General features: G+C 38.6%; 46 protein-coding genes. 39 read left to right on the forward strand and 7 right to left on the reverse strand.

Features of this window, described 5'->3' with window-relative positions:
• The coding region (locus tag T501_RS21345; RefSeq protein WP_044915250.1) for a transposase at positions 1 to 572 on the reverse strand (572 nt) is incomplete at its 3' end.
• Between the two features lie 465 nt (positions 573 to 1,037).
• Here T501_RS21345 and T501_RS12780 point away from each other — a divergent pair.
• From T501_RS12780 to T501_RS12890, 23 genes are all read left to right on the forward strand, one after another.
• Positions 1,038 to 2,576: an AAA-like domain-containing protein gene (locus tag T501_RS12780; RefSeq protein WP_050008301.1), complete on the forward strand. Its 1,539-nt coding sequence runs from the start codon at positions 1,038 to 1,040 to the stop codon at positions 2,574 to 2,576.
• 212 nt (positions 2,577 to 2,788) lie between these two features.
• On the forward strand, positions 2,789 to 3,607 hold the full coding sequence (locus T501_RS12785; RefSeq protein WP_155994856.1) for a PBECR4 domain-containing protein: 819 nt from the start codon (positions 2,789 to 2,791) through the stop codon (positions 3,605 to 3,607).
• 31 nt (positions 3,608 to 3,638) lie between these two features.
• On the forward strand, positions 3,639 to 4,646 hold the full coding sequence (locus tag T501_RS12790) for a phosphoenolpyruvate carboxykinase (ATP) (protein ID WP_044915207.1): 1,008 nt from the start codon (positions 3,639 to 3,641) through the stop codon (positions 4,644 to 4,646).
• Positions 4,647 to 4,657: 11 nt separating this feature from the next.
• Positions 4,658 to 6,562 (forward strand): asparagine synthase-related protein, encoded by a 1,905-nt coding sequence (locus T501_RS12795; RefSeq protein ID WP_044915209.1) that lies wholly within the window; start codon positions 4,658 to 4,660, stop codon positions 6,560 to 6,562.
• A gap of 123 nt (positions 6,563 to 6,685) precedes the next feature.
• On the forward strand, positions 6,686 to 6,883 hold the full coding sequence (locus tag T501_RS12800; protein WP_044915211.1) for a hypothetical protein: 198 nt from the start codon (positions 6,686 to 6,688) through the stop codon (positions 6,881 to 6,883).
• Positions 6,884 to 7,171: 288 nt separating this feature from the next.
• Positions 7,172 to 7,669: a hypothetical protein gene (locus tag T501_RS12805; protein ID WP_197027958.1), complete on the forward strand. Its 498-nt coding sequence runs from the start codon at positions 7,172 to 7,174 to the stop codon at positions 7,667 to 7,669.
• A gap of 127 nt (positions 7,670 to 7,796) precedes the next feature.
• A complete protein-coding gene (locus T501_RS22910; protein ID WP_044915213.1) occupies positions 7,797 to 7,985 on the forward strand; it encodes a hypothetical protein in 189 nt (62 codons plus the stop codon).
• Positions 7,986 to 8,119: 134 nt separating this feature from the next.
• Complete coding sequence (locus tag T501_RS12815; protein ID WP_050008302.1) at positions 8,120 to 8,815, forward strand: polyphosphate polymerase domain-containing protein; 696 nt, start codon at positions 8,120 to 8,122, stop codon at positions 8,813 to 8,815.
• A 39-nt stretch (positions 8,816 to 8,854) separates the two neighbouring features.
• Positions 8,855 to 9,526, forward strand: coding sequence for a DUF4956 domain-containing protein (locus T501_RS12820; RefSeq protein WP_026509738.1), 672 nt, complete (start codon positions 8,855 to 8,857; stop codon positions 9,524 to 9,526).
• A gap of 4 nt (positions 9,527 to 9,530) precedes the next feature.
• Positions 9,531 to 11,807 carry a CotH kinase family protein gene (locus tag T501_RS12825; RefSeq protein ID WP_155994857.1) on the forward strand — a complete coding sequence of 759 codons (2,277 nt, stop codon included), beginning with the start codon at positions 9,531 to 9,533 and terminating at the stop codon, positions 11,805 to 11,807.
• 124 nt (positions 11,808 to 11,931) lie between these two features.
• Positions 11,932 to 12,723: an asparagine synthase-related protein gene (locus T501_RS12830; RefSeq protein WP_044915216.1), complete on the forward strand. Its 792-nt coding sequence runs from the start codon at positions 11,932 to 11,934 to the stop codon at positions 12,721 to 12,723.
• A gap of 54 nt (positions 12,724 to 12,777) precedes the next feature.
• On the forward strand, positions 12,778 to 13,719 hold the full coding sequence (locus T501_RS12835) for a helix-turn-helix domain-containing protein (protein WP_044915217.1): 942 nt from the start codon (positions 12,778 to 12,780) through the stop codon (positions 13,717 to 13,719).
• Positions 13,720 to 14,003: 284 nt separating this feature from the next.
• Complete coding sequence (locus tag T501_RS12840; protein ID WP_044915219.1) at positions 14,004 to 15,455, forward strand: ABC transporter substrate-binding protein; 1,452 nt, start codon at positions 14,004 to 14,006, stop codon at positions 15,453 to 15,455.
• 295 nt (positions 15,456 to 15,750) lie between these two features.
• Complete coding sequence (locus T501_RS12845) at positions 15,751 to 16,650, forward strand: carbohydrate ABC transporter permease (protein ID WP_026509743.1); 900 nt, start codon at positions 15,751 to 15,753, stop codon at positions 16,648 to 16,650.
• Positions 16,643 to 17,473, forward strand: a complete 831-nt coding sequence (locus T501_RS12850) for a carbohydrate ABC transporter permease (protein ID WP_026509744.1) — start codon at positions 16,643 to 16,645, stop codon at positions 17,471 to 17,473. The genes T501_RS12845 and T501_RS12850 overlap by 8 nt, the downstream gene beginning before the upstream one ends.
• Before the next feature lie 32 nt (positions 17,474 to 17,505).
• The gene (locus T501_RS12855) at positions 17,506 to 20,574 is read left to right on the forward strand and encodes a beta-galactosidase, LacZ type (RefSeq protein WP_044915220.1); all 3,069 of its coding nucleotides are present in this window, start codon (positions 17,506 to 17,508) and stop codon (positions 20,572 to 20,574) included.
• Positions 20,575 to 20,900: 326 nt separating this feature from the next.
• Positions 20,901 to 23,675 (forward strand): FAD-dependent oxidoreductase, encoded by a 2,775-nt coding sequence (locus T501_RS12860; protein WP_044915254.1) that lies wholly within the window; start codon positions 20,901 to 20,903, stop codon positions 23,673 to 23,675.
• Between the two features lie 211 nt (positions 23,676 to 23,886).
• A complete protein-coding gene (locus tag T501_RS12865; RefSeq protein WP_026509747.1) occupies positions 23,887 to 24,630 on the forward strand; it encodes a Stp1/IreP family PP2C-type Ser/Thr phosphatase in 744 nt (247 codons plus the stop codon).
• Entirely contained in the window at positions 24,627 to 26,636 is a 2,010-nt protein-coding gene (gene pknB, locus T501_RS12870) for a Stk1 family PASTA domain-containing Ser/Thr kinase (RefSeq protein WP_044915221.1), read from the forward strand. Before T501_RS12865 ends, pknB begins: the two co-directional genes overlap by 4 nt.
• 16 nt (positions 26,637 to 26,652) lie before the next feature.
• Positions 26,653 to 27,555 carry a ribosome small subunit-dependent GTPase A gene (rsgA, locus tag T501_RS12875; RefSeq protein WP_044915223.1) on the forward strand — a complete coding sequence of 301 codons (903 nt, stop codon included), beginning with the start codon at positions 26,653 to 26,655 and terminating at the stop codon, positions 27,553 to 27,555.
• Positions 27,556 to 27,699: 144 nt separating this feature from the next.
• Complete coding sequence (locus T501_RS12880) at positions 27,700 to 28,608, forward strand: aldose 1-epimerase family protein (RefSeq protein WP_044915224.1); 909 nt, start codon at positions 27,700 to 27,702, stop codon at positions 28,606 to 28,608.
• A 92-nt stretch (positions 28,609 to 28,700) separates the two neighbouring features.
• On the forward strand, positions 28,701 to 29,171 hold the full coding sequence (locus tag T501_RS12885) for a hypothetical protein (RefSeq protein ID WP_044915225.1): 471 nt from the start codon (positions 28,701 to 28,703) through the stop codon (positions 29,169 to 29,171).
• A 102-nt stretch (positions 29,172 to 29,273) separates the two neighbouring features.
• Complete coding sequence (locus T501_RS12890) at positions 29,274 to 29,492, forward strand: hypothetical protein (RefSeq protein ID WP_026509752.1); 219 nt, start codon at positions 29,274 to 29,276, stop codon at positions 29,490 to 29,492.
• Positions 29,493 to 29,641: 149 nt separating this feature from the next.
• Here T501_RS12890 and T501_RS12895 read toward each other — a convergent pair whose 3' ends face one another.
• Complete coding sequence (locus T501_RS12895) at positions 29,642 to 30,559, reverse strand: LysR family transcriptional regulator (protein ID WP_044915227.1); 918 nt, start codon at positions 30,557 to 30,559, stop codon at positions 29,642 to 29,644.
• Between the two features lie 227 nt (positions 30,560 to 30,786).
• Here T501_RS12895 and T501_RS12900 point away from each other — a divergent pair, with 227 nt between their 5' ends.
• The 6 genes from T501_RS12900 (at position 30,787) to T501_RS12925 (ending at position 38,715) form a co-directional block, all read left to right on the forward strand.
• Positions 30,787 to 31,236, forward strand: a complete 450-nt coding sequence (locus T501_RS12900) for an Hsp20/alpha crystallin family protein (protein WP_044915228.1) — start codon at positions 30,787 to 30,789, stop codon at positions 31,234 to 31,236.
• A gap of 333 nt (positions 31,237 to 31,569) precedes the next feature.
• Positions 31,570 to 32,127 (forward strand): ECF-type riboflavin transporter substrate-binding protein, encoded by a 558-nt coding sequence (locus tag T501_RS12905; protein ID WP_044915230.1) that lies wholly within the window; start codon positions 31,570 to 31,572, stop codon positions 32,125 to 32,127.
• Between the two features lie 7 nt (positions 32,128 to 32,134).
• Positions 32,135 to 33,883, forward strand: coding sequence for an ABC transporter ATP-binding protein (locus T501_RS12910; RefSeq protein WP_044915232.1), 1,749 nt, complete (start codon positions 32,135 to 32,137; stop codon positions 33,881 to 33,883).
• Entirely contained in the window at positions 33,876 to 34,703 is an 828-nt protein-coding gene (locus T501_RS12915) for an energy-coupling factor transporter transmembrane component T family protein (protein WP_044915234.1), read from the forward strand. The genes T501_RS12910 and T501_RS12915 overlap by 8 nt, the downstream gene beginning before the upstream one ends.
• 155 nt (positions 34,704 to 34,858) lie before the next feature.
• A complete protein-coding gene (locus T501_RS20335; RefSeq protein WP_081843155.1) occupies positions 34,859 to 37,363 on the forward strand; it encodes a GGDEF domain-containing phosphodiesterase in 2,505 nt (834 codons plus the stop codon).
• Between the two features lie 140 nt (positions 37,364 to 37,503).
• Positions 37,504 to 38,715, forward strand: coding sequence for an ion transporter (locus tag T501_RS12925; protein WP_044915236.1), 1,212 nt, complete (start codon positions 37,504 to 37,506; stop codon positions 38,713 to 38,715).
• Between the two features lie 28 nt (positions 38,716 to 38,743).
• Here T501_RS12925 and T501_RS12930 read toward each other — a convergent pair whose 3' ends face one another.
• Together T501_RS12930 and T501_RS12935 are read right to left on the reverse strand one after the other, a co-directional pair.
• Complete coding sequence (locus tag T501_RS12930) at positions 38,744 to 39,436, reverse strand: anaerobic ribonucleoside-triphosphate reductase activating protein (protein WP_044915238.1); 693 nt, start codon at positions 39,434 to 39,436, stop codon at positions 38,744 to 38,746.
• On the reverse strand, positions 39,433 to 40,038 hold the full coding sequence (locus tag T501_RS12935) for an ECF transporter S component (RefSeq protein ID WP_026509758.1): 606 nt from the start codon (positions 40,036 to 40,038) through the stop codon (positions 39,433 to 39,435). The genes T501_RS12930 and T501_RS12935 overlap by 4 nt, the downstream gene beginning before the upstream one ends.
• A gap of 200 nt (positions 40,039 to 40,238) precedes the next feature.
• Here T501_RS12935 and pdxR point away from each other — a divergent pair, with 200 nt between their 5' ends.
• Positions 40,239 to 41,336, forward strand: coding sequence for a MocR-like pyridoxine biosynthesis transcription factor PdxR (pdxR, locus tag T501_RS12940; RefSeq protein ID WP_044915240.1), 1,098 nt, complete (start codon positions 40,239 to 40,241; stop codon positions 41,334 to 41,336).
• Positions 41,337 to 41,348: 12 nt separating this feature from the next.
• Here pdxR and T501_RS12945 read toward each other — a convergent pair whose 3' ends face one another.
• Positions 41,349 to 42,230 carry a helix-turn-helix transcriptional regulator gene (locus tag T501_RS12945; RefSeq protein WP_044915242.1) on the reverse strand — a complete coding sequence of 294 codons (882 nt, stop codon included), beginning with the start codon at positions 42,228 to 42,230 and terminating at the stop codon, positions 41,349 to 41,351.
• 162 nt (positions 42,231 to 42,392) lie between these two features.
• Here T501_RS12945 and T501_RS12950 point away from each other — a divergent pair, with 162 nt between their 5' ends.
• Positions 42,393 to 42,614, forward strand: a complete 222-nt coding sequence (locus T501_RS12950) for a hypothetical protein (RefSeq protein ID WP_026509761.1) — start codon at positions 42,393 to 42,395, stop codon at positions 42,612 to 42,614.
• Positions 42,615 to 42,712: 98 nt separating this feature from the next.
• Positions 42,713 to 43,993 (forward strand): O-acetylhomoserine aminocarboxypropyltransferase/cysteine synthase family protein, encoded by a 1,281-nt coding sequence (locus T501_RS12955; protein ID WP_044915243.1) that lies wholly within the window; start codon positions 42,713 to 42,715, stop codon positions 43,991 to 43,993.
• 101 nt (positions 43,994 to 44,094) lie between these two features.
• Here T501_RS12955 and T501_RS12960 read toward each other — a convergent pair whose 3' ends face one another.
• Entirely contained in the window at positions 44,095 to 45,321 is a 1,227-nt protein-coding gene (locus tag T501_RS12960) for a ribonuclease H-like domain-containing protein (RefSeq protein ID WP_044915244.1), read from the reverse strand.
• A gap of 246 nt (positions 45,322 to 45,567) precedes the next feature.
• On the opposite strand from T501_RS12960, the gene rsxC reads away from it, so the two are divergent.
• The 7 genes from rsxC to T501_RS12995 all read left to right on the forward strand — a co-directional run bounded on the left by rsxC (position 45,568) and on the right by T501_RS12995 (position 52,637).
• Positions 45,568 to 46,884, forward strand: coding sequence for an electron transport complex subunit RsxC (rsxC, locus tag T501_RS12965; protein ID WP_026509764.1), 1,317 nt, complete (start codon positions 45,568 to 45,570; stop codon positions 46,882 to 46,884).
• A gap of 17 nt (positions 46,885 to 46,901) precedes the next feature.
• A complete protein-coding gene (locus T501_RS12970; protein WP_044915245.1) occupies positions 46,902 to 47,852 on the forward strand; it encodes an RnfABCDGE type electron transport complex subunit D in 951 nt (316 codons plus the stop codon).
• Positions 47,849 to 48,451 (forward strand): FMN-binding protein, encoded by a 603-nt coding sequence (locus T501_RS12975; protein WP_044915247.1) that lies wholly within the window; start codon positions 47,849 to 47,851, stop codon positions 48,449 to 48,451. Before T501_RS12970 ends, T501_RS12975 begins: the two co-directional genes overlap by 4 nt.
• 10 nt (positions 48,452 to 48,461) lie before the next feature.
• Positions 48,462 to 49,406: an electron transport complex subunit RsxE gene (rsxE, locus tag T501_RS12980; protein WP_081843156.1), complete on the forward strand. Its 945-nt coding sequence runs from the start codon at positions 48,462 to 48,464 to the stop codon at positions 49,404 to 49,406.
• A complete protein-coding gene (locus T501_RS12985; RefSeq protein WP_026509767.1) occupies positions 49,403 to 49,990 on the forward strand; it encodes an electron transport complex protein RnfA in 588 nt (195 codons plus the stop codon). Before rsxE ends, T501_RS12985 begins: the two co-directional genes overlap by 4 nt.
• A gap of 15 nt (positions 49,991 to 50,005) precedes the next feature.
• Positions 50,006 to 50,806 carry an RnfABCDGE type electron transport complex subunit B gene (locus T501_RS12990; RefSeq protein WP_044915248.1) on the forward strand — a complete coding sequence of 267 codons (801 nt, stop codon included), beginning with the start codon at positions 50,006 to 50,008 and terminating at the stop codon, positions 50,804 to 50,806.
• A gap of 94 nt (positions 50,807 to 50,900) precedes the next feature.
• A complete protein-coding gene (locus T501_RS12995; RefSeq protein ID WP_050008304.1) occupies positions 50,901 to 52,637 on the forward strand; it encodes an AAA family ATPase in 1,737 nt (578 codons plus the stop codon).
• A 582-nt stretch (positions 52,638 to 53,219) separates the two neighbouring features.
• Here the strand turns inward: T501_RS12995 and T501_RS21350 are convergent.
• A complete protein-coding gene (locus T501_RS21350; RefSeq protein WP_155831417.1) occupies positions 53,220 to 53,387 on the reverse strand; it encodes a hypothetical protein in 168 nt (55 codons plus the stop codon).
• Positions 53,388 to 53,684: the final 297 nt, after the last annotated feature.

Here is a 53,684-nt window from a genome sequence, read left to right on the forward strand (position 1 = left end):
CTTCTGTAATCAATAGGATTACAACCATTGACCTGACATTTGCTTGAAGATGAAAGTAAGATGTGGTTAACCGGAAGAAATGTATTTCCATCAGTCCACCCAAGAGTGAGCATTCTGAATCCAAAAAGGTACATATTTTTAGCATGATCATATATCTTTGCAAGCATCTCTACCTTTTTGGAACAGCTCCTTGAATAAGTGGAGTCATCAATGATAAGTGCATTAACTCTGTCTTCAGACGTAGCAGGTGCAATAGATTCCTTACAGATGTTGGCGGCAAGTAGTGTTGTGAAACGAATCCAGTTTATGCTGATGCTATTCATAAAACGATAGTATGTATCTTTGGCAAAAGATAATTCGCTATTTCCGAGAACCATGTCCATGTACATAGATTTGTTTCTAAAAACCAAAGCAAAGGCATAACTCACGATCTGGAGCGGTGTGACGCCTTTCGACTTCTTTGCATTGGATGCTTTGAGAACAGCTGATAAATGAAAACGTTCAAAAAAGTATCTGATAGAATCAGTAATCTGCTTAGAATCGTAGTCGTTCTGTGATATAATTTTAGACAAGGCGTGAGTCTCCTTTGGGATGGTTTTTGGTGGTACTTAAATTATACCAAATGCAGAGGCTTCACGCCTTTAAAAATGCCAGTTCTTATTGAATTATCAAGGTTCTAAAGCACTTTTTTATGTGCGAAGTTTAAGATAATAACACGAGTTGTTCATAAATAGTTTTATGATTCATTTTGTTTTGATTTATTATGTGATAATAAAATAATTACAAAAATTTGTTAAATCTTGAAAATAATAATATAAACATCTTTCAATGTAAAGAATAAAAATATTATAATACATGTGCATATAAAGTTAAAATAATAGACTTATATATAACCAAGGGGATATGAAATATATTGTTCAAGAGTAAATAGAAGATGGGAATAATAAAATTCTATATTTTACGTATTATAAGAAAGGTTGAGAATAATATTGAAACATTTCAACACGCAAGCAGTTTGTATACCATCTAAACACTATATGGTTGATCCTTCGGATAAAGTCGAGCAAATTAAGGAATTTGTTGATGCAGGAGAATATTTTACCATCAATCGTGCAAGACAATATGGAAAGACCACAACTCTTACTGCATTAAAAGAGAGATTAAAAAGCGAGTACATAGTTATAAGTCTGGACTTTCAAGGGATTAGCAAAAGTGGATTCGATTCTGAGCAGGAGTTTGTACAGGAATTTTGCAGGCTTTTGATTAAAAAGAAAAAATCCATCAGTTATTTACCTGACGAGATTGAGAATAAGCTTAATGAATATGTTAATCAGAAGAAACCAAGAATAAAGCTCAGTGAGCTCTTTGTTACATTGACTGAGTGGTGTGAGATTTCACCAAGGGGAATAATTCTAATAATCGATGAAGTAGATAGTGCGACCAATAATCAGGTTTTTCTGGATTTTTTAGCGCAGCTTAGAGATGGCTATATTGCCAGGGATACTGATGATATGCCTGCATTTAAATCAGTTATTTTAGCAGGGGTAACGGATGTGAAACATCTAAAAGCCAGGATACGTGATGATGAGGATGCGAAGGAAAATAGTCCTTGGAATATTGCGGCTGAATTTACAATAGATATGAGTTTGTCCGAGTGTGGAATAAAAGGCATGTTGGACGAATATGAATCGGACCATCATACAGGAATGGATACTGAAGAGATGGCAAAACTCATACATGACTATACTAATGGATATCCATTTCTTGTTAGCCGCATCTGCGAGCTGATAGATATTAGTGTAACTAAGATTCTTACACTTTCCGAAGCGTGGACAAAGGATGGTGTGGATGAGGCTATAAAGCTGATACTTGCTGAAAATAATACATTATTCGAATCCCTTACTAAGAATCTCAATAATATGCCTGAATTAAAGGCTTCAATCAGAAGCATATTGATGGAAGGAACTAGATTAACCTGGAATCCGGATCAAAAGGATATTGTTTTGATGCAGATGTATGGTCTTGTGAGAAATGACCATAATACTGTAAGAATCGCTAATAGAATATTTGAGACGAGATTGTATAATCTTTTTCTATCTGATGAAGAACTGAAAAATAATGTTTTTTCAAGAGAAGGCGAACTGATCAAAAATCAATTTATAGAAGACGGAAAACTTAATATGCGCCGTATTCTTGAGAAATTCATAGAAACATATAATTCTGTTTGTGGTCCATTAGTTGACAGATTTATAGAAAAGGATGGAAGAGAATTATTTTTACTGTACTTAAAGCCTATAATAAATGGAACCGGAAATTATTATATCGAAGCGCAGACAAGAAATCAGACTAGGACGGACATAATTGTTGATTATCTTGGCCGTCAGTATATTATTGAGCTCAAGATTTGGAGGGGAGAGCGATATAATGCAGAAGGTGAAAAACAGATAAGCGAGTATTTGGATTATTTCAACCTTAATACCGGATATATGCTTAGCTTTAATTTTAATAAGAAAAAAGATCAGGGTGTGAGAATGGTACAGATAGGGGATAAGACTCTGTTTGAAGGAACACTTTGAAGAACCAATCTATAAAAAATCTATGAAGAATGTCGATATTACTTGTAAAACACCAGATTATAACGTAGTATTTAATTAGAAATAGATTTACTTTGCTTTGCTTCTATTGTATAATATTAATTCAATGTATAAAAAATATGCAGGCTCACTTGCTGAGGGATTCATGTCGGCTGAACCGGGCACTCCCCTGCTAAAAAAATAATCGTGAACGATTGCCGATAGTAAAGCTTTTGGCTACAGCCAAGAGCTTTACTTTTTATGGAGATAAAATGGATATAACGGATATCAGGAAGTGTGCTAATGCATTTGCGACTTATTTTCTTGAAAGCTTTTATATAGTTGTTACTTACAATGGAAATGGTTTCATTCTTATTGGTGAGACCGATAATTTTCCACATCTAATAGGAATATCAAAGCCGGTTTATAGTTCTAACGGATACAGAACACCAAAGAAGCTGTATAGAGATATAGTTGATGGCAAGCTCATTAGTAAGAAGATTGTACCAAATGTAATATCTACAACTTCCAAAATGTATAAAAAAGTTCGGAACTTCATCAGTAATAGAGATGTTCTTGTAAGCAATAGTTGTCCGATAATTCTGAGATATGATCCTCAAAATTCAAATCGCAAGCTTAATAATGTGGATATACTTATATCAGATTTGAATAAAGGATATATGCTGGGCTGGATATATAATGCCAAGATTAGAGTAAATTCAGATATAGATATTACTAAATATTGCATCAGCACATGGATAGATGAATCGGACGGAACTGTGCAGAGCAAAGAAAAATACATGCCAGGGCAGGATGTTGAGCTTATTAAAACTGTATTGGTATTTGATAAAAATTCAGAACTTCTTCGCCAGAAAGAATACAAGTATAGTGCTAAGCAGAAATTACAAATATTGGATTCCTGTTGCAGAAATAATTGCAATTTATTGTTAGATGATAATAATGCTCGAAATTATATAAAGCTTGCAAAAGAAAAGAATATTTTATGTTCTATAAATGGCGTTGTCTATACATAAAATATATACTTAAGTAAAGCAAAGGTTTTTTATGAAAAGATATAGTTTATATGGACTTATAATTGAATCAGAAGTAGAGTTCATGCAGCTCAATGAAGTCTCTTCAACACAAAAGAATAGCAGAGAAGTACAAGTTGATGCTGTTGTCAGACAGTGTGAATGTGAAGATGAAGTCATAAAATATCTGACAGAACATGATTCATTAAAACGAAAATATGAAATTGGTTTGGATTATGCCTGTTTTTTTAATATGGGTGGTTATTATGTGATCAAAAACGGAAGGGAGATTATCTTCCAGACAGCTAATGATTATACGCCTGAACGTGTTGCTGTATGGCTTCTCGGTTATTGCATGGCTATTCTTCTTTTGCAAAGAAGAATTTTGGCTATTCACTGTAGTGCTGTTACTGATGGAGAAAATGGAGCTTTTCTTATTTCAGGTGAGATGGGAGCTGGAAAGTCCTCTCTTACAAGAAAGCTGATTGAGAAAGGCTTTAAGATGATGGCTGATGATGTTGCTGCAGTTAAACTTGAAGCTGTTCAAGAGTGCAAGCAAGATGACAACAAATTAGCTGACAGAGGCAACAATATAACAAAAGAAGCGATTGTATATTCTGCATTTCCATATCAAAAATTATGCAGGAATGAAGTAGAAAGCAGGAACCTGAACTTAGATGAGCTTTTATATATTGATGAGACAAAAGATAAGTTTCTTGTACCGGCAAAAAATGTATTTATAGATACCCCTCAGAAACTTAAGTTTATGGTTTATTTGGTAGCTGCAGATTCGAAAGAACTTTCAGTTCATAAACTGACAGGTTTTGACCAGCTTATGGCTGTGAAGAATAATCTATTCCTTCATAGGTTGTGCGGTGCTTGGGAGAACGAAAAAGACGTTCTTGAATTATGCATAGGAATTGCAGGAAATTGTCCGGTATATCTTATAGTGAGGCCAAGAGAGGGATTTTATCAGGATAGAATTGCTGAAAAAGTAATTGATATATTTAATGGAAAATTAGAAATACGAGATTTGACATAAGAGGTGAGTGAATGTCAGCTATATGGGGACATATTGATTTTGATGAACAGAATTGTAGTATTGAGTCAATGGTATCGGAATATAAAAGAAAGTGCAAACTGGACAGGATTTCTGAGATGCCTTATAAAAATGCGCTTTTTGGATGCGGGCTGCAGTATATTACAAGAGAGTGTCCTAATGAAGAATTACCTTACTTAATTGACGAGAATACAATTTTAACTACAGATTGTTATCTTTTTAATAGAGATGAGCTGATTAAGGACTTATCGTTATCAGACGATACACCAGATGGTAAAGTTGTTTGTAAAGCCTATTCCAAATGGGGATATGAATTAGTAAATCATTTAAGTGGTTTATTCAGCATAGCAATTTATAATTTCGATAAGAGAGAATTATTTATTTGCTCTGATCAAATGGCTAATAGAAGCATTTATTACTATAGAAGTAATGGTAAATGTACTTTTTCTACATTGATTTCTCCTATATTGCAAGTATATGGAGATATTGCTGTTAATGAAACGTATTTAAAGGATTTTCTCATAGCACCTGGTCTGCTACCAGTTATAAGTGATAATGAAACTCCGTGGGAGGGATTATATATTATTCCTTCAGGTACGTATGTGATTATTAAAGAGAATACTTTTGATACAGTAAGATATTATAAGCCAATTGGACACAAAAAAATAAAATCGATAAAGCAGGCAAAAAACGAGTTTTTGGAAATATATGACCGAGTGGTAAGACAATGTATAAGGACTGATGGAAAAGTATCAATAGCATTAAGTGGAGGATTTGATTCATCTTCTGTAGCAGCTTTTGCTGCGAAAAATCTTGATAAAGAAGGTAAACAACTTTTTTCGTATACATATGTACCATACTATAAAGATGTCCAAAAGGAGATGCCTAGAAATTATATTAGTGACGAAACAGATGTTGTAAAAAAAACAGCCCAAATGTACCCTAATATTGTAACGAGTTTTGAAGATGATTCAGGGGAAACGTTTATTGATTCTGTAGATCATTTTTTGGATATTTTGGAGATTCCATATAAAGCTTATGTAAGTTTGCCTACTATAACAAGAATATTTAAAAAGGCGAAGGAATCCGGAAGTAAAATATTTCTGACAGGTCAATATGGTAATGTCACGGTATCATTTGGAGATGTGTATTTTGCCATGATCCATTTATACAAAAATAAACATTTTTTAAAATGCCTGGAATATTATAATAATTATTATAAGGCTATTAGACTTAGTAGAAAGTCTAATTTAAAAGTTGCTTTTAAGTATATAAGGGATTGCTGTAAAAATAATACTTCTAATACTGACTTTAGCGATGTTGAACTAAATAGATTTGTAAATAAAGACATTCTTAAGGAATATAATGTAGCAGATAGATTTAAAAAATCTAATTTTTTAACAGTTAATTCAAAGTCGTTTACAGTAGAAGATTACTATAGATTCATTTCTGTTTCGAATTCATATAGCGGTGTGGTTGACACTAAAATTGGACTATATACAGGGCTATTGCAGATTGATCCCACTAGACACCCGGATATAATTGAATATTGCATGTCTATTCCTTATGAATATTTTGCCTACAATGGAATACCGAGATACATGATTAGAGGTTTTATGAAAGATATGCTGCCTGAAGATGTGCTGTATCCATATGAAAAATATGGTGCACAGGAGGCTGATTGGCTGCGCAGACTAGAGGGGAAAATACCGGAAGTTATACGCATATTTGAAGCTATGAGCACAGGAGTCGAAATAAAGCATATTAAAATTGATGAGTGTATTAGCTTTTTAAAAAAAGATAATGCGTTGATTTATCAAAAAAACTCTAATTATACTCAGTTATTTATTATATTTGTATACGCTAAATATATACGAAAAATAGCACGCGATACTTGATGGGAGAGAAAAGAAATCTTATTGCCAGGTGAAAAAATGTTACAAAAATGATATATTACTTTACTGTTATTATTTTTTGCTCTATATTTGTTTCAGATGTTTTATATGAAAGGAGTTTTTTAGATGAAGAAATGGAATAGACCAGAAATTGGTTGTATTGAAATTAGTGCTACAGAGTATGGATGGCCAAATGAGAAAATAGATTTGACTTTTTTTGGTGTTCCGATTGGTGATGGCCCTGATAACAACAGACCTCAGCCTCAGCCAGGTCCTACACCTGATCCTACTCCGGATGTAGATCCTACAGGTTATACCAGCTAATAATCTAGTTAAAGGAGCATGACCTTTTATAAGGAACATGCTCTTTTTTGTTCAAGCAAAGTCACAAGCTAGGTGACCATGATGGCATGGATATATGGCGATGTCCGTAGGGGCAAATAACCAGTCTCTCTTGGGCTGAATAGAACAAACAAGATTAAGGAAAATCTTAGATATGTCAGTAGCAATTGCTGCGGGACATTTGTTTGGTGTGAACATATATATATTGCCAATATTATAATGCTTTTGATATAGTTAATATTTTATTCTTTAGAGTCACATGTACTAGTTGTGAATTGGGGGAAACTTTATAGGAAAAAAGTGTGGGATGGGGTAAGGTTTCCTGATGAAATAACAAAAAATGAGGATGAATATGTTTTTCCTGCAATCATGGAGTCTTCTCAAAGGATATACTTGACGAAAAAGGTTGTATATAACCAGGTATTTACTAAGCATAGTATTACTCGAAGTGAGTATGGATTCAAAAATCTTTTCCATGCTGGCGGTGCCGCTGAATTGACTAAATATCTGAAGAATAAAGAATACTATGATATTGCTCTTTTCGAATTTGGGATAGGTACCAGATCTATAATAGATTTTAATGGAGTATTGAAGGACGAAGCATGCCAGAAAGAAATCAAAAGGCTTTATAAAGTGTTTTGCAAACTAGCGAAGGAATTAATTCCTCATGTCAATTTCAAGACCAAAATGAGATTATTACTTTTCAGGTTTTCTTTGAAAGGATATACAGTTTTTCAGAGAAAACATGCTAAAATTGTTGCAAAATAGAATTTGCGTTTGCAGAACAAATGTACTATTATTTTGTATCAATCTTGTTAAGAGGAGTGAAGTAGCATGACAAGATAAGGATGAAGTCAGCTAAGGGAATGTAAATGGTGTAATAATTGTTGTTCTTATGGTAAAAAGTCCTAAGGTTTTCAAACAATATGAATCTGACCGATATATACATAGAATTACAAAGGCAGTAGCTGATAGCGGCATGGAGTTTCCTATGTTTAGACAAATGGCTTTTGTTCAATTGGATAAAGCCCTTGAACTCTTTATATCCGGAAAGTACAATAAAGATGAAGATTTTGAGTTATAAAATTATTAGCTATGATCGAAGATATTAATAATGATAAAGTGCGTGAAGAAACAATGAACGATACATTATATGAGGATATTCGTAACGATGTAGCGTCTATAAATAATTTCTAGATAAATATAAGAAACAGAAATGTGAAAAATAATTTGAATTGTGTATATAGATGTGAAAAGAAATTTTATATCAGCGTATTGGAATATTATTACATAAAACAGTTGGTACAAGCTTTGATGAAACAAGATCCTCATATGGAAGATAAAGGACAGTACTATGTAAGAAGCTTGTATTTTGATTCTGTTGATAACATAGATTATTATTCAAAGCTTTCCGGAATTGAAGAAAGAAAAAAGCTAAGGCTTCGTATTTATGATATTGCTGATACAGCTGTAAAGCTTGAAATAAAGAACCGTTATGGTGATTATATTGAAAAGGAATCATTAACAATTACTAAAGAAGCTGCGCTGTCAGTAATAAATGGAAATTATTCGTATCTTGAAACATATACTGATAGTGTTGCTGTAAAAGCACTTAACATTATGACAGGAAAGTTGTATAAGCCAAAAGTAATTGTTGATTATGATAGAGAGGCCTATGTTTACCCTGAGCATAATGTCAGAGTGACCTTTGATAAGTATATCAGAGGCGCTTTTTCTGATCGGTTGTTTGATGAGAATATTGGCATGGTTCCGGTTATCAGAGAGTCTGTAATGGTAATGGAAGTAAAATATGATAGGGTGTTTCCTGAATTTATTAAACAAGCCATGAGTTCAGCAGCTATTCAGTATTCTTCTATAAGTAAATATTGCATGGTTAGAGAGGCATTAGCTTAGCCAAAGATTTTTCAATTTTAAAAGGATTTTAATTTTAGAATGAGTAAACGAGAGTTACTATATTATTTGCTTGAAAACAACACAAATATCTCAATTGAAGAGATTGCGATTGGGTTAATAATGTCAGTACTTCTGGCATTTTTTATTTGCTTTGTATATAAGAAAACCTATACCGGAGTAATGTATTCTAAAAATTTCAACGTTACATTATTGTTGGTAACAATTATTACTACGATGGTAATGATGATAATAGGAAGTAACCTGGCGCTTTCTCTTGGTATGGTAGGTGCACTTTCCATAATCAGATTCAGAACAGCCGTTAAGGATACGAAGGATAGTGCTTTTATATTTTGGACGATAGCGGTTGGCATAGCCTGCGGATCCGGAATTTACATAATTGCAATTTTGGGAAGTGTTATTATTGCAGCCATTCTTTTCTTTATAAGTAAAGGAGTCTTTGATGATACAACATACCTGATCATAGTTCATACAAGAGAGAATGCTGATGTAGATAAAGTAACTGATATTATTGAAAAGCATTGCACAAAGACCAATCTGAAAATGAAAAATGTTAATTCTCAGGGGACAGATATAACTTATGAGGTGTCCTTTAGCAAAGGAAAAGATTCCAAAATAACAAAAGCAATTAAAGAAGTTGATGGGATTAAAGCAATTAACATAGTTACTTATAACGGAGAAATCGCGGGGTAATATTTTGAGGAACCGTTATTTTTACAGATTAACCGGCAGCATACTTTTGATGCTTCTGGTTTTTCTTTTAATATACTGTATCAAATCTGAATATAGAGATATTAATGCTTATCCTGAAAATGTAACAGGAATTACTCTCTGCATTAATGAAGTTATGTATGAAAATCTAGGTCAGCAGTTAGATTCAGATGGAGATAACAGTGACTGGATTGAAATTTATAATTATGGAACAGAAGCGGTTGATCTTTATGGTATTTCAATTGCCGATCATGTTGTTGATGATAAGAGATGGCATTTTCCTGTTTATGAACTTGGGGCAGGAAATTATCTTATTGTATGGGCTTCAGGGAAAGATAAAGTCACAGATGATGGGGAGATGCATACTGATTTTTTGATAAATCCATCTGACAGACTGATCTTATATGATGAGAATAATATTATTATTGATGAAATGGAAATTAAATCTGCTGTTCAACCTGGGATATCGGTCGGAAGACCTGTAAAAGAACCACAAGTCCTTGCAATTCTTTCAAATAATTCACCCGGATTTCCCAATAATGCTAAGCCTGTTTCCTATGTACCAAGAGTGGATACCAAGCTGGAAGCACCTTCTTTTTCTGTACCATCAGGAATATATGAAGAATTTGCGCTTGAACTATCTACAAATGATAAAGAAAGTGTGATTGTTTATACGTTGGATGGTTCAGAACCTGATGAAAATTCGCATGTTTATACAGGACCTTTGACAATCAGAGACAGAAGTGACGAGGAAAATATATTTGGAAATACAAAGACTACACTCGATTATCTGTTTAAGAAAAAGTGGGAAAACTCATATAATTACAAAGGCGCGGTGGTGAGAGCCAGAGCTTTAAAAGATGGAGTATTGTCCAAAGATATTTCAACAGAGTCTTTTTTTATAGCGCCTAAAACATCCATGAATATTGTTTCATTGACAGTAAATCCGGAGGAGATGTTTGATGAATGGGATGGTCTGTATGTTCCTGGCAAAACATACTACTTATGGAAAAAATATAATAAAAGCATAGAGAATTCTTTTTCTACACCTGCAAATTATTATTCGGATAAAAAGGTAAATGCGCATGTTCAAATTTTTAATAAAGACGGAGCACTTAAAGCTGATAATGATGTAAAACTGAAGGTGGCTGGTTCAGCATCAAAATCCAATGCAGCAAAGGGACTAAGATTGATAGTTAATGATGAAACTGCTGGTTTTGATGTAGGGATATTTGAACTACTTCCGGCAGATAATTTTGAGGATGAGATTAGTGGGGACGTTAATGCGATTACACTAAGACCCAGCGGATCAGATTTTAACAAGACTATGTTTTGTGACGTGTTATGTCAAGCTCTTATAGCCGGAAACCTCGATGTTCCATATCTTGCTGCAGAACCTGCAGTGCTTTTTATCAATGGAGAATACTGGGGAATTCATAATATCAGAGAAGTGTGCAATGAAGAATATTTTTACAGACACTATGGGATTGATAGTGAAAATCTAAATTTAATCAATCTTAATATTGGTACGGCTCCGTATGTAACGGAAATAATTGCCGGTACAGATGATGATCTTGAGGAATACTATGATCTTATTGAGTATGTTAAAACTCATGATATGAATGAGCAGGCTAATTATGCATATTTTTGTGATAGCGTGGATGTAGATAATCTTATAGATTACTTAGTGGCAGAAGTTTATTTTGCTAATTATGATTGGCCGGGGAATAATTATCGTATTTGGAGAGCAGACCAGCCTGATTCAGCTTACGGCGATAATAAATGGAGATTCTTCCTATATGACCTTGATAAAGCCTTAACGTTTTCGGATTTCAATTCGTTGGAATTTCTTTTTGAAGAAAATTATGATAAATCAATTTTGGAAGGAATGAGCCACTATCATGATGAGAACAGGGAGCTCTTCTATAGTCTTATAAAAAATAAGGCTTTTTCTGATAAGTATTATAATAGGCTGAAAGAATGTCTGGATACTTGTTTTTCTGAGGCGACAGTAATTGACAAAATTGATACTATCTATGAGATTTACGCTCCAGAGATAGAATCTCAGTTTTTACGCTGGCATACTACCGATGGATGGCTGAAAAAGATTAAAAACATGATAAAGCCAGGCTATTCAGAAGATGACATTTATACAGTTGAGAATTGGGAAAATAATGTAGAAGCTATGAAGAAATTTGCAGAAAGCAGACCTGGTGTTTTACGAGAATACATAAAAAACATAAAGTGCGGTAATGGCAATTAAAACAACCTGAATTAATTCATACAAAATTGCAATGAATGCTGATTTAATTGTATACATTTGGTGATCTTTTTCATGTAATTGTTGTTCGCGTTTTTATAAATAGGAAGGCATTTTATGTAACTTTATGCGTTCTGGAAATAGATATGCGCAAAAAGCAGCTGAAAGGATGGAACAGGCGAGTATAATAATTTCGCCTGACGGATCTGAGAATTTTAAATTTGCTTTTCCTCCAGGTTCTAACACCTATACAATGATGATAGGTGCTCAATTTGTCAGGGATAAAGGAACAAGAGTTCTTTTTACAGGACATGGTGGAGATGAGGGCGTTAGCCATAGATGCAATGTCTATGAGCTTTTTTATAATCATGAATATTACCACTATTGGAGAAATATCTGGTCGCTGAATCCGGGGCGAAGACGAGTAATAAGAACACTTAAAAAGGGATTTAAAAATATAACTTCTTCAATTAGGGATAATAGAGAAACTTATCTTAACTGGTTTGCGTCACCGGAGCTTTTAAAAGCTGATTTTTCTAAAGGCTTTAGGAAACAAAAAGAGAATACTTTAAAATTTGCTTTTGATCCGGTCGCATATATCCGTGATGACGGCAGCCGTAACAGACTCGATAATCTGGCTCTATTTGGAGCTTGTAGTGGTGTGAGATATCTTATTCCGTATCTTGATTATAGGGTTATAGATTATGCTGTTTCAATTCCAAGGCATCTATACATGAAGCATGGCGTAAAACGCTATATTTTCAGGCAGGCTTTTAAGGATATAATGCCCAGATCACTTTATAGTGTGAGGATAAAAGAAGATACAAGCGTTACTAACATCAAACCTGACGAGAACTGGTATGAGGAATATTCAAGGCGAAAGCAGGAGATTATAGGCGCTCTGGACAGGCATTTTTAGATAATTATTTTTCCGCAGGAAAATATTAACCGATGATAATTTCATGGATTGTATATGGGACGAAAAAAGAAACCGACAATTGAATTCCGCTTTTATGAGATTCCGCAGGGCCAGAGCTGTCTGGCTCTTCTTGGTGAGAAATGGATCAGGGTGTACGGAGAAGCGATAAATACTTTGCATTTTCACAATCTGTTTGAAGTTGGTTATTGCAGATATGGGAATGGTATCGTTGTTCTTGATGAGAGAGTATGCCAGTATGAGACAGATATGTTTACAGTCATTCCTCCTAATTATCCGCACACGACAACAAGTGAAACAGAGAACTTCTGGGAGTATTTTTATTTTGATGTGGATCTTGTGGCACAGCAGATTTATCCGGGGAATGTGCCAAAACAGAGAGAGGCGGTTGCTATTCTGAATAAAAGGGCTGATCTTACCCATGCTTATGAAAAGCCGGAGATCGCCGGAATCATAAAAAGTATCATGGAGGAGATGCGCGATAAGAAGCCTTATTACAAGGAGACTACAAAGAACCTTATCAAGACTTTGTTCTTCATGATAATGAGAATGCACAAATCAATGGAGGCCGAATCACCGACGCTTGTTGAGCGGGAGACCGGTGATGATATGATGAGTATAAAGCCTGCGATTGAGTATATAGAAGAGCACTATGCAGATGAGATAAGGGCGATTGACCTGGCCAATTCCTGCAACATGAGTGAGACTCATTTCAGAAGGACATTTGATGGCATTATAAATATGGCACCCATGGACTATTTAAATCTTGTCAGGGTTCAGAAAGCCTGTGACACCATGAAGAAAACTGATTACTCCATGGAGATTGTTGCCGTCGAATGTGGCTTTGGTAATGTGTCGACTTTTAATAGGAATTTTAAAAAGTTCTTGGGCACATCGCCATACCAATGGAAGAAAAATAAGGATAATTATGTGGGAAAACTCTTAGATTACAATATTCATGCCCTAAAAGGCTGGTAATAGTGAGGGATACTCTATTTAAACAATTAGTTTAGTTCAAACTTTATTCAAAATTTGTTCATATTTGGTCGATAATGCACGTTTTAGTTACTAAAATGTGCATTATTTTTATGTACGATTGGTATAATATACATATATTTGATTCAGAAAGAGATTATTTCAGTCGAAATGACCAAAAAGTACAATTTGATGGTTTTGATAAAAATAATCTGAGATTAGATAATTTCACTAATAAGAATCAAGTAAGATACTATATTTTATTTTCATTAGGGGAGGACACAATAATGAAAAGAAAAGCATTATCAATGGTACTCGCATCTGCAATGACACTTTCAATGATAGCAGGATGCGGTGGAAGCGGAAGCGCAGACACAGCTACAACATCAAATGAGACTACAGAAGCTACTGAGTCTACAGACAGCACAGAAGCTACTGAGTCTACAGACAGCACAGAAGCTACTGATAGCGCTACAGAGACAGCTGATGCATCTGCAGAAGAAGAGGCTGCACCTACAGCTGATGTTTCATCAGAAGGTGAGCACGAACTTTCAGTTTACGCTTGGGATAAGAACTTCAACATCCCTGCTCTTGAAGCAGCTGAGAAGGCTTATCAGACAGTTGATCCTGAATTCAAGCTTAATATCATTGAACAGTCAGCTTCTTCAGACGTTGAGAACGCTGTAACACTTGCAGCTAACTCAGGTGATTATTCACAGCTTCCTGACATCGTTCTTTTCCAGGATCACTACATCCAGAGTTATGTAACAAACTATCCGGATGCCTGGATCGATCTTGAGGATGCAGGTATTGACTGGAGTAACCTTGGTGCTGAGAAGATTTCATATTCAACTATCGACGGCAAGCACTATGGTGCACCTGTAGACAACGGAACATCAATTTTTGCATATCGTACAGACATCCTTGAAGAGTGTGGATACACAATCGATGATGTAACTGGCATTACATGGGACAGATGGCTTGAGATTGGCCGTGATGTTAAGGAAAAGACAGGTAAGTACCTTCTTTCCATGGACCACAACGGAGATGATCTTCCTTACATGATGATGCAGGCAGAAGGTCTTTCACAGTGGAAGGATGGACAGCCTTTCTTCGTAGGTAATGAAGAACTTAAGCAGATTCTTCAGGTTATTATCACAGGCGCACAGGACGGTGTTATCTATCTTTGCAACGACTGGTCTGAGTACACAGACACTTCAATCATCGGTGATCAGGTAGCAGGCGTATTCAATGGTAACTGGATCATTCCTACAATGGAGCAGGTTGCTGAGAATAGTGGTAAGTGGCAGATTACAACAATTCCTACACTTTCAGGTAAAGAAGGCTATGCTGCAAACGGTGGTTCATCACTTTATGTAACAGCTAACTGCACAAAGCCTGATCTTGCTAAGAGCTTCCTTGCTTACACATTCGGTGGCGGAGACGGTGCTATGGATACATATGACAATGCTCTTCGTGACGGTGGTGTTATCGGAACATGCATCTCTGCTTCAAAGTCAGATGTATATCAGGAAGGCGTAGACTTCTTCAATGGTCAGTCAATCTATGCTGATATCGTTAGCATGGGTGCTAACGTTCCTGTAGTAGAGCAGAGTGATTATCACTACAATGCACGTACATACATCCAGGCAGCTATCACAAACGTAATCAATGGTAGCGACCTCGATACAGAACTTCAGAACGCTGAAGATCAGGTCAAGTTCGAGATGGGACAATGATAACTTGGCGAGGTATTTTCGAGCCTAGTTAGAATTGTTGTTCTGGCGAGCGCAGCGAGAGCAGAACTTCCCGCTTTGAATGATAGACTATCACAGCTGGTTAGGACTGTTGTTCTGGCGAGCGAAGCGAGAACAGAACTTCCTTGTGAAAAAACAAGCGAGATCAGAACTTCCTGAGCAAAAATATTAGAGAAGGTTAAATTTATATGGGGAACCGTCTTTCGGTTCCCCATATCTATAAAAAAATTTGGGACATTTTTCAATATAGGTATTTGTGATTTTAAGGAGAACAAAAATGGAAAAGAAAAAGAAGATGAGCCTTTTAGCTAAACAAAGAGCAGCAGGCTGGCTATTCCTTGTTCTTGCATCCGCGATGATTATAATAATGAGCTTTTATCCGATGGTACAGGCACTTATTACTTCTTTCAAGACAGGAACGGGTAAAAATTTCAGATGGGCTGAGCCATGGAACTACAATTACATAAGAATGTTCCAGGATAAGATGTTTATGAAATCAGTAGGAAACACCTTCCTTTATCTCATTATTCAGGTGCCAATCATGCTGATTCTTGCAATTTTACTGGCACAGCTCTTAAACAACAAGGATCTTAAATTCCGCGGTCTTTTCCGTACTTGTGTATTCCTTCCTTGTGCAGTATCGCTGGTATCATATGCACTTATTTTCAGATCAATATTTGCAACCCAGGGTCTTGTGAATATTATTCTTACAAACCTTGGAATCATTCATGAAAACATTAACTGGCTTGGCCAGACCAACACGGCGAGATTTGTAATTATCATAGCGCTGATATGGCGCTGGACAGGATACAACATGGTGTTCTATCTTGCCGGACTTCAGAACATTGAATATTCAGTGTATGAGGCAGCCAAGATTGACGGAGCAAATGCATGGAAGACATTCTGGTACATGACAGTTCCGCTTCTTAAGCCCGTAATAATAATGACATTTATTATGTCAATAAATGGTACTTTGCAGCTCTTTGATGAGTCAGTAAACCTCACAAACGGCGGACCTGCAAACACCACGATTACAATGTCTCATTACATTTACAATAACTCATTTGGACAGGGTGTAGCTAACTTTGGTTACGCATCGGCAATGTCATTCTTCGTACTTATTCTTGTTGCAATACTTGCAGCAATCAATTTGAAAGTAGGTGATACACGTGACTGATAAAAAGAATAAAAGCGCCATTCAGAGAAGGCTGATTCCTACATACATATTTTTGATCATAGTTTCTGTTTTTTCCGTGTTTCCTCTTTTCTGGATGTTCACGGCAGCAACCAACCAGACTGTTGATGTATCAAGAGGTAAGATATGGTTTGGTAATTACATGGTACAGAACTTCAACAACCTTGTGAATAGTTCCAATCTCTGGAAGTCATTTGGTAACTCGCTTTTGTACTCAACAGTACAGACATTACTTTGTATTTTCATATGCTCACTTGCAGGATATGGTTTCGAGCTTTATCACGACAAGGCTAAGGATATCCTCTTTGCTATACTTCTTATGGCAATGATGATTCCCGGTGTTGCTACAATGATTCCTCTGTTTACCATGATGAGCAGCTTCAAGCTTCTTAACACAGTATGGGGCTTTGCGCTTCCTGCCATATCGACGCCGTTTATGATCATGATGTTCAGGCAGAATTCCAGAAACTTCCCTGTGGATATTATGGAAGCTGCAAGAATTGACGGACTCTCAGAGTTTGCGATTTTCTTCCGTATGTATATGCCTGTAATGAAGTCAACCTATGCAGCAGCAGCTGTTATCACCTTCATGAACTCATGGAACGCTTATCTGTGGCCCAGAGTCGTAATGACAGACAACAGAGCGCAGACAATGCCTATGCTTATTGCCAATCTGGCAGGCGGTTACACAATTGATTACGGTATGCTGATGATGGGCGTTTTATTCTGCTCATTACCTACAATGATCGTATTCTTCGTACTGCAGAAGCAGTTTACGGAAGGTATCACAGGTTCTGTGAAATAAATTTTATTGGCAGCGTACTTGGAGAGGAAATTATGAGCGAGTTTAATTATGAAATAGTTAAGGACCCTGAGATTTTTCAGGAAAACAGGCTACCTGCCCATTCTGATCATGTGGCATATAAGTCAATCGCAGAGCTTTTGACAGGTAAAACAAGTTACAGGCTTTGCCTGGACGGGGTATGGCATTTTCATTATTCAAAAAATGTAAAGGATGCACCCGTAGAGTTCTGGAAAAATGAATATGACACATCTGGATGGGACAGGATAAATGTTCCTGCACATATTCAGATGGAGGGCTATGATAAGCCTCAATATGTAAATGTGCAGTATCCCTGGGATGGTTCAGAAGATATACGACCGGGCGATATTCCAGAAAAATTCAACCCGGTTGCTGATTATGTAAAACTGTTTACACTCCCAAAAGATTTTAAGGGAGAGAAAGTCTGCATTTCTTTCCAGGGTGTTGAGAGCGGCTTTGCTCTTTGGCTCAATGGAAAATACATAGGTTATAGTGAGGATTCATTTGATCCTTCCGAATTTGATCTTACTGATGCACTTGTTAAGGGTGAGAATAAGCTTGCTGTGAGAGTATTTAAATGGACCTCAAGCAGCTGGTGTGAGGACCAGGATTTCTTTAGATTTTCAGGAATTTTCCGAAGTGTCTACTTATATGCTGTGCCAAAGGTTCATGTCACCGACCTTAAAATAGAAACAGGGCTTTCAGATGATTTCAAGGATGCCACACTCCTCATTAGCGCTGCTACATCCGGTGCTGGAATGATGGAGCTGAAGCTCCTGTACAAGGGTGAAAAGGTTCTTGAAGGTAAAATACCGCTTTCATCAAATGGTCTGACCACTGGAAAGTGTGACTTTGAAAAAATACATTTATGGAGTGCGGAAGAACCAAATCTTTACGAGCTGTATCTTACTATTACAGACTCCATGGGAGTCGTACACGAGGTTATACGTCAACATGTTGGACTTCGCAAGTTTGAGATGAAGGACGGCCTGATGCTTCTTAATGGAAAGCGCATCGTGTTTAAGGGCGTAAACCGCCATGAATTCAGCCATGTTAATGGCCGCGTTCCCAGCAGAGAAGAATTAGTTCAGGATATTGTCACAATGAAGAGGAACAATATCAACGCCATCAGAACAAGTCACTATCCTGATGATTCTGCGATCTATGAACTCTGCGACATTTATGGTATTTACATGATTGCTGAAAATAATCTGGAAACCCACGGTACTTGGGAGGCTTTTGAAAGAGGCATTGAAACTGAGGATTATGTTGTTCCCAAGGATAAGGAAGAATGGAAGGCAATGATGCTGGACAGAGTGGATTCCTGTTATCACAGAAACAAGAATCATCCATCAATCCTTATCTGGTCTATAGGAAATGAAGCCTTTGGCGGCGCTGTTCCCTATGCCATGAGCAAACGTTTCAAGGAACATGACAAGACAAGACTTGTTCATTATGAAGGAATATGTCACGACAGAAGATACAATGACACTTCTGATATGGAGAGCCAGATGTATCCTCCGGTTGCAGCTATCAAAGAATTTTTGAAGAAGGAAAAGGATAAGCCTTTTATTTGTTGCGAGTACACCCATGCCATGGGTAATTCCTGCGGAGGCATGCATCTTTACACAGATCTTACCGACACAGAGCCTAGATATCAGGGCGGATTTATCTGGGATTACATTGATCAGAGTATTTTGAAAAAAGACAGATATGGCAAGTACTTTGAGGCATATGGCGGAGATTTTGGCGACAGACCCACAGATTACAATTTCAGCGGAAATGGTATTGCATACGGTGACAGAACTGAATCACCCAAAATGCAGGAGGTTAAATTTAATTATCAGAACATCTCTGTAATTTTTGAAAAGAACAAGTTCAAAGTTGTAAACAAGAACCTTTTTGTAAATACAGACGAGTTTGATGCTACATTAACACTTTTGGCAAATGGCGTTAAAATCCATGAAATGAATTTTGAATGTGATGTAAAGCCTTTATCAAACAAAAACTTCAATATTCCAAATGAGATCACTGAAGTAATGATGGAATATGAATCCGGCTTTTCATTACAGTCAGGAAGCCTTGAGTTTGTGTTTATAGTATCGTTTGCACTAAAAGAAAATACTCTCTGGGCTAAGGCAGGACATGAGATAGCCTTCGGACAGACGGTTCTTAAAAAGACCACGAAGCCTTTTAAATGCAGTGACAAACTTCGCATTGTTCGCGGAAAAAACAATATCGGAATATATGGTGATGAGTTTTCAGCCCTGTTTACATATGGATCTCCGGGACTTGCATCCTATGTTTATGCCGGAAGAGAGATGATAGAAAAGGCACCTGTGCCTAACTTCTGGAGAGCGCCAAACGATAATGACTGCGGAAGCATGATGCAGCAAAGATATGCTCAGTGGAAGATTGCAAGCTTATATGCATCAATGAGGGGAAAGCCTGATGAAATGATGAGATTTGCAAATATCACAGAGGGGAAGAACAGCATAACCATATCCTATAACTATTATCTTCCCACATCTCCTGAGTCAGATTGTGCCGTAAGCTATGAGGTATTTGGTGATGGCACTATAAAGACAGAGATGAGCTTTGATGCAGTAAAAGGGCTCCCTGATATGCCTGAATTCGGTATGCTTTTCAAGCTAAATGCTGACTATGACAACGTGACCTGGTATGGCCTTGGACCGCAGGAAACCTATGAAGACAGAAAATGTGGCGGAAAGATAGGAATTTACAAAAACAAGGTTTCAGATAATATGGCAAAATATCTGGTGCCTCAGGAATGCGGAAACAAATGTGATGTTCGCTGGGCAGAAGTTACTGACCTTAAGGGGCGTGGGATGAAGTTCTTTGGAGATAATATTTCCTTTAGCGCACTGCCTTATACTCCTCATGAGATGGAAAATGCCATGCATGACTTTGAACTTCCTCGTGTGCACTATACGGTTGTGAGAGCTGCACTTGGTCAGATGGGAATAGCCGGTGATGACAGCTGGGGAGCAAGACCTCATCCGCAGTACAGACTTCCTGCAGGAAAGAATATGAAATTTGTATTTTTATTTAAGGGAATTTAAAATTTTTTTGGCTGAAAAAATCGCATGAAAATCGAACAAATTGGAAACGTCTTGGTTTTCTAAGGATATTACGACGTACATTTCGATTTTTATGGATGAAAATCTTTAATCTATAATATATAATTAGTATAGATGTGAATTTTAAAGGAATTCATATGGCTATTAATACATAAACCCCTCAGTTTGAGCAGAGCACTTGGTGAGGCATTTTCGAACCCGGTGGAGCTTTCACAGAGAGGTTTATGCTTATTAATGGAAAAATAGTTAAAAAGTATGGAGATTTATTTATGGCAAAAAGTATGAAAGAATGGAAAATTGGGGATCCAATGATCAACGAGAATGATTATTGGCAGGATCCAAATTATGTGGCGGAGGATCCTGAGAAGGAAAAGCTTGTATTACAGCTTGCAACATTGATCACAGACCGTTATGTGAAAAAACTCACAGGTAAGATCAATAACAAAGATCCGGAGTATTGGATGCTGGATGCTGTTTTGAACAAAGAACAGGTAAAGTTTTTGATCAATTTCAAAAAGACACGAGTTCCTTACAGCATTGAAGAACTGGCAAGCATGAATAACATGAGCGTTGAAGATGCGCAGAAGATGGTAGATCGCCTTGTCTGGATAGGTATAGTCGAGATGAATCGCGCTAAAACTCCTGATAAGCACAAGCAGTATGAGCTTCCTATTTTCGTTCCTGGTTCTGCTGAGTTTATGATGATGCAGGAGAAACTCACAGATGAGTTTCCTCAGCTTGCAACATTCTTTAACCTGATGACTCAGCTTCCGCTGGCAGGTATTACTCAGATGGTGCCTCCGGGAGGCGCAGGTATCGGAATGCATGTTATTCCGGTTGAGAAGGCTATAAGTATTGAGAATAAGTCTGTTCCCGTTGAACATCTTTCACGCTGGATAGATATGTATGATAAGTTTGGTATTTCAGAATGCTCCTGCAGAAAGCAGCAGACCATGCGAGGCGAAGGTAGTGGTCAGATTCGCGGTGAATACTGCATCGGAATGGGTGATATGGCTGAATACATGGACAGCCGCGGAATAGGACATTATGTCAGCAAGGAAGAAGTCTACGAAATCCTTGAGAGAGCTGAGCGTCATGGCTATGTTCACCAGATAACCAATATAGATGGTGAAGGAAAAATTGTTGCTATTTGTAACTGTGCACCCGGTGTCTGCAATGCACTAAGAACATCTCAGTTGTATAACACACCCAACATGTCAGCATCAGCATATCGTGCGCATGTAGAAAAGGATAAATGTGTTGCCTGCGGAAAATGTGTTGAGGTATGTCCTGTTGGAGCAGCAAAGCTTGGACAGAAGCTTTGCAAGAAGGACGGCTCAGAGGTTAAATATCCCAAGACAGAGCTTCCCGATGGTAAGAAATGGGGACCTGAAAAGTGGAATTACAATTTCAGAGATGATGCCAAGATTAACTGCTACGATTCAGGAACAGCACCTTGTAAGACAGCCTGCCCTGTTCATCTTTCTGTTCAGGGTTATATCAAGATGGCAGCTGAGGGCAGATACGAAGATGCATTAAAGCTTATAAAGCAGGATAATCCGCTTCCTATGATCTGCGGTGCAGTCTGCAACAGAAGATGTGAGGACGCCTGCACAAGAGGTACCATCGACCAGCCCCTTGCTATTGATGAGATCAAGAAATTTATAGCTTCGCTTGATCTTAAGAAGGAGAACAGATATGTTCCTCTTTGTGAAAAGCATGATGGCGGAATGTGGTCAGATGACTATAAGATGGCAATAATCGGTGGCGGTCCTGCAGGTCTGTCAGCAGCATATTTCCTCAGAATAGATGGATATCCCGTAACTGTTTTTGAAAAGGAAAGCCGTCCGGGTGGTATGCTTATGAACGGAATTCCCGGCTACAGGCTTGAGAAAGATGTCATTGAAGCTGAGATAGATGTAATGAAGCAGATGGGCATTGAGTTCAAGTGTGGCGTAGAAGTCGGAAAAGATGTGACCATCGAGGAACTCAGAAAGCAGGGCTACAAAGCATTTTTCATAGCAATCGGATGTCAGGGCGGACGACTTGCAGGAGTTCCGGGTGAGGATGCAAAAGGCGTTCAGACCGGTATTGATTTCCTTAGAAAAGTTAACCTTGATCACAGTGTGAAGTTGAATGGAGAAACAGTCGTTGTGGGCGGCGGTAATGTTGCAATAGATGTAGCCCGCACTGCTGTAAGAGCCGGAGCTTCAAAGGTAACAATGCTTTGTCTTGAGAGTGCAGAAGAAATGCCTGCTGCAAAGGATGAAGTAGAAGAAGCAAAAGAAGAAGGAATTGAAGTAAAGAACGGCTGGGGACCTAAAGAGATACTTACTGAAAACGGCAAGGTTACCGGTATAGTATTTAAAAAGTGCACCTCTGTTAAGGATAAGGATGGAAGATTCAATCCCAAGTATGATGAAAATGAAACTATTACAATAAGTTGTGAGAATGTTTTACTTTCAATCGGACAGTCAATTATATGGGGAGATCTTCTTAAAGGAACTCAGGTTAAGTTAAGACCTAATGGTGGTATTATTGCTGATTCTCTTACTCTTCAGACTGCAGAACCTGATATCTTTGCAGGTGGAGATGTATTTACAGGTCCCAGATTTGCCATCGATGCTATAGCAGGCGGACGTGAGGCATGCGTTTCCATGAACAGATTTGTACATCCCGGAAATCGTCTTGATCTTGCAAGAGACAGAAGAGAGTTCATTGAACTTGATAAGGATGACATCAGAATTGAGAGCTTCGACAATGCACCTCGTCAGATACCCGGTAAGAAAGCAGGTATAGCTAAGGAAACCTATGATGATCTTAGACTTACTCTTACAGAAGAACAGGTGAAGATCGAGGCAAACAGATGCCTTGGATGCGGAGCAACTACCGTTGATGAAAACAGATGTATCGGTTGCGGACTCTGCACTACAAAGTGTGAGTTTGACGCTATCCATCTTAGCCGTGATATACCTGAAGCAAGTACCATGGTAAGATCAGAGGACAAGCTTAAGAAAGTTGGTCCATATGCGGCTAAACGTGCAGGCAAAATACTTATTAACCGTGTGACCGGTAAGAAATAAATTTCAGAAAGTAATAATTATTACAATTACTTTAGAAATAAGGGCTGTGCCAGGATGTGAAATTTTCCAGTGCACAAGCCCTGTTTCATTGCATGGCTATTATTGTCAAAAGCCACATTTTGTGGTATATTTTTAAATTGGCAAAGGTTCATTTTGAACGATATTATGAAGAACAATTTGCCAAAATAAAATTATTAATTCGGAGGCATCCTTGCTTAAGACATTTTCAATAACTGACATAGGTCAGAAACGAAAACTGAATCAGGATTACGTTTTTTCCTCCGAGAGACGGATCGGGAATCTGTCAAATGTATTTATTGTAGCTGATGGAATGGGCGGTCATAATGCCGGAGACTATGCATCAAAGTTTACTGTTAATACAATGGTCGAGGAGATTGAGAGATCCTTTGAACAGAATCCGGTGCGTATTCTCGAAAATGCAATCAAGATCGCTAATCAGAAGCTAAGAGCGAAAGCTGCTGAGGATGAGCATCTATATGGCATGGGAACAACAGTTGTTGCAGCAACCGTTATGGGGCGTTATTTACAGGTTGCTAATGTGGGGGACAGCAGACTGTATGTCATAGGAGATGATATTCGTCAGATAACCCGTGATCATTCACTGGTGCAGGAGATGGTGCGCGCAGGCGGACTTGATCCTGAAGAGGCACGCACTCATAAAGAGAAAAATATCATTACACGTGCTATAGGCGCTGATGATACAGTTGATGTGGATTTCTTCAATGTTGAGCTCGAAAAGGGGGATATCGTGCTCATGTGTTCCGACGGGCTTACCAATATGCTCGAGGATCAGGAGATTCGCATGATCGTCAGTGGTCAACGGGATATTATAGAGAAGGCACAGAAGTTAGTGGATATGGCAAACCAGCATGGCGGTAAGGACAATATCGCTGTTATCCTGATTGAGCCTTTTGCTGACGGAGGAGCTGAATGATTAAGATTGGAATGATGATCGGTGACCGATACGAGATTCTTGAGAAGATCGGAACCGGTGGTATGTCTGATGTTTATAGGGCAAAAGATCATAAACTGAATCGTCCTGTTGCGGTCAAGGTACTAAAACAGGAATTTTCAGAGAATGATAATTTTGTATCCAAATTCCGTGTTGAAGCCCAGGCGGCTGCCGGTCTTATGCACCCCAACATCGTGAATGTGTATGATGTAGGTGATGAGAATGGTATCCATTATATTGTAATGGAACTCGTAGATGGTATTACTCTAAAGAGATATATAGAGAAAAAATCGAGACTTTCCGTTAAGGAAGCAGTAAGTATTGCTATTCAGGTTGCTATGGGACTTGAGGCTGCCCATAATAACCATATTATCCATCGTGATATCAAGCCTCAGAACATTATTATTTCTAAAGAAGGAAAAGTTAAGGTTACTGATTTCGGAATAGCGAAGGCAGCAACCAGTAATACTATTACTTCTAATGTCATGGGTTCCGTTCATTATACTTCACCTGAACAGGCCAGAGGCGGATACTCAGATGCCAAGAGTGATGTATATTCACTTGGTATCACACTATTCGAGATGCTTACAGGACGTCTTCCTTTCAATGGAGATACGACTGTTGCCATTGCTATAAAGCATATTCAGGAGGAGCTTCCTTCACCGGCGGAGTTTAGTGATGAGATTCCGATAAGTGTTGAGAAGATTGTAATGAAGTGCTGCCAGAAGAGTCCTGACAGAAGATATCAGAGCGCTGCAGAGCTTATTACTGATCTGAAGAGATCACTTATAACGCCTGATGAAGACTTCGTTAATCTGGTAGATCCGGATGAAGAGAGTGCTACAAGAGTTGCGACAGATGCAGAGGCTAAAAGCATCAGTAATATGACTGATACTGAGCAGATGAGACTGAATGCCGATGTTATACGAGAGTATGAGAATCATAAGAGACACGATCAGGATTACGGCAGACATCGTGATGAATATGATGATGAAGAGGATGATTATGATGGACGAGGTTTTGGGGACAGTGCCAGAATTGAGAGACTGACCATTGCACTTGCCATAATAGGAGCAGTTCTTGTCGGTGTCATAGTGATCATACTTGTGGGAAGGAGCCTTGGAATCTTAGGTGAACCCACTGAGGCTGAGATACAGACAGAGAGTATTACAGGTGAGACATTTCTTTCAGATGGAATTCAGGTGCCTGATGTCACCGGACTTTCATATGTAGAGGCTGTCACAACACTTAAAGATAAAAACTTTAAATTTGAAAAAGTTGAGGACGACGAGAGTTCACTTGCTAAGAACACAGTCGTTTCACAGGAACCTGATGCCGGACAGTATGCAGAAAGCGGTTCAACAGTTAAGATAACTGTCAGCACAGGAAAGGGATCTGAGCAAAGTACAAAACCTTCCACTGAAGCTTCCAGTGCAGATTCATCCAGCGTAGCCTCAACACAGGAAGAGCCTAAGGATTCTAAGGTTGCAGTTCCTAATCTGGTGGGACTTACGATTGACGAAGCTGTGGCAACTCTTTCAGAGGTCGGACTTGTTCAGGGCAGAGTAGTTGATGTTAATAATGACAGCTACGGTGTTGATGTTGTTACTGCACAGAGCCAGCCTGTAGGAACAAAGGTTGAGCCGGGAACATCCATTGATATGGAAAAATCGATTGGACCTACCAGTGTATCTTATAGTTTTTCAGGAGATATCACAGCTCCCACTGAAGGACAGAATTACACTGATGGACTTTCTGTTCACGTATCTTTTGTAACAGCTGATGGTACTTCACTTCTTGATACAACAACGGCTTCATTTCCTATCACAGGGGTTATCCGTACAGGACTTACATCTGCAACAGGTGTGATAACATTCACCTACACAGCAACAAGTCCTGCTACAACTGATGAGTACGGTAACGTGATTGAAGGTCGTACTGAGGAATATACAGTGACCAGAGCAGTTACTTTTACACAGAGCAACTGATTTAAGTAGGAGTACTATGAAGGGAAGGATTGTTAAGGGAATTGCCGGTTTTTACTATGTAAACACAGGAAGCATACGTGTTTATGAATGTAAAGCAAAGGGCATTTTTAGAAAAGACAATATAAAACCACTCGTTGGTGATTATGTAGATATTGAGATCATTGATGAGGATGCCGGAACAGGTAATATTACTAAGATATTACCCCGGCGAAATGAGCTTATAAGACCGCCGGTCGCGAATGTCGATCAGGCGGTTGTTCTGTTTGCTATAGTAAAGCCGGATCCGAATTACAATGTGCTTGATAAGTTCCTGATTCAGATGAGAAGGAATGGCCTGCCTGTAATCATCTGCTTTAACAAGCAGGACATAGCTTCAAAAGAAGAGCAGCAGGAGCTGATGGATGCTTATGAAAAATGCGGTTATGAAGTCATTTTCATAAGTGTTCATGAGGGTGCAGGGATAGACAGACTATGTGAAAAGCTCAAGGGGAAGACGTCAGTGGTTGCAGGCCCCAGTGGAGTTGGAAAATCATCGCTTCTAAACAGGCTTCATCCTGAGGCAGCCATGGAGACCGGAGAGCTAAGTAAAAAAATCTCCCGTGGACGCAATACAACAAGGCACTCTGAGATGTTTTTTATACCTGCTTTGTCAGATGAGGAGAGTTCAACCTACATCTTTGATACTCCGGGATTTACCTCACTTTCACTAAAGGATATAACTGCGGAGGAATTACCACTGTATTATCCTGAGTTTGAGCCCTACGAGCCTTTTTGCAGATTTGGAGGATGCAGCCACATTGCAGAACCTGATTGCGGAGTGAAAAAGGCTTTGGAGGACGGAGAGATTTCAAAGGTAAGATACGATAATTACAAGATTATTTATGAAGAACTGAAAAATATGAAGCCGTTTTATCGGTGATTAGGCAGATTGTTTGATATTAGCTTAGCCTGATGTGAACAGAGAGGCTAATGAAGTGGAATCTATTGTTTCTGATATTGTGCATGTTCCATAGCTTAATGTGACATATTTGATTTAGAAATAGAATGGTTGGAGGAAGTTTGAATGAGAATTAAATTGGATAATGGTGTCATAAGTGCAGAAATAGATACTCATGGTGCTGAACTTAAAAGTGCAAAAATAGCTGAGAGAGAGTTTATGTGGTGCGGTGATGCCAAATTTTGGGGACGTACATCACCGGTTCTTTTCCCGTTTGTCGGCGCTGTTGCTGATGGTAAATACCGTCACGCCGGGAAGACATATGAAATGGGACAGCATGGTTTTGCAAGAGATATGGAGTTTACCTGTATAGAGAGTACTCCGGACAAGGCAGTTTTTGAACTGAAATCAGATGACGTTACGGTTACAAAATACCCTTTTGATTTCGAACTTCAGATTTCATACGTTTTGAATGCGAACACAATAAAAGTCGGCTGGCTTGTAAAGAATACAGGTAATGAGACTATGCCGTTTGCAATAGGTGCGCATCCTGCATTTAACTGTGAACTAAACGAAGATGGAACACTTAAAGGAAATTACATTGTTCTCGGAGATGGTGAGCAGAAATCTGCCTCCAATGATATAAGCTATTCTGGAAAGGCTCTGAAAGTAAGAAAATTCCACGATCCTCTGGCAGCTAATGAATTTTATGAGCTTACTCCTGACAACGGCAGGATAGCAGTTGATGAGCATACATTTGACGGTGGTGCAATTATACTTGAGGACAACCAGGTATCAAGTGTTGGAATAGCTTCTTCAGAAGGAAAGTGCTTTGTTAAGCTTGATTTTGAAGCACCGGTTCTTGGCATATGGTCACCTGTAGGAAAAAATGCTCCTTTTATCTGCCTTGAACCATGGTATGGAAGAGCAGATGCAGAAGGCTTTAACGGAGAACTGGCAGAAAGAGAGTATGAGCAGAAGCTTTCTGAAGGTCAGAATTTTGAAGCCGGATATCTTATTACATTGAATAAATAATAAGATAATGTAAAGTCAATTATGAAAACAGTAAACTGTCCTAAGAGATCCACATCAAGCAGTACTCCTTAGGATCATGGAAGGAATATATAATGAGTCCTGATAATAGTTCTGAAATTACAAATATTTCACATGAGCAAATAACTGCGCTTACAGACAGCGCCATTGAAATGTGTGCCAAGATGGCAAATATTGAAATCAGCCCTACCGGCAATGATTCGCTGAACAAGCTTGATAATGTTATTGATCAGATCAAATCATTACGAAAGAAAAATCTCGTAACTGAGGAAATAGCAAGGAACATTGCTGCTCCTTTTGGAATTCTTGCAGGAGAGATTATGCTTAATAACAAGCTTAAGGATGCAGGTTTTTCATGGGTTACAACTAATAACTCCACTAAGTCTGAAGGACTATCATCAATAATTCTTAGCGATAAAGCAGGAATAAACACTATAGATACCATATCTATGGTCTATAAAACGCTTCTGGACGATAATGAATCCAAATCCTCTCTTAATCAGTTTTTTGAAGCATTCTCACTTGTGCTGAGTATGACTTCCTGATTTGATTTACCTTTAGATTTTTACGAAATAGACACATTTTAATAACATTTTTTCGGTATTATTTTTATTGGTATTTCAAAAAACTGTAAGAAAGGAAGGCGTATGAGAATACTTGAATCAAAAATTGCAGAATATGTTGGGAATTACACAAGAAGGCATGGTTATCCACCTACCGTTGAAGAGCTTATCAGAGCTTTTAGTATACCCACTGTAATGTGTATGATGTTTTATATTTTAAATCTTTACAGAATAGGAATGATAAGAAATTCTCTTTTTTTCGGAACGGGGAACCTTAGGCTGATACCGATGAAAGTAAGATAAACTTTGCTGTTAATTAAATAGTGATGTATATGAGCTTTACACTATAACAGGATAATTTCTTCAGTTAAGGAAGCTCTATTATAAAAGCCCACAATTTCCGGTCATAGAAGTTGTGGGCTTTATTCACGAAATAACATCTTATCGTCTATTTACGCATCCTGAGGATTACTTTGTGCAAAGATTTCCAGTTTTTCTACAAATTTTTCACCCATTTCACTGAGCTTCACGCCTTTTCGTAAAATGTATCCGAAGGTGAGATTCTCTTCCTCTTTTAATTTAATATGAGTAAGATCAGAAGAATTGAGACTATCACCAAGCATTGCGGCTCCGACAGCATAGCCATTGAGTCCAAGCATAAGTTCAATTGATGTGGCTCTTTCGTTGGTGCTTATTATCTTTTTGTAATCATAGGTTGCAAGAGCCTCTTCTCTATAATAAAAAGATGTATTATCGCCCTGATCAAATACCATGCAGGGGTAATCCTGAAGCTCCTCTAATGATAGTTCGTCCCTGCCTGCGAGAGGATGATCTTTTCTCAAGTACACATAAGTATTTCTGGTGAAAAGCTCATGAAACTCCAAAGAAGCATCAGCAAATATCTTTTTAAAAGTGTTTTTATTAAAATCACTGAGCGCTATTACACCTATTTCACTTTTCAGATTTTTGACATCTTCAATTACTTCGCTTGTCTGAGTTTCTTTAATGGAGAACTGATACTCATCAAGGTCATATTCTTTAACAGTTTCAATAAATGCATTAACAGCAATAGTATAATGCTGCATGGAAACAGAAAATGTAGGCTTATCATTCCTGGTATTAAGATATTTCTCTTCAACCTTTTCAAACTGTTCCACAGCATTTCTGGCATATGCAATAAATGATGCTCCAGCTGATGTTGTCACAACTCCGTTGTGGACTCTCTCGAAGATCTGTATTCCAAGTTCTTTTTCCAGATCTCTTATGGCGCTTGAAAGACCGGGTTGAGATACATAAAGCCTGTCAGCAGCCTTTCTCATGGAACACTCTTCATCAATGGCAATAACATATTTAAGTTGTAAAATAGTCATCTTGAAACCCCTTCTATTTTTTATATTCAATAATATAGCACAAAATGCATTCCGTAAGAAAAAATGATTCATAAAAATAATTAGCACTCACTTGACAAGAGTGCTAACAAGTGTTATAACAGTTATAGAACAAGGGAACAGAAATAAAGGGAGCAATAAAATAGAATGGACTCCGGTTCCGATGCTCAACGTTTATAAATTCTTTTATATATAAGGAGGTAACTATTATGTTGATGCCTAGTATTTTTGATGAGAAGTTGTTTGATAACTGGTTTGATTTCCCGATGTTTGGAGATTTTGATAACACCGAGAGGAAGCTCTACGGAAGACACGCTGACAGACTGATGAAGACAGATGTTCATGAGAATGATGATCATTATGAAGTTGATATTGATCTTCCGGGCTTTAAGAAGGAAGAGATTTCACTGGAACTTGATAACGGATACCTTACAGTGAGCGCAGCTAAGGGACTTGATAAGGATGAGACAGATCACAGAGGCAAGCTTATCAGACAGGAGCGCTACAGTGGCTCAATGCAGAGAAGCTTCTATGTAGGTGAGAACCTTACGGAAGAAGATATCAAGGCTACATTCAGACATGGTGTTCTTAGTCTTAATGTTCCTAAGAAAGAACAGGCTAAGGTTCCTGAGAAGAAGATGATCATGATTGAAGGCTAATGTAAAATCTTCCGGAGCAAAATAACCAAAGAAGAAAGAAATAACTTCTTTAGCAAATAAGCTAAAGAAGAATAAAATCTTCCTTAGCAAAATAACTAACGGATAACAGAATATCTTCGAGATTTGATGGCTTAAAGATAATTAGATCCCCTTAAAGTATTTCCGAGTCTGATATAAGGAATACACTTTAAGGGGATATTTATTTGAGTAAAAAATCAGTGTGCTGTCTACAAAATAATAAGTATCAAATTGTCCAAATTACTTTATTGCGTACATTTTACTTTTAAAATTATTATTGTATAATTAATTAAAATGTTTTTGAGGAGGATTGGAATGAATAAAAAATTTGGAATTAAAGAAGTTGTAGCAGTTGGTATAGGAACTGCTATTTTTGTGGCATTAACTGCTGTACAGATACCGTTGTTTTTGATACCTAACACATATCTCCAGCCCAGAATGGCAATACTTGCATTCTTTGCCGCAGCTTTTGGACCTATTGTTGGGGGTGTGATCGGAGTTCTGGGACATGCTCTTGGAGATGCCATATTTTATGGCTCAGTATGGTGGAGCTGGGTTATTCCTGAAGCAGTTGTTGGTGCTGCAATTGGATTTTTTGCTAAGCAGTACGCTGTTAAGGAAGGGAATTTCATATCAACAACCAATGTACTGATTTTTAATGGGGTGCAGACAGCAGCCAATGCTATAGCATGGATCGGAATTGCACCTGCTCTTGATATTCTTATTTATGCAGAGCCTACAAATAAAGTATTTATTCAGGGTGCATTTGCATTTGTCGGTAATATCATTATCATCGCAATTCTTGGAACAATCCTTATATCTGCATATTCAAAGATTTCAGGAAAATCATCAGGACTAAAATTGGAGGATTAACAGTTTCGTGAGTGAGCCTATTATTGAGTTTGAGCATTTTTCTTTTAAGTACAAAGCTCAACAATTTCCAACACTTAATGATATTAATCTGAAGATTTACCCCGGAGAAAAAATTCTGATTGTAGGACAGTCAGGTTCCGGGAAATCAACTCTGGCTAATTGCCTTAATGCACTGATTCCATGTTCATATTCAGGTGAGGTTAATGGAACACTCCGAGTTTGTGGGAAAAATCCCGGCAAGCTCGGAGTGTTTGGCATGTCACAGATTGTAGGAACAGTACTGCAGGACACAGATGGTCAGTTCATTGCACTTACGGTTGCTGAAGATATTGCATTTGCTTTGGAAAATGACGATGTACCGCAGGATGAGATGGTACAGAGAGTGGCAAAAATATCGGAAAAGCTTGAACTTACAGATTTACTGGATTACGCACCCGGAGCTATGTCAGGAGGGCAGAAGCAGAAGGTTTCAATTGGCGGAGTTATGGTGAGCGATGTTAAGATCCTTTTGTTTGATGAACCGCTGGCGAATCTGGATCCTGCCACCGGCAAGAGCGCCATTAAGCTGATAGATGATATATCAAAAAATGATGATGTCACAATTGTGATCATTGAACACAGACTTGAAGATGCACTTTACAGGGATGTTGACAGGATTATTCTGATGGGCAATGGAACGATAGTTGCAGACATGAGACCTGACGACCTTCTTTGCAGCAATCTACTTTCTGATAACGGAATCAGAGAACCGCTCTACATATCTGCGATTAAGGCTTCAGGAGCAAAAATACAGCCTTCGTCCAATCCGAGAAATATCGAGATTATGGACTTAGAGCCGTACAAAGAAGACATAAAAAAATGGTTTTATTCCGTTAAGCCTTCGGTAAAGCAGTATTCAGAGGATGTCATTTTAGAGGTAAAGAATCTCTGTTTCAGATATGACAAGAAAAGAGATATTCTGAATAATGTCAGTTTTAAATTAAGACGGGGAGAGATGGTTGCTCTGGTTGGAAAAAACGGAGCGGGGAAAACCACGCTTTCTTCGCTTATCTGCGGATTTTTAAAACCGGTTTCCGGTGATATATATTTTCGTGGACAGGATATTTCCGGTCTTTCCATAAAGGAGAGAGGGGACAGGATAGGGATTGTGATGCAAAGCCCGAATCAGATGATCAGTAAGCCTATGATATCTGAGGAAGTCGGACTTGGTCTCAAGGTCAGGGAAGTGCCTGATGACGAGATTGAAAAGAGAGTAAATGAAACTCTTAAAATATGCGGTTTATATCAGCAGCGAAACTGGCCTGTGTCAGCTCTTTCTTTTGGCCAGAAAAAACGACTTACAATAGCATCAATTCTTGTGATGAATCCGGAACTAATCATCCTTGATGAGCCCACTGCAGGGCAGGATTTTGCACATTATACGGAGATAATGGAGTTTTTGAAAGAGCTTCGGGATAAGACGAATATTACCATACTGATGATTACCCATGACATGCATCTTATGCTCGAATACACAGACAGAACGCTGGTTTTGACAAACGGTAATCTGATAAAAGATGCACCTCCGTTTGATATTCTTACTGATGAGAACACCTGTGAAGCTGCATATCTGAAAAAGACATCTCTTTACGATCTTGCCGTAAGATGTGGTATAGAAAACCCGCCTGAATTTGCAGCCAGATTTATCGATGATGAAAACAGGCACAGGAGAGCATCCGACCGGAGTAAGTCAGAGCAAGGAGGCAAAAATGGCTAAGGTTTTGTCCTATGAAAAACAGGATACATTTATTCATGAACTTAGCGGACTGACCAAACTGATAGTATTTCTCCTTTGGTGTTTTACAAGTGCGCTTACCTATGATACCAGAGTACTGGCAGCGATGCTGGTTATAGGTGCGGTGATATATTATATATCCGGAACCAAATGGGAACAGGTCTCGAAAGTTTTTTATGCAATCATGTTTTTCATGATCATCAACATGCTGGGAATATTTATATTTGCACCCTTTGAAGGTTGTAAAATCTATGGTACGAGAACAGACCTTTTTGCTATATTCGGGAATTACATTGTTACGAAAGAACAGCTTTTCTATGAACTTAACGTCACAATGAAGTATTTCACGGTAATACCTGGAGCTTTCATTTTCCTTACTACCACTGATCCCAGTGAGCTCGCGGCATCCTTAAACGGCATCGGAGTTCCCTACACTTTAGCTTATGCAGTTGAGATTGCCCTTAGATATATTCCTGATGTGCAGGATGATTTTCATAAAATAAAAAATGCTCAGGAAGCAAGAGGAATAGAGATGAGCAAAAAGGGAAATCTCATTTCCAGGATCACCAATACAGCCGTAATAATATTTCCGCTTCTTTTTTCATCCATGGAGAGAATTGACATAGTAAGTAATGCCATGGAACTTAGGGGCTTTGGCAAAAAGAAGAAACGCAGCTGGTATTCAAGAAAAAAGCTGACCGTGAGAGATTATGTAGTGCTGTTTTTTGCTGTGATTCTCAGTGCTGCGGCGCTTATACTCACATATCACGATGGGAACAGGTTCTATAATCCGTTTGTTTGAAAAATACGATATTTTTAAACATAAAATTATTATCAATAAATTTATAGAAAATTTATGTATTCTTTAATATAAATACAGATACATAAGTCTTAATTCATAAACATCGATTCTTATAGTGGTAGAATTATTAATATCATTATGAGGTCGGTGTTTTTATGACGAAACAGAGTACACTACAAAAAGTACGTTTGGTATTCATTTTGATAAGTGTCCTGAGTCTCTTGGTAGCCGTCTGGTATCTTCGGCAGTTTGTGACAAAGGATAGTACTCTCTCGATGGGTAGCCCTATTTACAAAGGTGAGGTGCAGCATCGAGTTCTTTTGTTGACTTCTTATAATTCCCAGTATTATACATTTGAACCCCAGGTTGAAGGGCTTAGAGAAATCTTTGAACCAAATGGCATCGAATTTGATGTAATGTTCATGGATGCTAAAAAGCACGGCTCTTCAAAAGATATCGAAACATTTCACAATTATTTTGTTGAAAGAGTAAATATTCAGAGAGACTACGATGGTGTGCTGCTGGCAGATGATGAGGCAGTGAAATTTGCGATGCAATATCACGAGGATATTTTTCATGATATCCCCATTGTTTTCTTTGGTGTAAATAATATGACTCTCGCGCAGATGGCCGTTGAGAGATACGAAATGTATGGCTTTTTTGAAAATGATTATCTTGTTGATACCATAGAACTTGCCATTAAGCTCATGCCTGATAAGAAAGTATATTATGGAATTCATGATAATTCTCCGGCAGGTCTGGCAGACAGGGTGCTTTATAACAGAGTAAAAAATAACCATCCTGAATATGAATTCAAAGAGATAAATATCGCCACAATACCTTTTGAAGATCTGGATACAGAAATTCAAAAAATACCATCAGATGCAGTTTTGATTTTTATGACCTGCTTCACTGATTCTGTTAAGGTTGTCCATTCCACAAATGAGATGACCAACATAATAATAAATAATACGGATATTCCGATAATGCGTAATTTTTCCAGTGGTTTTAGTGATGGTGTGCTGGGCAGTATTGGTATAGATTTTACAATTCAGTGCAAAATGGCAGCAAAATATATGACTGACCTACTGAGCGGAAAAAGCATAAAGAATGATAAGCTGGTGGTTGATACTCCGCATTTTTCCGAATTTGATTATCTGATGCTGCAAAAATATGATATCGATGAGAAAAAGCTTCCCAATGATGCAGTCATATTCAACAGACCACTGACTTTCGTTGATATGTATGGAAATTTATTCCCTACACTCGGACTTATCTTTCTTTCTATGGTTTCACTTCTGGGTGCTGTATACACTACGGTACTTATAGGTAAAGAAACCAATAATGAACTAAGGGAATCCAAGGATGAGCTGATCAAATCCCAGGAAAAGCTAAAGTATCAGGCAGAACATGATGACTTTTTGGATATTCTGAACAGGCGAAGTGCTGTAGATTATCTGCGCGAGAATTTCACCATAAAACATGTATATTCAGTTCTGATGATAGATATAGATAATTTTAAGGATGTAAATGAGACCTACGGACATCAGCTTGCGGATGAAATATTGAAATATCTGGCACTGGAACTTGAACACATGGCGGATGCCAGGAACTGGATGATCGCCAGATACGGAGGCGACGAGTTCCTGCTGATGGTGCCAAATGAACAGCTTGATGAAAACTCAAATTCAATAGAAGAGATATTAAATATGTTCAGGACACCGATTCCTGTTGGAGATGAAACCATCATTCTGTCCTGCAGTATCGGAATCTCTGTGTCTGACGGTGCGACTTTGCCCGATCAGCATATCATGAACGCAGAGATCGCCATGTATGAAGCAAAGGTCAGAGGACGAAATAAAGCCTTCAAATATGCAGATGAGTTAAAGAAAAAAGTTCGTGAAGAAAACAAGATCAAGGCAAAGATTCTTGATGCTTTCGATAATGATGGATTCTACATGGTATATCAGCCTCAGATTGATGCAAAAACCAAGCAGGTAACAGGCTACGAAGCTCTTGTAAGAATAAAGGCAGAAGGGCTTTATCCCAATGTGTTTATACCGATTCTTGAGACCAGCGGATGGATTGGAAGACTTGGAAGAGTTACGACCGAACTGGTAATAAAACAGCTTGCAACCTGGCGTGATGAGGGCAAAAAACTGCATCCTGTTTCCATAAATTTTTCAAGTAACCAGATAGGTGATACAGGTTACGTGGACTTTATTAAGGGCCTTCTTTCGAGTTATAATATTTCTGGAGAGTTTGTTGAAATAGAAATAACTGAAGGACTTTTCCTTGAGCGCACAGACCAGGCAGAGAGACTGTTTGAGCAATTTAATGAGCTTGGAATCAAGCTTCTAATGGATGATTTTGGAACCGGCTATTCCTCCCTTGGCTATCTTACATATATCCCTGTTGATTATGTAAAACTCGATAAATCCCTGGTTGATGGTTACTTAGAGGATGGAAAGGATTCTTTCATAAAGGATGTCATCCAGCTTGTACATGACATCGACAAGAAGGTAATCGTTGAAGGCGTAGAGGAGAAGTGGCAGTATGAAAAGCTGAGAGCATTTAGCGCTGATATTATTCAGGGATATTATTTCAGCAAACCACTTATGCCCGGTGATGCGATAGAATTCAGAGCCGATGATAAATAAAAATATCAGAATTCTGGTACCTTGAGGGAATGTGATATTCGGGCAGATAAATAGTTCCTGCAGAAATTTGATAATAAGTTGGATTGTTAAATTTTATGGGGAAATGATTAATGCAGGAGATCTAAATAGGGGAGAGTGCTGTGGAAAAAAATAGAGGGTTTAATGAGTTCAGGAGTAAACTTTTCAGAATTATATCTGTGGGATATCTCGGAGATTTTCCGAGTGTAGTCTATGACGTTATAGGATCAGCTGCTCTGGTATTAAATCTTGTCGCAGCGGTCCTTTCTACATTTGATGACGTACAATCTGTATGCGGCAGTGTTCTTGAACAGGTGGAATACTGGACCGTTCTGTTTTTTGCCATCGATTATATTTTAAGGGCAATATGCGCTAAGTGCATGTACCCTGATAAATCTGAATTTAAGGCATTTATCGCCTATTTCTTTTCACTGCTTGGAATAATTGATCTTTTAAGCTTCTTACCATACTATTTGCCGTTTTTCTTTCCGGCTGGAGCCACGGCCTTTAGAATGTTCAGAGTGGCCAGAGTTCTGAGGCTTTTCAGAATAAATGCTTACTATGATTCCTTAAATGTAATAACTGAGATCATTAAAAATAAAGCGCAGCAGCTTTTATCTTCGGTATTTATCATAGCTGTAATGATGCTTGCATCAAGCCTGTGCATGTACTCCCTTGAGCATGAGGCTCAGCCTGATGTGTTTGAAAATGCATTTTCAGGAATATGGTGGGCTGCATCAACACTTCTGACAGTAGGTTATGGAGACATTTACCCTGTGACTATTATGGGAAAAGTCTTTGGAATTATACTTGCTTTTCTGGGAGTTTTGATAGTAGCCATCCCTACAGGTATTATTTCCGCAGGTTTTGTGGAACAGTACACTAAGCTTAAGCACATGGGCGACTACTCAAAATCTATCGACATGCATTTTATAAAGATTCAGCTAAGCACTAAAGATAAGTGGGTAAACAAGAAAGTAAGAGAAGTGGAGATGCCACACGGAGCGCTGATAGCAATGATCCAACGACAGGGAAATACTATCATTCCAAACGGAAATATAGTGTTTGAACCGGGGGACAAAGTAGTAATCGGAGCGCAGGCTTTAAAAAATGATACTCCCATGAATCTGAAGGAAGTCACACTTGGTCCCACTCACCCTTGGAATGATAAGTTTATAAAAGACCTGAATTTCCCAAGACAGACGATCCTGTTATCAATTAAACGCGGCTCCCGCACAATAGTTCCGAAGGGCGGTGTGAAATTAAAGCAGGGAGATACCATTGTGGTTATATCCAAATTCCACCTGCCGGAAGAAGACGAGATACAGGTTTGATGAAGTATTACCTGCGGGTCGCTTTCCATTACTCAATACCTCTTAATGATGAATTTGGTACATATTTCTTTACAATATCAAGGAATTCGGACATTTTATCTTTTGAAGGAGATGTAAGACTCTTATCAGGAACAGTATCTCTTTCAATGTACTGCTGAAGATAGTATGCTTTTGCACCCTCAATCCATCTTCCTATATCTTCAAAATCAGAAGCGGTGTGATATTCATGGATTACAGTAGTCCTGAATTCATAATAGAGTCCTGAATTCATAATAATATCTATACTTCTGGAGATGATATCGGTATTAAGAAATGACAAGCCGCAGGTCATAGCGTATTTATCCCGTGAATTCTTAATATCCATCGCAATATAATCTATAAGTTTTTCGCCTATCAGATTGTTAAGTATTTCCGGATGATATCCATTGGTATCAAGCTTAACCAGATATCCCAGGTCTTTGATTCCGGATAAAAGAGAGGGGAGTGAAGGATTTATGCAAGGCTCCCCACCTGTTACCACAATGCCATCAAGTAGACCTTTGCGTTTTTCTAAAAATGAAAAAAGCTCATCCTCATCCATTATTGGAGGGAGAGTTCCGTTTACGATTTCAAAATTGTGACAAAATGGACATTTAAAATCGCAACCGCCTAAAAAGACGGTTGCTGCTACTTTTGACGGATAGTCCAATAATGTCATTTTTTGTAAGCCATGTATTTTCATGATGCCTGATGAATCTCGTGTCTTGTTATTGACGGGAAAAGGTTAGCCTTAAACAGTGCAGGACGAAGTGCATTGTAAAGAACTATAGCAATAAGTGAATTGATTACTGCATTTATTATTGTTGCATAGGTTGTAACTGCTACAAGAGCGCTGATTGCGGAAGCTGCTTTCTCAGCATTGGGGGTAAGAATTGTGTACCACACATACTTAAGTGAGGGCTCAAACACACAGTTAAATCCAAGTCCTGCAATAGCTGCTATGATAGACCACTTGAGAACATATGCTTTTTTGTTATCATCAGAAATCTTTGCAATCTTGTGAGCAACAAGACCTACTACCAAACCTATTACCAGTTTGCAGATGAAAGTTCTTGGAGCGGAGGCTGCGTAGCCGGAGATGATATCAGCAAGGGATAAACCGATAGCTCCGGCAAGTCCGCCGTAAAGACCTCCTAAAAGTAAAGCGCCGAGTACCACAAATGCATTTCCTACATGAACCTTCGTGCCTGAAGCGTTTATAGCAGGAAATACCGCGTAACCTACATAGCAAAGTGCAGCCATAAGGCCTGCATACGAAATTCTTGTAATTCGATCGTTTCTCATAATCTCCTCCGTGACCAATATGAATTATTTTTCGTTGACTTATTGACTTAACATAATATATCATCAAACTGGTAATATTAAAAATATCAGATTTGGATTTTTTTATATAACCAGACATGGGCGAAATAAATATAAAGAAATATTATAAAGTCTATAGCAGAATAATAATAGATTTTACAAAAAGACGGGCAGGTGTGAAAATGGACACAAATAAGAGATATCTTAAGGTTTACGAGCAGGTACGAGAGGATATCATTAATGGTCGATATCCGGTTAATACCAAGCTTCCGTCAAAGAGAGTCATGTCAGAAGCCATGGGAGTCAGTGTTATCACAGTTGAGCATGCCTATGAGCTTTTGATTGAGGAAGGATACATAACGGCTAAGGAAAAAAGCGGATATTTTGTGACTTTTGATGACAAGGAAATCTATACAGGATTAAAAGAAAGAAAGCCTGCAGCTAATAAAAAGACAGAGGAAACCGGAGAGAAGGGGAATACTATAAAGCAGGTTGCTCCTGCTGCGGCGAAATTTTCATATTCAATATATGCCAAAACCGTTAGGCGTGTCCTTAGTGAATATGAAAACTACATAATGACAAAGTCTCCTAAAAACGGTACCTTTGAACTTCGAAATGCCATCGCTCATTATCTTAGCAGATCGAGACGACTGGAGGTTTCATCTGATCAGATAATTATCGGCGCGGGGGCTGAGTATTTGTATGGCCTTATCGTGCAGACTTTCGGACGGGACATCATCTATGGAATAGAGAATCCATCCTATCCTAAAATTCAGAAGGTTTACGAAGCAGGCGGCGCTAATATAGAAATGCTGAATTTGGGAAATGATGGAGTTGACAGCGATGAGCTTTGGAAAGGGAAAATGAAAGTCCTTCATATCAGTCCTTATAGAAGTTTCCCCAGCGGAGTAACTGCATCTGCCGCCAAGAAAAGAGAATACCTGAAATGGAGCAAAAAAAATGACGGTTATATTGTGGAGGATGACTTTGAATCAGAATTTACACCAAGCAGAAAACCTGAGGAAACAATTTATTCTCTCGATACCGAGGGACGTGTCATATATGTAAACACCTTCACCAGAACAATCGGAAGCTATGCCAGATGCGCATACATGGTTCTTCCTGATGAGCTGCTTGAACTTTTTAATGAAAAAACCGGATTCTATGAATGTCCTGTTCCGCCACTTGATCAGTATGTGATTGCGACACTGATTGAGAGCGGAGATTTTGAGCGGCACATAAACAAAGTACGGAGACAGAATAGAAATAAAAGTGTGTGATAATGAAGCTGATCATTGTTTATTACGCACCACCTCATTGCGATATTTTTTAGGCGAAATACCGTACTCTTTAACAAATGCTCTGTAAAATACCGAGTAATCCGTAAAACCATAAGCTGCAGCTGTGGCAGAAATATCCTGACCATTCAAAATTGCGTCTTTGCACATGGCAAGGCGCTTTTTAATTACATATTTATGTAAAGGAAGACCGTTCGTATCAGAGAACAGATGAGATATATGGAACTTGTTCACATGAAAAATATCGGCCAATTTGTCCAGCGAGAGGTCTTCGTCTATATGAGACTCGATGTATAAAATGATACTCTGATACAGTGAATCCGGTTCAGAATTGGTTATTGAAGGATTCTCTGTTTCATGAACCATTCTGTTTATTGATAACATAAAATCACTGACAGATATCAGAATCTTTGCATCTTTTCCAAATCTGTCAGAATTAATCTCATCAATGAGAGTGAACACTTTTCCCTGAATAGCATTAAACTCAATTTCAGTAAATTTATGTATGAAAAATCGACCTGATGGCTTCGTTTTGTCAGTGAGAAAAAGGTAATCCTCAGAAATATTTGAAAGTGTATGAAGAAAGTCCTCAGTTACCCAAAAGACGAATCTCTTGTAGGGAGAGTCTGAATCCAAAAGCCTTGCAAAATGGGCAGCCCCGGGTGGAATAATGATCATGGTTCCGGGAACAGGCACAAATGATTTACCGTCAATATACATAATGATATGGCCGCCCATAAAAAAATAGAACTCATAATAATCATGGGTATGAGCCTTAACATCCGGGATAGTTTTGTCATTGTAATAATAGATTTCAAAATCACGTGACAGCATATACTGTCTGGTGCTGAATTCTGTTTTCAGATTTTTTTTCATAAAATCTCCATTTTGTCTGTGGAATAAAACAATCATCAACATACAATAGCAATAATTGCAATGTATTGCAATGGATTTGATTATCAATATATAATAAAAATGACACAATTGAAAAACACTTGAAGTGACAGGCAGGTTGTCTAATAATATAGAGGTGGCGTCATGCTTGATATTTTTATTTTAATAGGAACAACAACCCTTACACTTAGTGGAATTGTAGGGGCTATAATACTAATATCCTGGCCTGAGAGACCGCAGAATATTAAAGAAATGCATCTTAAGTGGAAGATATCACTTATAGTAGAAGCAGTACTTGCGCTTGCAACACTTGTTTTCTTTATATTATCAGTGGTATTTTGGTTCATAAACGGACGTAAGTTATAGAGGAAAGTCAGCTATTACTTTTTAGATGCTAAATAAAAAATGGATTCAGTTTTTATATAAGAAATTCGATATCCAATATAAACAAGAGAGGAGACGTTATGAAAAATTACAGGATCAACACCAAGTGTGTTCAGGGAGGCTACACTCCGGGAAATGGGGAACCCAGACAGATACCGATAGTTCAGTCTACTACATTCAAATATGATACAAGTAGCGATATGGGAAAACTCTTTGATCTGGAGGCGGAAGGATATTTTTACACCAGACTTCAGAATCCCACAAATGACCATGTTGCAGCAAAAATTGCTGAACTTGAAGGAGGAACAGCAGCAATGCTCACATCTTCCGGACAGGCAGCTAATTTTTTTGCACTTTTCAATATATGCGAAGCAGGTGATCATATCGTTGCTTCAGCATCTATCTATGGAGGGACCTTCAACCTTATCTCTGTGACCATGGCAAAAATGGGCATCACAGCAACCTTCGTTGATCCTGAATGTACAGAAGAAGAGCTTAATGCAGCATTTCAGGATAACACCAGGGCAGTATTCGGCGAGACGATCGCGAACCCTGCGCTCACAGTCCTTGATATAGAGAAATTTGCAAAGGCTGCTCATTCTCACGGAGTGCCGCTTATAGTTGATAACACATTCCCCACTCCTGTGAATTGCAGACCTTTTGAATGGGGCGCTGACATAGTAACACATTCCACAACAAAGTACATGGACGGCCACGGAGCAGCAGTGGGCGGTGCCATCGTTGATTCAGGAAAGTTTGACTGGATGGCTCATGCCGACAAATATCCCGGACTTACAAAGCCTGATGAATCCTATCACGGAATCGTTTATGCAGAGAAGTTCGGAAAAGAAGGCGCTTTCATAACTAAAGCCACCTCTCAGCTTATGAGAGACCTTGGAAGCATTCAGGCACCTCAGAACGCATTTTATTTAAATCTTGGACTTGAATCACTTCATGTGCGCATGCCCCGCCATGTTGAAAATGGACTTGCTGTTGCTGAGTTTCTTGAAAAACATCCGAAAGTTGTAAATGTAAATTATCCCGGACTTAAGAGCAATAAGTACTATGACCTTGCAATGAAATATATGGGTAACGGCGGATGCGGAGTTGTATCCTTCGAGATTGAGGGTGGAAGGAAGGCAGCAGAGGAGTTCATGAGCAGATTAAAGCTCTGTGCTATCGAGACTCATGTAGCTGATGCAAGAACATGCTGCCTCAACCCTGCAACCTCAACTCACAGACAGATGTCAGATGAGCAGCTTGAAGCAGCAGGAATTCCTGCAGGACTTATAAGAATTTCCTGCGGCCTTGAAGATAAAGAAGACCTTATAGAAGATATCAGACAGGCATTGGAAGCTTGATATATTAAGTAACAAGTTCGTGAAGGGCATCGTTGGGGGCTCTGCTCAAATAAAACCTCCCGTAGCCCGGGAGGTTTTTATAATATCAGAAAGAACAAGGTTTAAGCTCGTTCAATTATATGAGCCATAACATGCACAGCGTATAAGCTCATGGCTGCGCGGCTCTTTTTCAGCTCATCGGTCAGCTCAAAAAACAGTGACTTGTCGGCATAGTCTTTTTTGAAAACCGGGGAGAATATTGCATCCCACTCAGCCAGATATTGTCCCGGTTTCCTGGTGTAGCAGGTGGAGGCAGTGGCCTGGACTCTGTGGGATTTGGGAGCAAACTGAGCAACGGATTTATGAAGCGCCTGATCTTCAGCAGGCAGATAATAGTAATCCCTGTAATTGTTGTAGAAATACTTAAGCTCAGTCTCATAAAGCGGAATTCTCAAAGTCGCTGTAGCGCCTTCCGCCTTGAAAAAGCATCCATCCGCAGACCCGCCAATGGAAGATGGAAGAGTATCAGGAAGAGATATTTTCATAAGTATCTCTTCTTTTTGTTTTCCATCAAAATCCTTGTAATAATTGGCCTGCACCTTCATTGCACGAACCGGAAGGTCAATAACTGCATCGGGAGACTCATTATCAGAGCCTTCATCTATACAAAATCCGGAACGAACCTGTGGGTATTCCGGAGCATCGGTTCTGAAAAGCACAACCTTTCTGTCTAAAAGAGCCCGGAAAAGATCATGATAGAAAAGCGCAGGAAGAAGCATGAACATTCCACGGACATCATCGGCATTGTGCAGGAGCAGAAGATTATATAACTTCTCATCCTTATTCAAAAGATAATCCTTGTAGACCTTTATCAGTTCACCTCCTGAATATACATCGGTGCGGTCTATGCCAAGGAAAAGCTCGATGGTTTTCTGTTTGCAGTCCGGAACTCCAAGAATATTTTTATATGGAGCAAGACGCTTATAAATATCTATGGATTCGCATTCTTCAAGATGATTTTTTATATGAAAACGATCACACTTAAATTCAATAAAAGGAAGATCAAATCTATTGCCGTTAAAATGGAGCAGAATATGGAAATCTTTTGCAAAGTCCATGAAAGAGAGCAGAAGATCCTCTTCCTCACCACGGCTGTCGGAAAAAAACTGCCTAAGATTCCAGGTCTCGTTTCTGTAATAAGCGCAGCCTATCAGGTAAATCAGACTGTTTTTTGGTGAAAGACCTGTTGTTTCAATGTCGATAAATAAAATATCCTCCGGAGAGTCGGATATTCTCTCAAGGGGATAGCTTTCTGCTGATTCAGTGATAATTTCATCAATAATTTTCATACAAGCACACCTCATTGATCAGTATCTGTTTTTCAAACATATTCATTTTATCATAGAAATTGTGAAAATAAATGAGTAGATTTCTTATTAAAATCTGACTAATTATTTAATTTGTAGTATAATAAAAAAGGTATTTATTCGTTTGGAATAATTACACTTATGGGGGCTTCTATTATTTTCCATTATGTAAATAATATTCTGAACAAGAAAATATGGCCTGCTATGGCTAAAAAGGAAGGGTAGGAAATGGCTAAATTAACTTTTGTGGGCGGAGTGCATCCTTACGAAGGCAAAGAACTTTCCAAGGATAAACCCATCAAGGAAATTCTGCCAAAGGGTGATCTTGTCTATCCGATATCACAGCATATCGGTGCACCTGCAAAGCCTATTGTTGAAAAGGGCGATCATGTACTGGTGGGACAGAAGATTGCAGAATCGGCAGGTTTCGTCTCAGCACCGATCTACGCATCGGTATCAGGAACAGTCAAAGGAATCGAAAAACGGAGACTGGCTACAGGTAGTATGTGTGACAGCATCATCATCGAGAATGACGGCTTGTACGAGGAAGGAGAAATGCTTCCCACGAAGCCTCTCGAAGAACTTACCACCGAGGAGAAGATCAATCTCATCAGAGAAGCCGGAGTTGTCGGAATGGGCGGTGCCGGATTCCCTACTGCGGTCAAAATGTCTCCAAAGGAACCAGAGAAAATTGAATATGTAATCGCCAATTGCTCGGAATGTGAACCTTATCTTACAAGTGACTACAGACGTATGATAGAGGATCCTGAGCTCCTTTTGAGTGGACTTAGGATTGCAGTTTCTCTTTTCCCAAATGCGAGAGGAATTCTGGCTATCGAAGACAATAAGCCTGATTGTATTGCAAAATTCCGTGAGCTCACAAAGGATGACGATAAGATCATGGTTAAGGCACTTCAGACAAAATACCCTGAAGGTGCAGAACGCATGCTGATTTATGCATGTACAAAAAGAGAGATTAATTCATCAATGCTTCCTGCTGATGCAGGCTGCATAGTTGATAATGTTGATACCTTGTGCGCCATAAGCAGAGCTGTCATAGAGGGGCGCCCGCTTATGGAGAGAATCGTTACCATCACAGGTGATGCAGTAGCAGATCCCAGAAACTATAAGGTCAGAATCGGCACAAATTACAGAGAACTACTCGATGATGCCGGCGGATTTGTTAAAGCACCTGCAAAGATTATTTCAGGTGGTCCCATGATGGGATTTGCATTATTTGACCTGGATGTTCCTACAACCAAGACGGCATCAGCTCTTACCTGTCTGACAGAGGATGCAGTTTCTGCAATGGAGCCAAGTGCCTGCATTAATTGCGCAAAGTGTGTGGATGTATGTCCTGAGAGACTAATTCCCAAAAACCTTGCTGATGATGTTGAGAATGGTCAGGAAGAAAAATTCCTTGCCGAATATGGAATGGAATGTTGCGAATGCGGATGCTGCAGCTACATTTGTCCTGCCAGAAGACAGCTCACTCAGCTGATAAAGGGTATGCGTAAAATCCAGCTTGGAAAGAGGAAGAAGTAAACGAAAGGAAAAAAACAATGAGTGATATGATGAAAGTTTCGTCAAATCCGCATGTTCGGTCCGGTGTGACAACCTCAAATATTATGATGTGGGTTGTCATAGCACTTCTTCCGGCTGCAGGCTTTGGCATTTACAATTTCGGGATAGATGCGTTGATAATACTGATTCTTTCTGTATTATCCACAGTCCTTACCGAGTTTTGTTTTGAAAAAGTTTTGAATAAAAAGATAACGGTTGGAGATTTTTCAGCGGTAGTTACAGGGCTGCTTCTTGGAATGAACCTTCCAAGCACAGCCCCCTGGTGGCTTCCCGTGATAGGCGGCATTTTTGCAATTCTTGTTGTTAAGATGCTTTTTGGAGGACTTGGACAGAATTTCATGAATCCGGCTCTGGGAGCAAGATGCTTTTTGCTTATTTCATTCCCGGCATTCATGACCAACTTCACAACAGATACTTACACATCAGCAACTCCTCTTGCAGCTCTTAAGGCAGGAGAGGAAGTATCAGTCATCGATATGATCATAGGTAAAATTCCCGGAACCATCGGTGAGACATCCATGATCGCAATCGTAGTTGGTGCCTGCATTCTGATAATGCTTGGAATTATTGATCTGAAGATTCCCGGCTCCTACATAGTTTCATTTGTGCTCTTCATTATTCTCTTTGGAGGACATGGATTAAACGGAGCTTATATCTCAGCCCAGCTTGCCGGCGGCGGTCTTATGCTCGGTGCATTCTTCATGGCTACGGACTACGTAACCTGCCCGATAACTGCAAAAGGAAAATATATTTACGGTGTTTTCCTTGGGATCCTGACCGGAATCTTCCGTGTATTTGGAGTATCGGCTGAGGGCGTATCCTATGCGATCATTATCGGTAATCTGATCGTTCCGCTCATCGAGAAGTACACAATCCCGAGAGCATTCGGTATCAGACCCGTTGAAAAGAAGGAGGAGAAAAAGGCATGACAGATATAAAAACAATGCTGAAAAATGCGCTCATTCTTTTCGTAATAACTTTAGTTGCAGGTGTTTCTCTTGGTTTCGTATATCAGGTTACAAAGGAACCTATCGCTTATCAGAACGAGCTTGCTCAGATAAAGGCTAATCAGGCTGTGTTCTCAGATGCAGCAGATTTCGAAGATGTAGCCCTTGACGAAGAGAAGAAAGCCGCAGTTCTTAGCGGAGCTGATTATGGCAAAATCGATATAGTAAGTGCTAAAAAGGCAGTTGATGCTTCAGGAAACGGACTTGGCTATGTTGTTCAGGTTTCCAGTGGCGGTTACGGAGACAAGATCGTTTTCACAGTTGGTATTACTAATGACTCAAATGTTAACGGAATTTCAATTATTTCTATAAATGAAACTCCTGGACTTGGAATGAATGCTGAGAAGGTTATCGTTCCTCAGTTTGAAGGAAAACCGGCCGCACAGTTTTCAGTAACTAAAAATGATCCGGCATCTGACAGTGAGATAGAAGCTATTTCAGGTGCAACGATCACATCAAAGGCTATAACATTTGGCGTAAATGCAGCAGTGCAGTATTTCGAGTCTGCACTTGCAAATTAAGGAGGTTCGTATGAGTGAAGAGAATAAAGGAGCTTTAGGCTTCAAACAGGACACTCCTGCGGAGCGCTTCCTGAATGGACTTATAGTTGAGAACCCCACACTGGTTCTTATGATTGGTATGTGTCCTACACTTGCGGTTACGACATCTGCGATCAACGGTGTTACCATGGGACTTGCTACAACCTTCGTACTTGCCCTTAGTAATGCAGTTATTTCACTTTTAAGAAAAGTGATTCCTGACACCGTTCGTATTCCTGCTTTCATCGTTGTTATTGCATCCTTTGTTACATTGGTTCAGCTTGTGATGCAGGCCTACGTGCCGGTGATGTATGCGGCTCTTGGTGTTTACATTCCGCTTATCGTTGTTAACTGTATCATCTTCGGTAGAGCAGAGGCATACGCTTCAAAGCATAATGTGATTCCTTCCTTCTTCGATGGAATCGGCATGGGACTTGGCTTTACCTGTGCTATTACTGTTATCGGACTTTTCAGAGAACTCATCGGCGGCGGCACAATGTTCGATGTTCAGATTTTTGGTGAAGGCTCTGTAGTACCGGGACCTGTGGGATATTTCTTTAGCCTGTATCAGCCTATAAGAATATTCATACAGCAGGCAGGGGCATTTATCGTACTTGCAGTACTGATTGCCATAATGAACCAGGTTAAGTTCAATATGGAAAAGAAGGGCAAGGACACATCCAAGTTTGGTGTTGGCGGATGCTGCAGCGACGTTGAGATCAAGGATCCCAAGAAGGTTAAGGAAGAACTTCTTGCAAAAGAAAAGGCAGCAAAGCTTGAGACAAAGCCTGAGACAATAAAGCCCAGTGATATAAAGGCTCCTGAAAAAGAAAAGGTAATATCAGGACTTGAACAAATCAAGACTACAACAGCACAGGCTAATACAAATGCATCTATAAAAGAAGTAGTAACACCGGGAGAGGAGGATAAGAAATGACAGACACTATAATCGGACTTTTATCCATAATGATAACTGCCTCTCTTGTAAATAACGTAGTCCTGAGTCAGTTCCTTGGACTTTGTCCTTTCCTTGGAGTTTCAAGAAAGACAGATACTGCCTTTGGTATGGGCATGGCGTGCGTGTTCGTTATATCATTGGCTTCACTTGTAACAAATGCAATTTATAAGTTTATACTTTCACCACTTGATCTTTCATTTTTGCAGACTATTGTTTTCATAATGGTTATTGCTATGCTGGTTCAGTTCGTGGAAATGTTTCTTAAGAAGTTTGTTGTATCACTTTATCAGTCACTTGGTGTGTATCTTCCTTTGATAACAACAAACTGTGCAGTGCTCGGTGTTGCTCTTAACAACGTAACCGATGGCTACAATCTTCTTGAGAGTACAATCTGCGGTTTTGCGACAGCTGTTGGCTTCACTATCGCAATAGTAATCCTTGCCGGTATTCGTGAGAAGATCCAGTTTAACGACATTCCAAGACCTTTCAAAGGAATGCCCACTGTACTTCTTGCAGCAGGACTTATGGCAATAGCATTTACAGGATTTTCAACACTTAGGTAAATATCAAAGGAGAAAATTATGATTAGTGGTGTACTCATTGCTACGGCAGTGGTCGCAGGAGTAGGTATTCTTATCGGAATAATCCTTGGCGTTGCTGACATGAAACTGCACGTAGATGTTGATGAGAAAGAACAGGCTATATTGGAAGCACTTCCAGGTAACAACTGTGGTGGATGCGGATTCCCGGGATGTTCAGGTTGTGCAGCTGCAATAGCAAAGGGCGAGGCGCCTGTAAGTCAGTGTCCTGTCGGAGGACCTCCGGTTGCAGCAAAGATCTCAGAAATCATGGGAGTAGATGCAGGTGATGCAAAGCGCATGGTTGCTTATGTTCACTGCGGAGGCGATTGCGAGCAGGCTACTCAGAGATACGAGTACTACGGCGCAGATGATTGCCGTGTGATCAACCAGGTTCCGGGCGCAGGCCCTAAGACTTGTACCTTCGGATGCCTTGGCGGCGGCAGTTGTGTAAGTGTGTGTCAGTTTGATGCGATTCATATAGTAAACGGAATCGCTGTAGTCGACAAAGAAGCTTGTAAGGCCTGCGGCCAGTGTGTGAACATCTGTCCCAGACATCTTATTGATCTTATACCTTACGATGCGACAGAATCAGTTCGCTGCAAATCTCAGGATATGGGCCAGGCAGTCAACAAGTACTGTAAGGTCGGCTGTATCGCCTGCCACATCTGTGAGAAGAATTGTCCTTCCGGTGCCATCACCGTAGAGAACAACGTCGCAACCATCGATCAGGACAAGTGCACACACTGCGGCCTCTGCGCACAGAAGTGCCCGAAGAAAGCTATTCAGGTTGTGGGCTGAGTGGATTATAATAGTAATTTATATAGTGGGAAGTGGGAAGCCTGGGCTTCCCACTTCCCACTATTGTGATATAATAATGTCAGGAGGATATATTATGACATCAAAAGAAGCAGCAGATAAATGGAATATTTCTAAAAGGCAGGTCAATTCTCTCTGCGCGCAGGGGAAAATAGTAGGCGCAAAAATGGAGAAAGGAAGATGGATTATTCCTGACAATTATACCTATGTACCCGGAGTTGTAAGTGAAACTATAGATAATTCAGTCAGAACACGAAAATATTTAAATATTGGAAACGATGGATTTTCAACAATAAGAAATGGTAATTATATTGATAAATCAGGCCTCATTTCATTTATGAATGGGTGTTTGTCCACGCCACAAAAACTCGTTTGTGTCAGTAGACCAAGGCGTTTTGGAAAATCTTATGGTGCTAAAATGCTTTGTGCATATTACTGCAATGATTGCGATTCATATGATCTTTTTGCCGATCTGATAGTGGCTAAAGATAAATCATTTGAAAAACACATAAATAACCATGATGTCATTTATCTGGACATGACTTATTTCATATCAGTTGTTGATAAGAGCAGTGAGTTAATAGACAGTATGGAACGGGATGTCATCGAAGACCTTTCATATGATTTTCCTGAGGTGCGCAATGAACAAAACCTTGTTAATGCTTTTAGCAAATTAGTAGCATTAACAGGAAGGAAACTCATACTCATCATAGATGAATGGGATGCGCCATTTAGAGAGTATAAAGGGAATTCTGTTATTTTGGAAAAATATATCAAGCTATTAAGATCTCTTTTTAAGAGCAGTTTCACTGATCTTTTGTTTGATGGCGTTTATATGACAGGAATTTTACCTATAAAAAAATATGGACACGAATCTGCGATGAGCGATTTTTATGAATACAGTATGGTGGAACCAAGACCATTACAGGAATACATCGGATTTACAGAGCAGGAAGTGAAAAAATTATGTGAACAAAATTCAATGGATTACCAGGCTCTTAAGCGTTGGTATGATGGTTATCGTGTCGGAGATGAACATATATTTAATCCGAAGTCTGTTATGGAATCGATGCTGCGGAAAAAGCTTAGTAATTATTGGACTAAGACAGAAACTTATGAATCTCTCAGAGATTATATAGATATGAATTTTGATGGACTAAAGGATGCGGTCATAGATATGATTGGTGGAAATAGAATAAAGGTTGACACTAATTCATTTCAAAATGATCTTACATCTATGGAGAGCAGAGATGATGTTTTAACACTTCTTATACATTTGGGGTATCTTACCTTCGATGAAGATTCAGAAATGGTATCTATTCCTAATGATGAGATTAAAAGTGAATTTATCAGAGCTGTGAAAAATGGTAATAGAAAAGAACTAATGAAGGCAGTACAGCAGTCAGATCGCCTTCTTAGGGCAACCTGGGATAAGGATTGCGAAGTAGTTGCCGGTATCATAGAAGATATGCATATGGATGAAATTGCACCTGATTTTTACAATAACGAGCAGGCACTGAGAAGTGTTATAAAAATGGCTTATATAAGTGCAGTGGATTATTACACTAAAATAGAAGAGCTTCCGACAGGAAAAGGCTATGCGGATATAGTATTTTGGCCTAAGAAGGATGTTAAATGTCCAGCGCTTATAGTTGAACTAAAGTGGGATAAAACAGTAGATAAAGCGACTAAGCAGATATTTGAGAAACAGTATGGAAGAGCTTTGAAAGAATATAATGGTGATATCCTATTTATTGGGATTAATTACGATAGCAAAAGTAAGAAACATGAGTGTGAGATAGTAGCATTGTAAGGAACTGAATTTTTAAAGCCAATAAAATGAGTTACACTTTTGAGGGTGAAAAAGTGTAACTCATTTTCTATTATGTGCTTTTTGAGGATGATTTGAACATGAAATGAACTTTATGAGGGATATTGATATCTTCGGATTAAACTTAAAGATTTGAATTAAAGTTGCAATTATTATGCTTTTTTCTTAAATCCGAAAATATGTAGCGAAATAACCCAAGCAATAGTTGATTGATCTGGTACTGGCATCCATTCAAGAAGATATATAAAACAAAGATCACTCTTACATGAGGCTTCTATGTTTAAGCGGAGCGTTTTCAATACACTTTTGGCCTACTGAAATTATGAGATATACGTAAAAGATAGTTTATGAATTCTGCCTTATATGCAGAAAAGAGCTACTAGAGCTAATCATCTAATTCGACATCATCCTCTTTAATTATCTAATATAACAAATCATAGATACCTGGTGCAGATAGTAGCAAGCTTTATTTATTAAAAAGAGCGATGTAATATTGGTTAAAATTATCAAAATAAAAATTTGTGAAAATACAACTAAAATATCATAAAAATTGAGAATCATTTTTTATATCATTAGGATTGATAAAATTATTAAATTATTAATATGAAGATTACCGCCGGGTGCGTCCATTAAACGCTTTCTTCTTGCTGTAATTTCTCTATCTAGTTGCTGCTTTCGTTCTGCTAATTCTTGCGTAAAATCAAATTTTGGAAGTAAATTATCAATATTCATGTTTCTACATCTTATTCATCTAAATGATGATTATCATAATTCCTTTCTTTCAAAATGCATCTTCATTCGAAAATAAATTCTATATATGTGAAAGTTATATACTGAATGCATATAAGTTTCTAGAATAGAAACGTTAAATATATAAACATAATTTAAAAATAATGTCAATCAGAAAAAATGAATCTGATAATATGAATAACTGAAGTAACTTGTAAAACTAAATTCCACCCCTTTAACACACGACATGGAACTTACTAATTCCAAACTCGGGTATGGAATTTACTAATTCTTATTGAT

Origin of the sequence: Butyrivibrio sp. WCE2006 (genome assembly GCF_000701985.1) — a bacterium.
Taxonomy (GTDB): Bacteria; Bacillota; Clostridia; order Lachnospirales; family Lachnospiraceae; genus Butyrivibrio.

Excerpts from the sequence above, each read along its gene's own strand:
- T501_RS12860 (WP_044915254.1), top strand. The coding sequence starts at position 20,901 with ATGATCAACGAGAATGATTATTGGCAGGATCCAAATTATGTGGCGGAG.
- T501_RS12830 (WP_044915216.1), top strand. The coding sequence starts at position 11,932 with ATGCGTTCTGGAAATAGATATGCGCAAAAAGCAGCTGAAAGGATGGAA.
- T501_RS12800 (WP_044915211.1), top strand. The coding sequence starts at position 6,686 with ATGAAGAAATGGAATAGACCAGAAATTGGTTGTATTGAAATTAGTGCT.
- rsgA (WP_044915223.1), top strand. The coding sequence starts at position 26,653 with ATGAAGGGAAGGATTGTTAAGGGAATTGCCGGTTTTTACTATGTAAAC.
- T501_RS12935 (WP_026509758.1), bottom strand. The coding sequence starts at position 40,038 with ATGAGAAACGATCGAATTACAAGAATTTCGTATGCAGGCCTTATGGCT.
- T501_RS12945 (WP_044915242.1), bottom strand. The coding sequence starts at position 42,230 with ATGAAAAAAAATCTGAAAACAGAATTCAGCACCAGACAGTATATGCTG.
- T501_RS22910 (WP_044915213.1), top strand. The coding sequence starts at position 7,797 with ATGGTAAAAAGTCCTAAGGTTTTCAAACAATATGAATCTGACCGATAT.
- T501_RS12880 (WP_044915224.1), top strand. The coding sequence starts at position 27,700 with ATGAGAATTAAATTGGATAATGGTGTCATAAGTGCAGAAATAGATACT.
- T501_RS12930 (WP_044915238.1), bottom strand. The coding sequence starts at position 39,436 with ATGAAAATACATGGCTTACAAAAAATGACATTATTGGACTATCCGTCA.
- T501_RS12835 (WP_044915217.1), top strand. The coding sequence starts at position 12,778 with ATGGGACGAAAAAAGAAACCGACAATTGAATTCCGCTTTTATGAGATT.
- T501_RS12840 (WP_044915219.1), top strand. The coding sequence starts at position 14,004 with ATGAAAAGAAAAGCATTATCAATGGTACTCGCATCTGCAATGACACTT.
- T501_RS12795 (WP_044915209.1), top strand. The coding sequence starts at position 4,658 with ATGTCAGCTATATGGGGACATATTGATTTTGATGAACAGAATTGTAGT.
- T501_RS12995 (WP_050008304.1), top strand. The coding sequence starts at position 50,901 with ATGACATCAAAAGAAGCAGCAGATAAATGGAATATTTCTAAAAGGCAG.
- pdxR (WP_044915240.1), top strand. The coding sequence starts at position 40,239 with ATGGACACAAATAAGAGATATCTTAAGGTTTACGAGCAGGTACGAGAG.
- T501_RS12820 (WP_026509738.1), top strand. The coding sequence starts at position 8,855 with ATGAGTAAACGAGAGTTACTATATTATTTGCTTGAAAACAACACAAAT.
- T501_RS12985 (WP_026509767.1), top strand. The coding sequence starts at position 49,403 with ATGACAGACACTATAATCGGACTTTTATCCATAATGATAACTGCCTCT.
- T501_RS12975 (WP_044915247.1), top strand. The coding sequence starts at position 47,849 with ATGACAGATATAAAAACAATGCTGAAAAATGCGCTCATTCTTTTCGTA.
- T501_RS12950 (WP_026509761.1), top strand. The coding sequence starts at position 42,393 with ATGCTTGATATTTTTATTTTAATAGGAACAACAACCCTTACACTTAGT.
- T501_RS12845 (WP_026509743.1), top strand. The coding sequence starts at position 15,751 with ATGGAAAAGAAAAAGAAGATGAGCCTTTTAGCTAAACAAAGAGCAGCA.
- T501_RS12960 (WP_044915244.1), bottom strand. The coding sequence starts at position 45,321 with ATGAAAATTATTGATGAAATTATCACTGAATCAGCAGAAAGCTATCCC.
- T501_RS20335 (WP_081843155.1), top strand. The coding sequence starts at position 34,859 with ATGACGAAACAGAGTACACTACAAAAAGTACGTTTGGTATTCATTTTG.
- T501_RS12955 (WP_044915243.1), top strand. The coding sequence starts at position 42,713 with ATGAAAAATTACAGGATCAACACCAAGTGTGTTCAGGGAGGCTACACT.
- T501_RS12855 (WP_044915220.1), top strand. The coding sequence starts at position 17,506 with ATGAGCGAGTTTAATTATGAAATAGTTAAGGACCCTGAGATTTTTCAG.
- T501_RS12900 (WP_044915228.1), top strand. The coding sequence starts at position 30,787 with ATGTTGATGCCTAGTATTTTTGATGAGAAGTTGTTTGATAACTGGTTT.
- T501_RS12780 (WP_050008301.1), top strand. The coding sequence starts at position 1,038 with ATGGTTGATCCTTCGGATAAAGTCGAGCAAATTAAGGAATTTGTTGAT.
- T501_RS12895 (WP_044915227.1), bottom strand. The coding sequence starts at position 30,559 with ATGACTATTTTACAACTTAAATATGTTATTGCCATTGATGAAGAGTGT.
- T501_RS12790 (WP_044915207.1), top strand. The coding sequence starts at position 3,639 with ATGAAAAGATATAGTTTATATGGACTTATAATTGAATCAGAAGTAGAG.
- rsxE (WP_081843156.1), top strand. The coding sequence starts at position 48,462 with ATGAGTGAAGAGAATAAAGGAGCTTTAGGCTTCAAACAGGACACTCCT.
- T501_RS12970 (WP_044915245.1), top strand. The coding sequence starts at position 46,902 with ATGAGTGATATGATGAAAGTTTCGTCAAATCCGCATGTTCGGTCCGGT.
- T501_RS12890 (WP_026509752.1), top strand. The coding sequence starts at position 29,274 with ATGAGAATACTTGAATCAAAAATTGCAGAATATGTTGGGAATTACACA.
- pknB (WP_044915221.1), top strand. The coding sequence starts at position 24,627 with ATGATTAAGATTGGAATGATGATCGGTGACCGATACGAGATTCTTGAG.
- T501_RS12885 (WP_044915225.1), top strand. The coding sequence starts at position 28,701 with ATGAGTCCTGATAATAGTTCTGAAATTACAAATATTTCACATGAGCAA.
- rsxC (WP_026509764.1), top strand. The coding sequence starts at position 45,568 with ATGGCTAAATTAACTTTTGTGGGCGGAGTGCATCCTTACGAAGGCAAA.
- T501_RS21350 (WP_155831417.1), bottom strand. The coding sequence starts at position 53,387 with ATGAATATTGATAATTTACTTCCAAAATTTGATTTTACGCAAGAATTA.
- T501_RS12905 (WP_044915230.1), top strand. The coding sequence starts at position 31,570 with ATGAATAAAAAATTTGGAATTAAAGAAGTTGTAGCAGTTGGTATAGGA.
- T501_RS12915 (WP_044915234.1), top strand. The coding sequence starts at position 33,876 with ATGGCTAAGGTTTTGTCCTATGAAAAACAGGATACATTTATTCATGAA.